This is a genomic window from Bifidobacterium catenulatum subsp. kashiwanohense JCM 15439 = DSM 21854 (genome assembly GCF_001042615.1).
In the GTDB taxonomy this organism is placed as follows: Bacteria; Actinomycetota; Actinomycetes; order Actinomycetales; family Bifidobacteriaceae; genus Bifidobacterium; species Bifidobacterium catenulatum.
Genome location: NZ_AP012327.1, coordinates 288,357 through 346,027, shown reverse-complemented (window position 1 = coordinate 346,027; position 57,671 = coordinate 288,357). Strand labels below are relative to the sequence as shown.

The following is a 57,671-nucleotide window of genomic DNA, read 5'->3' as shown; positions in this document are numbered from 1 at the left end:
CGGACACGACCACGCCGTCGATCGGAGTGCCGCTGGCACGCTTCTTCGGCACGATACGCTGGGATCCGAACTGCAGGTTCCACAGGTAGCGGTCCATGAACATCGCGTTGAATTCAACGGTACGGCCTTCTTCAAGCTCTTCTTCCAGCTTGGCGACATGACGGTCGAACACGCTGGCGGTCACCTGGCCACCGCCTGCAAGTTCCGCCCAGTAGCCGGCGTTGGCGGCCGCTGCCACGATTTCCGGTTCCACGGTGGTCGGGGTCATGCCGGCGAGCAGTACCGGAGCCTTGCCGGTCAGTTCAGTGAATGCGGTGCGCACCTTGTCTCCAGCGGAGGTGTGTATGATGCTTGGTGCGAAGCGGGTCCAGTTCTGGGTGCGCTCCGGCAAGGTTTCCAGCGTGGAAAGCTCGCCGCGATCAGCCACGGTGGAGGCTTCCACCACACCGACACCAGTGCCTTGGGCAACAGTGGAAAACAGTTTGCCAACGGTGGTTCCCGGACCAAAGTCCAACACCCACAGGGCACTCGGATCGGTGGATTTCATGAGCGCACGCACGCGGGCGGCCCAATCCACATGGTTGAGCAGCACTTCGGCTGCAAGCTCGCGAGCGTGGTCGGCGTCGATTCCGCAGGATTCCGCCCATGAAACAGCCTGTGAAACAGCATCGGCCATGAGCGGGCTGTGGAACGGCAGGGTCACGTCAAGGTATTCGAGCACCGGTTCGAACACACGGCCGCCACGCACCTTCTCTTCGCGCAGCTTGGCCTGGTGCTTGTGCTCCTTGGCCACTTCCACGCCGAACGCGGTCAGATCCTCTGGGTAGCCGGAGAGCACATAATGCGTGGCGGAATTGGTGACGGCCACGGCAATCGGGCCGCGGGCACCGGAAACACGCTTGATCAGCGCATCCACCTGGGCACGGGTGATGTCTTTGACCGACAGCATCGGCGTGGCTTCGCCGTGACGTGCGGCAAGACCAAGCTGACGCGCCTGACGGGTGCCGGCAACACCGATCAGCGTGGCAATCGCAAGAATTTCATCAATTTGCGCGGAAGCCGCCTCAATGGAACCCGCTTCGACAATCGACTGCACCATGTGCACGGCGAGCACGCCTTGGGAGTGACCGAGCACGGCAACCGGCTTGGCAACGGCGGGATTGTAGCCGAGAGAAGCAGCGTCGAGCAGCGCACCCAACTGGGCGAGAGCAATGCCCGGAACGCTTGCGGAAGCCGCTGCGGCAGCGCCGAGTCGTGCCGGATTCGGCTCGAATCCAAACAGATCGACCGGGCGGCCGGTGGTGGCGAGCAGGTCGGCTGACACCGGGTACAGCAGTGTCTGGGCTGCGTCGGCATGGGCGTGCAGCGCTTCGTTGAGCACCGGATTGGCGCTTTGGTCGGTGAGTGCCACCGGCCATGGGGTGGATTGTCCGGCGAAGGCGAGCGCGTGCGGCTCACCGTTCAGTCGATCAAGAAAAAAGGTGTTCATGATGTTCCTTACTTATTTCAAAAATCTTGCGATGTGTTCTTGCGATTGATTCTTGCGTTTACGTTTGCTTACGATTCATCCGCGCACTTTGCACCCGTCACAACGGCTGGTTGCCATGGTGTTTGGTGGTTTTGCGCACACGCTTCTTGCTGGAGAGCAGTTTGAGCGATTCGATGATGGTTTCGCGCGTTTGCTCGGGGTCGATCATGGCGTCGATTTCACCCATTTCCAGCGAAAGATTCGCGTTGACGGTGGTGCGTTCGTAGTCGGCCACGTATTTGGCCCGGAGCGCTTCGACGTCTTTGCCTGCGTCTTTGGCTTTCTGCAGGTCTTTGCGATGGATGATGTTCACCGCTCCGGATGCGCCGAGCACTGCGATTTGGCTGGATGGCCAAGCGTAGTTGAGGTCGGCTCCAATGGCTTTGGATCCCATCACGATGTAGGCACCGCCGAAGGCTTTTCGCAGGATTACGGTGACCAGCGGCACTTGCGCGTTGGCGTAGGCGTAGATCACTTTCGCACCGCGGCGGATGATGCCTGCATGTTCCTGTTCGGCGCCAGGCTTGTACCCGGGGGTATCCACCAAGGTGACGACCGGCAGGTTGAACGCGTCGCACAGACGCACGAAGCGTGCCACTTTTTCGGAGGAATCCACGTCGAGGATGCCCGCGTTGACGTTCGGCTGGTTTGCCACAATGCCGACCGGATGCCCGTTCACGCAGGCGAATCCCACCACTGCGGAGCTTGCAAACAGCTCGTGCACTTGTACGAATTCGCCGTAGTCCACGATGCAGCGGATCACGTCGAGCACGTCGTATGGCTGGCGGTCGTTGTCGGGCACGATGGTGGCGAGTCGTTTGGCTACATCACGATCGGAGCGGGTTGCGGCGTACGCGTAGGTGGGCGGCTGCAGGTCGGAGTTGGACGGCAGGTAGGCGAGCACGGTTCGCGCGTAGTCGATCGCATCGGCTTCGTCTTCGCCCAAATAGTGCGCTACGCCGGAGGTGGCGTTGTGCACATAGCCGCCACCGAGATCGTCCATGCTGATCACTTCGCCGGTGGCCGCTTTGACCACATCAGGGCCGGTGACGAACATGTTGGAGTTCTCGCGGGTCATGATGATCAGGTCGGTCAGTGCCGGGCAGTACACGGCTCCGCCCGCGCAGGGGCCGAGAATCAGCGAAAGCTGCGGCACGAAACCGCTGGCATCGCAGGTTTTGCGGAATAGATGCCCGTATTGCGTCAGTGCGGCCACGCCTTCCTGAATGCGGGCGCCACCCGAATCGATGAGCGCGATGATCGGCACTTTCAGATCGAGCGCCTTGTCCATCAACCGGCAGATCTTGCGGCCTTCCGCGACTCCCAAAGTGCCGCCACGCACGGAGAAATCCTGCGCATAGACGGCGACTTTGCGCCCGAACACTTCGCCGAAACCGGTGATGACCGCCGCTCCCGCACGGCCACCGTTGATGTCGCCGCCGCAGAATCGTCCGATTTCCTCAAAAGAACCGGTATCGAGCAGAAGGTCGAGACGTTCGCGTGCCGTCAGCTTACCTTTAACGTGCTGGCGATTGCGTGCATGGTCTTCCGCTTCGTGCGCGAGTTGTGCCGCTCGCAGTACGGATGCGCGGATTGGCTGGGATGCGCCCGGCACGTCGGTTGCGGAGGCGGTTGCGGCCGCAGAGACGGCTTCGGCTGCGTTTTTGCCGAGTCGTTCCTGCTGTTCCATCACTATTTTCACGGCTTCTTTAACGGCCGGGCTTGCGATGATATCGGTCATCACTTACCCCCTTCCGTAGTGTCGCCAACAGCGGTTCCGTCAGCTTGCTTTCCGTTACCGCTCGCTCCGGTCACATCGATGGTCATCAATGTCTCGCCGGCTTCCACGCCCGCCGCGGGCCCCACGAAAATCTTGGTGACGGCGCCTTTGACCGGCGCGTACACATAGTTTTCCATCTTCATGGATTCGAGTACGACGAGCAGGTCGCCCTTGGCCACCTGCTGGCCTTCGGCCACGTTGATGCGTGTCACGACGGCCTGCATCGGACTTGCGATCACGCCGGATTGGCCGTCGTTGCTTTGCTGTTTTTTCTGCGCATGATGCAGTCCCTGCCCGCGCAGAGGCTGGATGGCGCGTTTCGCGTCACGTGCCTTGGCACCGCCCGTCAGGTTGGCGACGATGTCGTTCGGCACGGTCAGCGACACTCTGCGATTGTTGACTTCGATAACGAAGGTTTCGCTGGATTCCTTCTTGTCGACGTCAAGAGAGCCCGTCACGCCAGATACGGATGCCGGCTGCCCTCCTTGGGACGATGCAGCTTCTTTGTTGAGGTACTTGCGTTCCAGCCATTTAGTGCTGACATCGTATGCGGCACCGTGTTCGGCGGTGAATTCATCGTCATTGAAGATCTGTTCGAACAGGCTTGCCGGAGTTGGCACGCCTTCCACTTTCAGTTCGCTCAATGCTCGGCGCACACGTGCCACGGCCGCGGCGCGGTCGGATGCGGTGACCACGAGTTTGCCCATCATCGAATCGAATTTCGGCGAGATGGTGTCGCCTTCGACGACGCCGGAATCCACGCGGATGCCCGGTCCGGACGGCCAACGCAGCGAAGTCAGCGTGCCGGAGCTTGGCGCAAGGTTCTTTGCCGGATCTTCGCAGGTCAGACGCAGTTCGAAACTGTGCCCACGAAGCGGATGGTTCACGGTCAATTCCCCACCGTTGGCGATGGTCAGCTGCTCGCGCACCAGGTCGAGTCCGCAAACCTCCTCGCTGACGGTATGCTCCACCTGCAGGCGCGGATTGACTTCCAGGAAGTACACTTTGCCTTGCTCGGTCACCATGAATTCGCAGGTGCCAAGGCCTTCGTAATCGACCGCTTCGAACAGTCGGCGGGAGTAGGTTTCCAGCTGGTCGGTCACATCGGAGGGAAGGAACGGTGCGGGAGCCTCTTCAACAAGCTTCTGATTGCGGCGCTGCACGGAGCAGTCGCGCGTGGAATACACGGTGAAGTTACCGTGCGAATCGCGGCCGCACTGCGTTTCGACGTGACGCCCTTTGTCGATGAATCGTTCCACGAAATATTCGTTCAGATCGCCGCCCTGCAGCGCGTCATGATTCATGTAGAAGCCGCGCAGCTCATCGTCATTATGCACCAGCGTGATGCCGCGGCCGCCGCCGCCATCGGTGCGCTTGAGCATCAACGGATAACCGTGCGTGTGTGCGAAATCAAGCAGCAATCGCATGTCGGAAATCGACTGGGAAATACCGGGAACCGGCGGAACTTTCGCAAACGTCGCCACACGACGTGCGGTGATCTTATCTCCCAAATCCACGAGGGCTTCCGGATTGGGACCAACCCAAGCCGCGCCCGCGTCGATCACTTTCTGTGCGAATGAAGCGACTTCGGAAAGGAACCCATAGCCCGGATGCACTGCGTCGGCACCGCTGCGCTGCAGAATGTCGATCAGCAAATCCTCGTTGAGATATGTGTCTTTGTATGTGTCTCCGGAAAGCAGATATGCGTCGTCAGCCATCTGCACATATTGCGCATGGCGATCCTGTTCCGCATACACCGCAACCGTGGGAATCCCCATCTCACGTGCGGTGCGCACTACGCGAAGAGCGATTTCACCGCGATTCGCCACCAGAAGTTTGTTGACATTTTTAGGCATAACGTCAAGTTTGGCCGAACGAACGAAAACTCGGGAACTCGTTTCCCACAAAAGACACGCGATCTTTTTGTAAGGCTCCACAAACGTTACCGAAACTTAGCCAGCCTACGATTGGGGGCATAAGTTGACAAACCATGCATTTTCGTCACTTTTGCGATTGCCGTCATTTCGGCCGTCAACAATCGTCGATTCATCAACAGTAATGCAATCAAATTCAAGGAGAATTATCGTGCGTAACGCAATGCTGACGCTCAAAACCACACTGAAAACCGCTACCAGCGGCACTCTTGGATCCGTACTCAAGCCCGCGCTGTTCGCCGTGCTCATGTGGGCAGCTTCCGCGGCTGGCGCCGTCCCGATTCCAGGCACGCCCGTGCCGATCACCCTGCAGACGTTTGTGGTGATGCTGGCCGCGCTGATGCTGCCGTGGAAGCAGGCCGGCGCCGCGATGCTCATGTATCTGGCAGCAGGCGCGGTCGGTCTGCCGGTGTTCGCAGGCGGCGCTTCCACCATGGCATTGGTCGGCCCGAGCGCCGGCTTCCTGATCGGCTTCCTGCCGGCGGCCGTCGTCACCTCGCTGCTCAAGGGCGAAGCCCGCACCGATTCGCTGAAGCACGGTGCGTTGACCGCCGCACGTTATCTGTTCGCCTGCGTCGCCGGCTGCATTGTGCTTGACTATCTGCTTGGTTTCATCGTGCAGTCCGCCATTACCGGCGTTGCACTGCCAATCGTTGCGGTGGCTTCCATGGGATTCATTGCCGGCGACGCGGTCAAGGCCGTTGTCGCTTCCGCCGTGGTCGCAGGTCTTGCCAAGCTGAAGTGAGTGGAACTCGTTACGAACGTTTCCTCACTTGCTGAGCACGCCCACATCGGCCGTGCTCACCCGACGCAGCACGCCTTCCTGATCCTCAATGGTCAGGGAGGCGTCGTCGTTTAAAGCGATAGCTTTGCCCCGCAGGGTGGTTCCGTCCACGAAATGCGCTTCGCAAGATTTGCCAAGCGTCCAACAGATCGGAATCATGGCCTCTCTGGCGCGCATGGCCTCACGATGGGGATCTTCCTCGAAATCAGCCAACCGCGAGCGCAATCCTTGTACCCAACGTGCGGCGATCGCATCGCGCATAACGGCAGCATCCGGCAGATCATGCGCAATCAACTGCAATGACGTGGCCATGTCTATCGGCAATCGCGCCTGTGCGATGGCAAGATTCAAACCGACGCCGATCACAATGGCGACGCGATCCCCGCAACCCGTAATCGGCACCATCTCAGCGAGAACGCCACCGAGTTTCCGTCCGTCCACGAAAATATCGTTCGGCCATTTCAGCGCAATGTTTCCGATGTTCCCGTCAAAACCGCCGCCGCAATCGCGTACCGCGCCGACAATCGCCTCACGCATCTCGCAACCGGCGATCATTTGCAGCCAACCGCTGACGGATAAATCGCGCATAATCGAAACAGGAACGCTTACCACCAGCGACACGATGAACGACTCCCCCGGAACGCTCGTCCACGTATGGTCGAGACGCCCGCGACCGGCCGTCTGATCGTTCGCCGCAATGGCCACGATCTCATGCCCGCTCCACACGGACTTCCCTGCATTCACGCCATCCGCACCATTCGCACCGAACAGCACTCCCTCGCGCACCAAATCCGCGGCATACGTATTCGTGGATCCCACGGTGTCGAACAGCAGCACCTGATCCGCCGCAGCACAAGTACGCGGCATAATCATTGCCGAATCCAAAATCGCCATCATTACTCCCCATCTACTATGGTATTCGACGCAACGTAACATCCAACACAACAACCACGCAGCCGCTATTCGTTCTGCCGCACTTGGCTGGCCTCATACTCACTGACCATGTTCGCGTTGGCCGCCAGCCGCGCATTACGCGACTCGCGCCAGAATTGCAGGCATACGAAACCGAACACGAACGCGACCGGCAGCATATGCCGTTCGAAATTGTTGGCTGGAGCGGTGATCATCACGCCCATGAGCAGCAGCAAGGGCAGATGCCACGACAGCGAACGCCACCGTCGCAGCACCACTTCGGCAGCGCCGACCAGCAGCATTAGCGTTACGTACAGATTGCCGTGCGTCACCCAGCCGATCACGGGAATATTGCCCCATCCTTTGGCGAAACCGGCCACCGCATCGCGCCAATCGTGGTTGTACAGGTGTATCCACACATTGCCGCTCTGCACGTAATCGTTGTCCACGTAGTAGTCCATCGACACGTACGGTAAGTCGGCCACGTCGAAATAGCCGAAACACTCCGCGAAAAACGCGTCGAGTGCGATCACGGGATTCGCGACGACGATTTCAAGCCATGCCTCGTTGAAGTTCTTCATGTCGTCTTCGGTGACGGTACGCCACTTGTAGCTGACTTTTTTCGATTGGATACCGGAGGATTTCACCGGGTCGGCATCCTGCCAGGAGTATGCTTCGGCCATTTGGTCGAGGTTGAAGACGGGTTCGAGCTTTTCCGCCGCATCCGCCGGAATGCCGTTTGGATTGTATTTGGCAACGCGCGCAATCTGCTGCAGTTGGATGCCCCGGCTTTCGATCGGGTCGCCACCGATGATGGCACCCGTGTTGGTGAGGAATACGATGCCGCCATGAATGAGGATGGTCGGCAGCAGCAGTGCCACAAGATAGGTTTTCCAACGTTTTCGATCGTTGATGAGCGCCAGGATCAGGGTAAAGAGAATGATGTACCATGCGTATTTCGCGCTGATGAGCATCACGCAGCTTGAGATGGTGAGCGCCATGATCGAGCGTTTGCGCAGACGAGTCGGCTTGCCGTTGATGGTGGACAGCACTTTGACGTGCGTCATATGCAGTTCGTACCACACGCCGAACCACCATACGAATGCGAAAGCGAACAGTGGCGATTTCGTCAGGGAAATCGTGGCGAACACTGCAAGGGGGCACACCATGAAGAACAGAAGTATCACGAATCGGGTTTTCGCACCGGCCCGCAGTCTGGAAGGGCGTGCCACGACGCCCGCTTCGGGATGCGTGTAATCGCGCATATTCCAGCAATCGTGGCGTTCCGGACGCGAGAAGTCGAATGTGCCGACGCCGAGCCTGCGCCACGGCAGGTTGAAGAATCGGTTGGCGGTCGCCGAACAGCAGAATGCGGCGAACAGCCATTGCAATGCGGCAAGCACTACAATGCCCGCATCGTTGGAGTCGGTGAAATAGCGGGAAACCGCCGCCACCGCGCCGTAGAACACGGTGAGCACAACGTTATGCTGGTCGGTCAGGTACGTGGGATTATCCGGCCACATGTAATGCGCGGTCGGGTAGATATCCATGGGCACGAACGAGAAGAAACCGATATATGGCTGCTTCAGGCCCATCCACTGGTTCAACGCCCAGCTGAATTCGCGGATTTGCGAACGTATGTCGGCGCCGAATGCAGCCAATAGCGTGGTCGGCACCCACAGCCAGCCGATCACGAACACCAGCATGAGTTTCCACCAGCAATCGGTGCAACGAGTCAGTTTGCGCCCAAGCCATACGATCATCGCATGAAGGGCACGCCCCGGACGACTGTGCGCAGCATCATGCAGGTGTCGCAACATAATGCCGAGCACAGTGGTTGGCGTTCCCGCGATCTCGTCGCATAGTCTTTCATACCGACGTACGAAATATCGCGGAAGCACGCGACGACCGTGTCCGAATCTGACCAGCGCGACGACAATCGAAAAACATATTGCGAAAGCGACCGCCAAATACAGCACGTTCAGCCAGCCGAAGTCGGAAAGTCCGCCACCGAACCAATACAACGGCCCGATGGCGCAACACCATGCCACCCACAGGCATGCCAGCACGGCCAGTGTCCAGCTGAGGAACGTACCGACCTTTTCGCCACGCTTTCCGGTTTTTTTGACTTCGCTCATAAGCGGCATAATAGCGGCACTCCCCGAATGAGCCTCACCTTGTTGTTGCCGCCCGTTCAGCGATTCGTTAGATAGACGGCTACACTTGACGCTTATGAACTCCGATCAGGCAGACATTCTCGACCTTCTGGCAGGGCACACCGACGATTCGACCATCGAACGGCTCGCTTTCGAATGCCTGATGACAAATCTTACGGATGATCGCGTCGCCTCGTTGATGAACGTGCTCGGATGGCGCGGAAATTTCGATTGTTTCGCGATTGGCGGCACACCGAAGGTGAGTCCTGCCTCGGCTTCGCTGGTCGCGCGCAATGCGGTGCGTGATTTGGGTGGGGAGCATGCGATCGTCGGCACGTACGGCAGTTTTCTGCTGGTGTTGGTCTGTCAGATGGGGGCCGCCACCGCCGAGGTGACGTGCACATCTGTCATGTCCGCGTTCAGCGAGGACGAGCCGGTGTATTTGAGTCCGGTACGTTCTGGTGTCGTCGGTGCCTCGCATGTGTTGCGTGAAACCTTGTTCTCGCTGCAGGCCGCTCCCGCTTTGGCCTCACCGTCCCGCCCGTTGCGCGCCGACGAATTGCTGCCTGAGAGGGCGCTTTTGGGCGATGACTACGCGCGTGAGGAGCTGTATCAGAACGTGTATCGGGTGCTTCATGGCGATAATCCCGACGATCCGACGTTTGTGACGGTTTCCACGTTTTTGAGGAACGGCAGTTCGTTGGAGAACACCGCGAAGGATTTGAACGTGCATCCGAATACGGTGCGTTATCGTTTGAAGCGTGCCGCGGAAACGACCGGTTGGGATGCGACCGATCCACGCGACGCATACGTGTTGACGACCGCGCTTGCAATTGGCCGTATGCGCGATCGTTGAAATCACTTTTCTGTTTTAATATCTATCTGATATCTGGTTTCATTGAGATTCTTTGATATTCAGACAATTGCAGGATCATTATGTATTAAATGAGACCGATAATCGCAAGATACATACGAAAAGACCCGCATCTCGCGTTAGGGCAGGATGCGGGTCTTTTGCAAGCTATATAGAAGCTATCTGCAAGCTATATTGCTCAGGCGATAACCGTCGGATCAACCGGGACGCCCGGGTTCATCGTGGAGGTGATGGTCGCCTTGGTGACGTAGCGGCCCTTCACGGTGGACGGCTTCAGACGCTTGATTTCGTCGGCAACAGCCTTGAAGTTCTCGTCGAGAGCCTGCTCGGTGAAGGAGAGCTTGCCGATGAGGAAGCTCAGGTTACCGTTCTTGTCGACGCGGAAGTCGACCTTGCCACCCTTGATGTCCTTGATGGCCTTGGTGACGTCCATGGTCACGGTGCCGGTCTTCGGGTTCGGCATGAGGCCACGCGGACCAAGCACGCGGCCGAGGCGGCCGACCTTGCCCATCATGTCCGGGGTAGCCACCACGGAATCGAAGTCAAGGAAGCCGTCGGCGACCTTCTGCACGAGATCGTCGTCACCGACGATGTCGGCGCCAGCCTCGAGAGCCTCGGTGGCCTTCGGGCCACGGGCGAACACGAGGACCTTGGCGGTCTTACCGGTGCCGTTCGGCAGGTTGACGGAACCGCGGACCAGCTGGTCGGCCTTGCGCGGATCCACGTTCAGGCGCAGCACGGCCTCAACGGTCTGATCGAACTTGTACTCCGGCATGCTCTTGACGAGAGCGATGGCTTCGTTGGCGGTGTAAAGATTGTTACGATCGATCTTCTCAGAAGCTTCGCGGTACTTCTTGGAACGCTTTACCATTTGTCCCTCTCCTCTCAGTCGGTAACCGTGATACCCATCGAGCGGGCGGTGCCCTCGATGATCTTCATGCCGGCTTCGACGTCGCGTGCGGACAGATCAGCCATCTTGATCTCGGCGATCTCGCGGACCTGAGCCTTGGTGACGGAGCCGACCTTGTGGGTCAGCGGGTTTTCGGTACCCTTCTGGATGCCCGCGGCCTTCTTCAGCAGAGCTGCCGCCGGCGGGGTCTTCAGAATGAAGGTGAAGGAACGATCTTCGAAAACGGTGATCTCAACAGGGATGACCTGGCCCATCTTGTCCTGCGTGGCAGCGTTGTACTGCTTGCAGAAGTCCATGATGTTCACGCCATGGGAACCCAGTGCCGGACCCAGCGGCGGGGCCGGGTTGGCCTTGCCAGCCTGAATCTGGAGCTTGAGAAGCGCCGAGACTTTCTTCTTAGGAGCCATTGTATGGTTCTTCTTTCTGTAGAAGCGGTGGTAGCGGCACCGGAGTAGGTCTCCCGCGTCCGATTCCTTCCGCAACGTATATTGCTGTGCTGTGCTAGCGGATTCCGCACCCTCGTCCAGGCACGCCAAACCCTCCAGACACAGGCTTTCCCATTGTGCCCACTCCCCCAGACAAAAAAGACCCCGCAATGCGCGGGGTCTTTCAAAATCCTTACTATTTTAAATTTCAGGCTAGCTTTTCTACCTGATTGAAGCCCAACTCCACTGGTGTGTCGCGACCGAAGATGGACACGAGCACGGTGAGTTTCTGTGTGGTGGGCTCAACGTCGGAGACGACAGCTGCCATGGTGGTGAACGGACCATCGGTGACGGTGACCTGATCGCCAACGGCGTAGGAGACTTCGAGGACGCGCTTCTTATTGGCGGCTGGCTTGTCGCCAGCCTTCTTGAGCGCTTCGGAGGCAATCATCGGAGCCATCATGGAAACGACTTCCTTGCGGCTCAGCGGCGCCGGTTCCTTGGTCGGGCCAACGAAGCCGGTGACACCTTCGGTTTCACGAACGATACGGCGGGCGTTCTCATCCGGAAGCATGCGAATCAGCACGTAGCCGGGAACACGCACGCGGGTGATGACCTTCTTGCCCTTTTCAGTGTGCTTTTCGACCTCTTCCATTGGCACTTCAACCTGGAAGATCTTGTCTTCCATACCGAAGCTCGCCACACGGGATTCAACGTTGGTCTTCACACGCTTCTCATAGCCGGAGTAGGTGTGCAGCACATACCATTTACCTTCGAGGGTGCGCAGGCTGTTGGAGAAGTCTTCGACGGCCTTAGCGCCGGCATCCTGCTCGTCGTCTTCCTTGCCCTCTTCGGACTCGTCGGAAGCGACTTCGGCAGTCGGCTCTGCCTCAACGGTCTCATCGGCGGTTTCCTGAACGCTTTCGCCTTCGGCCGGCAGCGCCTCAACGGCGGCCACGGCCTCGAGATCAGCTTCAGGAGCCTCGTCGAGGTTGTCAGAAAACACTTCGTCAGTCATGCAGTTTCACCTTCAAGTTGTTGATCAGCCGAAGATCCACAGGGTCAGCTTGCCCAGACCGTAGTCCATACCAGTGACCAGTGCCATCAGGAACAGCACGAAAATGAACACGGCGAGCGCCCAGAAGAACAGCTCTTTGCTGGTCGGGGTCACAACCTTGCGGAGTTCGTCGATAATCTGTTTGATGAACAAGCCAATTCGCATGAAGATATTCGGCTTAACGGCCTTTTCGCTATTTTTTGCCTTCGCCATAATAATCCTCCGCTGAGCTTGTTGCAAGAAGCTTGGCAGGGAAGGCGGGACTCGAACCCACAACCTACGGTTTTGGAGACCGTTGCGCTACCAATTGCGCCACTTCCCTAGGTGTACTCTGCCGTTTCTACTTGCTGGCGAGGATTTTATGCGAAAAACCACGCAAGAAGTAAGCGGCAAAACCGCCAAGTCGAAATAATAGCGGGTATTTGCGACTTAGTCCAACCAGTTTTTAAAAAAATCTCTCAAAACCGCTATTTTCCAACGAAAAAAAGATTCGCACCCGGCATGTCACCGTGGTGCGAATCGTACGAAAAGTTTCAGTCAGGTCAGTATCAGGCTTCGACCCACTGCTTCATGCGTTTCATGCCCTCGACCAGATCGTCGTCGGCAAGCGCATACGAGAATCGCAGGTAGCCAGGAGCGCCGGACGCTTCACCTGGCACGGCCGCCACATGGCCTTCGTCAAGCAATGCCGCAGCCAGCTCGGACGTGCTCGCATAGGAGGTCTTGCTTGTGCCGAGCGGCTTGTTCAGCAGGTCGCTCACATCGGCGAACGCATAGAATGCACCGGTCGGCGTCGGGCAGTTCACACCCTCAATATCGTTCAACGCGGCAACGATGGTCTTACGGCGCTTGTCGAAAGCCTCGCGCATCTCGTACACGGCATCAAGCGAGCCGGACACGGCCGCGATTGCGGCGCGCTGGGAGATATTGTTCACGTTGGACGTCATATGCCCCTGCAGCTTGGACGCGGCCTTGGCCACGTCGATGGGAGCGATCATCCAACCGACACGCCAGCCGGGCATGGCATACGTTTTGGCCACGCCGTTGAGTACCAGCAGCTGACCACGCACTTCGGACACTGCAGCGCCGACGTACGTGGTTTTTGCGCCATCGTAGTTGAGATGCTCGTAGATTTCGTCGGAAATCACCCACACATGATGTTCCACAGCCCATTCACCAATCGCCTTGACGGTTTCCGGCTTCCACACGGCACCCGTCGGATTGTTCGGCGTGTTCACGATGATGGCTTTCGTGCGTTCGGTACGCGCTTTTTCGAGATCTTCAAGACTTGGTTCGAAATTGCGGTCGGCACCGGCGAACACTTCGACAGGCACGCCTCCGGCCAGTTTCACCGCTTCCGGATAGCTCGTCCAATACGGCGTCGGAATGATGACTTCGTCGCCTTCATCAAGCAGGATTTGGAATGCCGAGTACACGGCCTGCTTGCCGCCGTTGGTTACGATAACCTGGTTCGGATCGACTTCGTAACCGGAATCGCGCAACGTTTTTTCTGCGATTGCCTTGCGCAGTTCCGGCAAACCTGCCGTTGGAGTGTAACGATAGTTCTTCGGATCCTGCACCGCTTCGGCCGCAGCTGCGACGATCGGAGCCGGAGTCGGAAAGTTCGGCTCGCCCGCGCCAAATCCAATGACGTCAATTCCTTCAGCCTTCATCGCTTTCGCTTTGGAATCAACGGCCAGAGTAGCGCTCGGAGCCACGCGGTTAATACGTTCGGAAAGAGTCTGCCAATCAGCCATAGTCATGCTTGCCATGCTAACCCTCCCGCCCGAAAAACAACAACCTTCTAGCATATCTTGGTCGCTTTTGCCGTTTCCTTTTCTTTCCTTTGGCTGGTGTCCGGTAGGGACTGGAAGATAGATATTTCTACACCAAAACGAGATTGTCGCGGTGGACTAGGGGGTGCGCGTATTCTTCGCCGAGGAAACGCTTGAGCTGGGCGGTATTACGGCCGAGCATCTGCGGAATCTCTTCAGAGTCGAATCCTACGAGGCCTTTTGCGAGATGCTCTCCCGCTTCATTGTCGATCCACACCGCGTCTCCGGCGGCGAAATCGCCCCTCACTTCGAGCACGCCGGCTGCGAGCAGACTGGCCGCTCCCCCACGTACCGCGTTGGACGCGCCCGCGTCGGCCACCAGAGTACCTTGCGGGTGGGCCGCGAAGCCAATCCATAGGCGGCGCGAAGAGCCACGGTCGTTGATTGGTGCGAATGCGGTGCCGACCGGGTCTCCCATCATGGCCGGGCCTGCGCTCGACGCGCAGGTGAGCACTGCAGGAATGCCGGAAACTGCCGCCACGCGGGCTGCTTCCATTTTGGTGACCATACCACCGGTGCCCACATTCGATCCTGTGCCGCCGACCTGCACATTGGCGAGCGCATCTTCCACGTTCGGCACGTAGCTGATGCGTTTCGACCCGGGTTCGCTTGGGGGTGCCGTGTAGAGCGCATCCACGTCGGTGAGGAGTACGAGGGCGTCGGCGACAACGATGTTGGCAATCAATGCGGAGAGGCGGTCGTTGTCTCCGAATCGGATTTCGTTGGACGCGAGCGAGTCGTTTTCGTTGATGATTGGCACCGCGCCCAGGTCGAGCAGTCTTTCGAGAGTGCGTCGCACGTTGCGGTATTGCTGTGGCGCGATGGTGTCGGATACGGTGATGAGGATCTGCCCGACACGCAGTCCGTAGTATGCGAAAGCGTTTTCGTATTGTGCCATGAGCAGGCCTTGGCCTACGGCCGCGCATGCCTGCTGGTCAGCCACGTCGGTTGGTCGCGCATCGAAGCCAAGGGAACCAAATCCGGCTGCAATGGCGCCGGAGGAGACAAGCACTACACGCCCGCCCATGAGTCGTACACGTGCGATTGCCGCCACGAGCGCGTTGAGCCGTTCCGGATCGAGGTGGCCGCTTGGCTTGGTCAGCGAGCTGGATCCCACTTTCACCACGATGGTTTGCGCTTCGGCGATGGCTCGGCGCACTTGGGCTTGCGATGGCGTGTTCATGGTCCCTCCAGGCGTTCGAATGGCCGAAAAGAAAACCCGCCGACATGCCAATCGGCACATCAGCGGGCGTATTGCTGTTTCTATTGTTCCACGTTTTCGGATTCGGTGGTTTCACCGCGTCCGAAGAGGCTGGTTGCGTCATGCCGGTCGTCGTCCACGGAAGGATCGGCCCAGTGTCCGGCCTTACGCTCGGCCATCATGGCTTCGCGCACGGCTTGGCGTGCGTCCATCATTTCGTGGTATTGGCGACGGCGTTCCGCGTTGGTGCGGCGCTGCGAACGGCCGTCCTGTTCCTGCAGTCGCAGGTCGACGCCTCGTGCGCCAAGCTGGGCGCCGTCAAGCATTTCCGCACCTGCCGCAATGGTCGGATCCCAATCGAATTCCACGGCTCGCGCACCCTTGCCGATGCGCACTTCATCACCCGGCTTGGCGCCCTTGTTGCGCAGTTCGTCTTCAACGCCAAGCTTGGCGAGGCGGTCTGCCAGGTAGCCGACCGCTTCGTCGTTGTCGAAGTTAGTTTGCATGACCCAACGTTCCGGCTTGGTGCCAAGCACTTCATACCAGACATCGCCGTTGCCGGCCTCCTTGCGTTCCACGGTGAAGTCAAGCGCGGTGCCGCCTTCGTCGTTGCGACGGCGGCGATTGCGAGGCTCTTCAAGCGGCTTGATGACCACACGCGCTTCTTCTTCGGCCTGTTCGCGTTTGGCGACTTCCTTGCGCATGTCGGCGACCATGGATGCCAACGCCCAGTTGAGTTCTTTCAAACCTTCATGGGATGCGGTGGAGATGACATACACGTTGAGACCGAGTTTTTCAAATTCCGGTTTGACGAATTCGGCCAATTCCTTGGCTTCCGGCATATCGACCTTGTTGAGGATGATGATGCGGGGGCGTTCGGGGATCGGAATCGCACCCAATGGCAGTTCCAGCTTATCTGCATATTCGGCCAGCTCGTGTTCAAGCGCCTTGTAGTCGCTCATCGGATCACGGTCAGGTTCCAGCGTGGCACAGTCGATTACGTGGGCGATGATTTCGGTGCGTTCGATGTGGCGCAGGAATTCAAGGCCGAGGCCTTTGCCTTGCGAGGCTCCCGGAATCAAGCCTGGCACGTCGGCGATGGTGTAACGCATGTCTCCTGCCATGACCACGCCAAGATTCGGCACGAGCGTGGTGAACGGGTAGTCGGCGATTTTCGGCTTGGCGGAACTCATGGCTGCAATCAGGCTGGATTTGCCTGCGGACGGGAAGCCCACCAATGCCACGTCGGCGATGGATTTGAGTTCGAGGATGACGTCGCGCTCCTCACCCGGTTCGCCCAAGAGCGCGAAGCCCGGGGCTCGACGGGTGCGGTTGGCCAGTGCGGCGTTGCCAAGACCACCATTGCCGCCTGCGGCCACAACGAACTTGTCCCCGGCGTGGCGAAGATCGGCGAGCTGTTCACCTGGATGCTTGGGCTTGCCTTGCGGTCCTTTGGCTTCGAAAATCACGGTGCCTACGGGAACGGGCAGAATCAGATCGGCGCCTTTGGAACCGTCTTTGGTGTCACCCAAGCCCATGGTGCCGCTTCCAGCCTCACGGTGGGGCATGAAACGGTAGTCGAGCAGGCTGTTGGCGTTCTGGTCGGCCAAGAAGATCACGGAACCACCGTCACCGCCGTTGCCGCCATTCGGGCCTGCCAACGGCTTGTATTTTTCCCTACGGATGCCGGCGGAACCGTTGCCGCCGTCTCCGCCCTTCACATGGACGGTCACGCGATCGACGAAATCACTCATGTATCTACCTTAATCGTTTGTTCGAAACGGTCCGATTTATTGTCCGTTCGCAAGTCTGCATGCATGTTCTGCATGCAACGTTACGTGACGTTTGGGACGGACTGGAGGAAAGCAATCCTCAGCGATTATCAAAATAAAGAAAAGCCGCGTCCACAACGGGCGCGGCTTTATCTTATAAGCGTTGATTGCGCGTATTTCAGGCGGCGATCACGTCGACGACCTTGCGGTCACGACGAACGCCGAACTTCACGCTGCCGTCCTTGAGGGCGAACAGGGTGTGGTCCTTGCCCATGCCGACGTTCTCACCCGGGTGGAACTTGGTGCCACGCTGACGAACGATGATGTTGCCGGCCACGACGGCTTCGCCGCCAAACTTCTTCACACCGAGGTATTGCGCGTTTGAATCGCGACCGTTGCGCGAGCTGGACGCGCCCTTCTTATGTGCCATGTCTGTTCCTTTCGGTCCTTGACTCTAACCCTGCGTCAATCAGGCGATAGCCGTGATCTTGACAGCGGTCAGCTGCTGGCGATGGCCCTTGCGACGAGCAACGCCGGTCTTGTTCTTATACTTCATGATGCTGATCTTCGGACCCTTGGCCTCATCGTTGACAACCTCAGCCTTGACGCTGACGTTGGCGAGATCCTTGGCACCGAGGACAACCTTGGAGCCGTCCACAACGAGAGCAACCGGGAATTCCACGGTTTCGCCCTTCTTAGCCTCGAGACGGTTGACGTAGATGACGTCACCGACCTCAACCTTTTCCTGATGGCCGCCGGCCTTCACAATCGCGTACATATCCGTTCCTTTATTAACTTGGAAAGCTTACTGCCCGGCACGTTCGAGCCTCGCGGCCAGACACCAGCAATCTAATCTACACATACCCGCGTACAACCGCAAGTCTGTTCCCGGCGTGTCAGGTTGACAGACCGGAATAATCATTTATTCTTCTATGCTTCCTCGCCCAGTTCCGCATTATTGGCAGCCACGGCAGCCGCCGCGATCTGCGCGAGTTTGGCCTTCACGTCCGGCGAGGAGCCTTTCGGCACCTGCACGTCCGTGCCGTGACCATGCTTGTTGGTTTTGACGAACGGGTCGCCGCCCTTCAAGGCGTACGGATCGTCATAATCCGCGGACACGGTCGGCTCGTCGTGAAGAATGAATCCACGGCCCTTGCAGGTCGGGCATTCCTCGGAGAAGGCCTCCACCAAGCCCTGTCCGATGCGCTTTCGCGTCATCTGCACCAGGCCAAGCGAGGTGACTTCAGCCACCTGATGCTTGGTACGGTCACGAGCCAGGCATTCCACCAGTCTGCGCAGCACCAGATCACGGTTGGCTGGCATGACCATGTCGACGAAGTCAATCATCACCATGCCGCCGATGTCACGCAGGCGCAGCTGACGTGCGATCTCTTCGGAAGCTTCGAGGTTGCAGCGGGTCACCGTCTCCTCAAGGCTCTTGCCGCGGCCGATGAAACGGCCGGTGTTCACGTCGATGGTGGTCATGGCTTCGGTGCGGTCGATCACGATCGAGCCGCCCGACGGCAGGTAGACCTGACGTTCCATGCCCTTGCGCAGCTGGGAGTCGATCTGCCACTTGTCGAACACGTCTTTGCCTTCATGTTCGGCCGGATCCCACTTTTCAAGCTTGTCTTTTAAGTCGGGAGCCATAGTGTCGAGGTATTCCTCGATACGGCCGTACACGCGGTCACCTTCAACGATCATCTTGGAGAAGTCGTCGTTGAAGATGTCTCGCACCACGCGGATCGCCACGTCCGGCTCGCCTTGCAGCAGCTTCGGACGCTTGCCGTGCAGGAATTCGTCACGCTTGTCGGTGATGCGTTCCCACTGGCGCACCAAGCTTTCGAGATCCTTGGTGATCGCCTCTTCGGAAGCGCCTTCCGCAGCGGTACGAATGATCACGCCCATGTCTTTCGGAGCAACCTTCGACACGATGTTCTTGAGGCGGGAACGTTCGCGCTCGCTGAGCTTGCGACTCACGCCCGTCATGCCACCGGATGGCACGAGCACCAGGAAACGGCCCGCAAGGGTGACCTGCGAGGTCAGTCGTGCGCCCTTGTGCCCGATCGGATCCTTAGTGACCTGCACGAGCACTGGGTCTCCCGATTTGAACGCGAGTTCGATGCGGCGAGGCTGGCCTTCCAAACGTGCGGAATCCCAGTTCACCTCACCCGCATACAGCACGCCGTTGCGCGCCTGGCCGATGTCTACGAACGCGGCCTCCATGCTCGGCAGCACGTTCTGCACGCGACCAAGATAGATGTTGCCCACGGTGGCGACTTCCTGAATGTCGGACACGTAATGCTCGACAAGCACATTGTCTTCGATCACGGAAATCTGCGTGTGGCGTTCGCGCTCGCGCACCACCATCAGGCGATCCACATGCTCGCGGCGAGCCAGGAAATCCTGTTCCATGAGCTGGCTTTGACGGCTGCGTTCGCGGCGATTGTCACGGCGGCGCTGCTTCTTGGCCTCAAGTCGAGTCGAACCCTCGACATCGGTGATCTCGTCAATGTACTGCTGCTTGCGGGAACGGCGTACGAGCATCTCTTCCTGCTCCTCGGCCTTCGCGCCGCCACGGCGGCGGCGACGACGACGGGTCACCGTGCCCTCTTCCTCGTCATCCTCCTCACGGCGGCGGCGAGACTCACCTTCGACGTTCTCCTGCTGTCGTTCGTCAGCTTCCTCACGACTGCCATGGCCACGACGGCGACGACGGGTGCGCGTCGGCTGCTCGTCATCATCATCGTCACCACGATTGCCACGTGTTTCCTCGTCGATAGGCGCGTACGTGATATCGTCGAGGATCAAATCCTCTTCAATCTGCTCGACCTCGGCCGCAGCTCGACGCTCCTGCGCGTTCAAACGACGGGAACGACGGGACTTGCGAGATCCGCCTTCCTCATCGTTTTCCGCATCATCATTACGATTGTCACGCTCGTTACGTTCACTGCGATTGTCTTCGGAACGCTCTTCGTCAGCAACGTCACGATTACGACGGCGACGGCGACGGGTCGGACGATCCTCACCCTGCGCATCGTCATGATCCTGCATATTGCGATCATTGCGAGATTCACGGGAATCGTCACGATCGTCATCGGACCTGTCACGGGAATCCGCAGCAGACGGCAAAACCGGCTCCTGGAACAGCAGCGACATCATCGGACGCGGATTATGACGGACCTCATGGCCTTCCGGCAACATATCAACCGCATCAAGCGCGCGTTCTTCGAACGATTCCTCATCGCGGGAATCATCGACGGCACTGCGACGGCGACGACGCGGCATCTCGTCATACTCATCCGCATCTTCAACGGAACGACGACGGCGACGCAGGCGATCCTCATCCCGCTCATCCTCGACCTGCACCGCGCGGCGGCGACGAGTACGCGTCGACTGCTCATCGGCAATCTCACGAACATCATCGTCGGGCCGGGCCGAACGACGACGGCGACGAGTCGGGCGAGACACGCCATCGGAATCACCATCATCACTGGAAGCAGCGACGTCACCGGCATCATGTGCAGGCTGCGCAACCGGTAACTTCGGCTCTTCAAATAGCGGGGTCGCGGCATGCTCCTCGACCTTCAACTCCAAAGACGCACCAGCGGCTCCAACCCCACGCACCACACGACGACCGCCACGACGGCGACGCGGCGCAGAATCGGACTGGGCCGATTCGAATTTCACAACATTCACGGCATGCTCAGGTGATGCCACGGCTTCGACCTGATCGAAGCCCTCATTGGTATTAGGCACAATGGCTCCTCGACGGCACGCTGCAATCGCGCCGCCCACGCTTAGGCCCCATACGGTTCTCACACCACGCTCTCACCGTGGCCGCGCATCATGGCGCCCGTAGGAAGCAACTTCCGTCAAAAGTCCTCATCATGCGACGGCGGACACCAGCGCTCGCGGGCACACATGAACTTCACGCGAGGGGATCAACGCCATCGGATGCATTGGTGATTTGCAGAACCACCGTCTATAAGTATGACACAAAAAACAACGGAACGTGACATGACGGGAAATTTTCCGGATCCTGCAACCCGCCGCTCGCGTTCCCCGCCCGCAAATCCCAGACCCCGTCCGCACAAGTCGTTTTTCCGTCTACACAAGTCGCAGATCGGGGTGCTTTCTTAGGTTGTGCAGACAGAAGACGGAAAACAACAAACAGCCGATAGCAGGCAGAAAAAGGCAGCAGACAGCTACTTCAGCCAGTCTTCAAGCAAGTTGGCCATCAGCAGTAGATCCGATTCCGGCAGCTGCTCGTCATGCTTGTGCGCCAGCAACGGGCTGCCCGCGCCCAGATTCACCGCAGGAATGCCCAGCATCGAGAATCGCGCCACATCCGTCCAGCCAAGTTTGGCCAGAGGCTCACGCCCCGTGCGCTCGCGCACCAATTCCACCAGCGACTGCGCGAGCGGCGACGTCAACCCCGGACGCGCGGAAGGCGACTCGTCCTGCATTTCAATGCCGAAGCCTTCGAACACGCCGCCTGTGGCAACATGCTCGCCATTGCCCAATTCCGCACCGGCGTCCGCGCCAATCATCAGCGCTTTCGCCTCAGCCAACGACTTGTCGGGGGCAAAACGATAGTTGACGTGCACGCGGCATTCGTCGGGAATCACATTCGTGCCTTTGCCGCCTGAAATCAGGGTGGCATTCAACCCCTCCTGATACGTCAGGCCATCCACTTCAATCGCACGATTTTCATAAGCGCTCAGCCGGTTCAGAATCTCAGCGGCCGCATGAATGGCGTTCTTGCCCATCCAAGCTCGCGCCGAGTGTGCCGCAATGCCATGCGTGATCACGTCGAAACGCATCGTGCCATTGCAGCCGCCCTCAATACCACAATCGGTCGGCTCGCCAATAATCGCAAAATCGCCGGAAATCCAATCAGGATGCGCCTCGACCACCTTGCGTAGGCCGTTCTTTTCGGCAGCAACCTCTTCGTGGTCGTAGAACACGTATGTCAGATCGTATTTCGCATCCGTCAACGTGGCCGTCAAATACAGCATCACCGCGTCGGAGCCCTTCATATCGGTGGCACCGCGTCCCCATAGCACGCGCTCCTGCTCATGGCCGGCGGCAACATCCTCGCGAATCAGCGGATCGCCTGGTTCCAGCCATCGCGGCGGGAAGTTGTCGATCACCGGCACTGTGTCAAGATGCCCTGCGAGAATCACGCGGCGTTCACGTCCGAAATTCGTGGACGCAACCAGCGTATCGCCATGCCTGCGCACTGTCAGATGCTGCTGTTTGTTTAGAAACGCTTCGACGGCGTCGGTCAACGGGCCTTCGTCGTCGCTCACGGAATAGGAGCCCATGATCTGTTCCATCAGCCCGTTCAGCTGCTCCTGCCTGGTGGCGGAAGCGGAAAATCCAATCTCAAGTTCGTTCATACCGCCCATTATCCAGCACCACCGGAACCGACATCGCCGTTCGACAACGCTTTTGAGACGGATCGGATGTTATCCATATGCATGGTGCAACACTGGATAACGGCCAAACCAACGGCCGAGAGCGAAAGGAAGAGTGTCATGCCGGGTCTGTTAAGCGCATTGGAAGGCTTCTGCGTCATTGGCATCGTCATCGGCACCGGTTACGTGGCCGCGCGCATGCGCATAGGCGGACCTACCGCGCAGATGGTGCTCAACAGGTTCAGCTTTTTCGTATCAAGCCCGTGCCTGATGTTCGCCATCCTGTCCAAGGAGAGAATCTTCGAGATATTCCACTCCTCCATTGTTGTGGCGTTCTTCTCGGCTGTGCTGGTCGGATTGGTGTTTCTGATCCTCAATAGGCTGTTCTTCCATCTGAAGGCGGCGGATGCCACCATCGGCGCGTTGAATTCGCTGTATCTGAACTCCAACAACATCGGTCTGCCGATCGCCACGTACATTCTGGGCAATCCCGCTTTGGTCGCGCCTATTCTGGTCATGCAACAGGCGGTGTTCACACCGATCGGCCTGACCGTGCTCGATGTGACCACCAAAGGCAAGGTCTCCACGAGGGAGATTCTGAAGCAGCCGCTGCATCAGCCGCTGCTTATCGGTTCGCTGCTGGGCATCGCCGTATCCGCGATTTCCGCAAAAGCAGGTCATTTCGTGGTGCCGGACTGTATTTACGACCCGATCGATATGATCGGCGATTCCGCAGTACCGATGATTCTGATGGCGTTCGGCATGTCGTTGCACGGCACAAAGCCGTTGCAGGACAAGTCGAATATTCCGGCGGTATTCACGGTGGCCGCTTTGAAGAACATCGTGATGCCGATCATCGCGTTCCTGCTGTCGTATTTCGTGATGGGCTTCCGCGGTGCCACGCTGTACGCGTGCGTGGTGCTCGCCGCCCTGCCGACCGGGCAGAACGTCTACAACTACGCGGCGCGGTACAACGTGGGTCTCTCGTTCGCACGCGACGGCATTCTTTTCTCGACGCTGTCATCACCGATTTTCATCGCAATCATCGCGGTGCTCCTCGGCTGACCTCGCCAGTCCTCGCCGCGGTATCCACGACCGCCGCGGCGAGGCCATCAATCGTCCATACGGTAGCCGACATGACCGAGCCCGTGCGCCGCATGATTCGCGGCACACCCTCCGAGCACCATCAGCGCATAACACAAGCCGATTCCCGCGGCCAACGTAAGCAACGAAGCCGGATTGAGCAACGACGTTGCCAGAATCGGAAACAGCAACAACACCGAGCACCCCAACGAAACGGCCATCACCGTGTTGAGTGGGGTGATCACTTCCATCATGCGTGCCTTGTCGAGCGTCGCCTCATCCGTACCTTCCAACGCAAGCATGCGGTACTCGTCGGCCTGGTCGTAGACGTTGCCCGTCTGCATCACGCCGGAACTGACGGCGGCGAGCACCGCGGCAAAGGCGAGCGTCAGGAAACCACCCATCGCTATATCGCGCATGTACAGCATAGATGGGTCGAACGGGTCGTGGTTGCCTCCGATTCCGGTGGCGAGCAATCCGCACACCGACGTCATCCCCGCGATGAACACAGCGAGCGCCACACCGGACACGTTGCGCCAAGCACGCTTGGGATTGTCGAGGATACGGCGCATGGCAATCATAGTGGCCGCGTCCTTCGGGTGTTTCGCACGCAATCTGGCGCGCATCGCCACCACCCAGGTACCGACGACGTTCACCATGGCGAAACCGAGGAAGAAGACGCCGAAGATGATGGCGTAGACCACCATCTGACCCAAGTGCGCGAATGCGGAGACGCTGTTGAGCAGCAGATAGCCTACGGCCAACACGGCAAGGAAAATCAATGCGCGCCATGCGGACGGCATGGGTTGTCCGGTACGTTGCGTCACGCCAAGCGGGGTGATGGCCACGCGGCGCAGGGCGACCAGCGCGGAGACCAAGGCAAGCAGCGTGACTCCGACAGTCACGGCCGCCAGGGCAGGCAGTCCCACCCACAACTGTTCGAAGGTGAAATGCTGGTTTTGGAAGTCGAGCAGCATGATCGCCGGTATCAGCGCGAAGTAGCCGGCTATGCCGACCAGCGCGCCAAGCAGAGCCTGGCCACCCGCATCGAGCGCGGTAAGTTTCGTGACCTGCGCGGTGGTGGCGCCCGCAAGTCGCAGTGCGGCGAGACGTGCGTCCCTGCGGGAGGCCGCGAGACGGGCCGCCGAGCCGGCGAGCGCCGCGAATGGCACGATGAGTAGCAGACTGGCGAATGCGGCGAGCATCACATAGCCGTCGGAATAGGTGTTCATGACGGCTGTGGCCTGATCGGCCGTCCAATGGCCGTCGCCGACCGTGGCGACGAGCTTGTCGGCGTGCGCCAGGGTTTTGGACCATGTTTCGTATGTACCGGGCGCGCACCTGTTGGAATTGATCATGCAACCGAACGTGTGGTCGGCGGAGGCCCGCCAGATGAAGCCATGCAGACCTCCGAGCACGGTTAGGAAGACGGCGGTGGCGGATGCGAAGGCAACAATGGCCAGCGCAGAGGTGCGGCCGGATGTGCCGTGGGTGCCGGAGCGGTGGAACAATCGCCATAATCGGAACATGTTCATCGTGCGCCTCCGGCGGTAGGTTGGGATTGCTGCGGCGAGCTCAGCCTGCCGTCACGCATGGTAACGGTGGCATCGCAGAATGCGGCCACGTTCGAATCGTGCGTCACCACGACCACGGCCGCGCCGGTCTGTCGTGCGGTCCGCATGAGAATGCTCATGATTTCGTGGCCGGTGGTCTGGTCGAGCGCGCCGGTCGGTTCATCGGCGAAGATGACTGCCGGCTGCACGGCGAGCGCACGTGCGATGGCGATGCGCTGCATCTGGCCGCCGCTCATTTCGCCGGGACGTTGTTGCGCGAGCTGGCGCAATCCCAATCGTTCCAGCCATAGCATGGCCGTGTCGGTGGCCTGCTGGTAGCTTGCGCCGCCCAGCATCATCGGCAACGCGATGTTTTCGATGGCCGGCAGTTCCGGCAGCAGCTGTCCGGATTGGAAGACGAAGCCGAAGGCGCTGCGGCGCAGTTTGGTGCGGTCAGCGTCGCTCAACCGCGCTAGGTTGGCACCGCGAAACATCACATTGCCGGCTGTCGGAGTGATGATGCCGGCGAGTGCGTGCAGTAACGTCGATTTGCCGGAACCGGACGGGCCCATGACCGCGATGCTTTCGCCTGCCTGGATGCCGAAATCCACGTGATTGAGCGCCAGCATGTGTGGGGCATTCGGTGTCGCCTGTTGGGTCGAATAATCCATGACCAGATCGGTCGCCTGAAGTATGTGTTCCATGTTTCCTACGGTACGGAAACGGATTGGTCCCGGCCATCAGACGGCGGGATGAACTTACAGGTTTCCTTCCGGCATGCATCATCCGCAAGGATTAGCGTAATCGCGGACTGCGGATGAGATGCCGTATGTCAGACGAGGTGCCAGGAGAGGCGGTGCAGGTCACTGGGGCCGTGTTCGACGATGGCTTCGCGGTGTGCCGCCGATCCGTAGCCTTTGTTGTTGGCCCATTCGTAGGGCGCATATTGCGGCTGCGCGGCGAATTTGACCATGAGTCGGTCTCGTGTGACTTTGGCGATGACGGCCGCCGTCGCCACGGTCGCGCAATGCCGGTCGCCTTTGACTTTGCAGGTCACGTCCGCCGGAATTGGCACGTCGGGTGCGTCGAAGGTGTTGAGTGCTTTGGTGATGTAGTCGTTCGGCCCGTCAAGAATCGCGCCGATTTTCAGATTATTCAATGCTTCCGATGATTCAGAAGACCCCGCGATTCCAGCAGATTCACCCTCGCCAATACCAAGCTTGCGTTCCGCTTCGGCGAGCGCCCGCAGTGCCGCCACGCCGAGCGCGTACGAAATACCCCATTCGTCGATTTCCGTATTGGAGGCTGCTCCGACCGCCCATGCGGCGCACCATTGTTCGAGTTCGTCGAAGATGGCTTCGCGCTTGTGTTCGGTCAGCATTTTGGAGTCGGCCACGCCTTTCGGCACTTCCAGAGGCGAAGATTTTTGCGAGCCTTCTTGCGAAGTTCTAGCCGACCCATCCAAGTCACGCGCCCAAATCGCAGCCGCACCAACCATTACCGGCCCTGCGAGAGATCCACGCCCCACTTCGTCGAAGCCGACGATCACATCGTAGCCTTGTTCGGCAATAGCGCGTTCCAAATCTAATGTGGGAATTACGGAAACCGCCATCAGACCGCCGAGCCTCCTTCTGGAATGTCGGCGAACACTTCATGGTGCGCATCGAGCCCGCCGATGCGGTTCAATGGCCAATATTTTGCGAGTCCGACACCCACTACGTCGGAAATGGGCACGAGTCCATGTGAGGAATCGTTCTGATGGTAGCGCGAATCGGCGGAATTGGCGCGATTGTCGCCCATAACGAACACGTGTCCTTCGGTCACGGTCACGTTGAACGCGAATGAGCTGGGGTCCACGCCTGGGCGAATGTACGCGCTTTCGTCAATCGCCACACCATTGATGGTGATCGGCTTGCCCGGCCCTTCGCACGTCACGGTGTCTCCTGGCAGCCCGATGAGTCGTTTGATGAGATAGTCGCCGACGAATTTGCTACTGTCTTCCTGCTGCAACCAGTGGTCGGGGTCTTTGAACACCACCACGTCGCCGCGTTTCAGGTCGAAGACTTTCGGAGTGAGTTTCGAGGTGATCACGCGGTCGCCTGGTTCGATGGTGTTCATCATGGATCCGGAAGGAATCACGTAGAATCCGAGTAGGAAAATGCGTATCAGCAGCACGATAATAATAGGAATTCCACACCAAACCAAGGTGTCGCGCAAGCCAAAGCTGTCGCCGCTATTGTTTTTTTCTTTGGCATGCCTCATACATGATTCCTTTATCGTCCGGTTTGCACACTGACCCTTATCATAGCGGCCAAGAATAGAAAAAGGCCCTCCAGCCGTAAGGCTGAGGGCCAATTTCACGCTTTATTTGCGTTTGAAACTCACTTCTCGGAGTTGTCGCGGCGCTCAACGATACGAGCGGCCTTACCGCGCAGGTTGCGCAGGTAGTACAGCTTGGCGCGACGCACACGGCCCTTGCGGACCACCTTGATGGAGTCGATGACCGGGGAGTGCAGCGGGAAGCGGCGCTCAACACCGGTGCCGAAGCTGATCTTACGAACAACGAAGGTCTCACGAACGCCGCCGCCCTGACGAGCGATCACAACGCCGGTGAAGGCCTGGATACGGGAGTTGTTGCCTTCCTGGATCTTCACGTTGACCTCAACGGTGTCACCCGGACGGAATGCCGGGATTTCCTCGGCCGGCTTCATGTGCTTGGCGTCAAATGCCTCAATAGCGTTAACCATTGTGTTTTCCTCGAGTCGCCGCCGCATATCAGCGCACAGGTAAGGGCTTCACGATTTTCGCAAATTCGTTCTGCCTGGTATGTTCTTCGCAGGTCTGCCTGCGAAGGATTGCCAATCCGCCGAAAATCGCGGCAACTTGCGTTCGTACAACTTGCGTTCACAAGGCTTGCGTTCGTGCAATGTTCCGCTCAATCTTGCGATTGTTTCCGGCTGGACCCGAAGGGACCCAGAATTATGCGGCGTCCTGAATCCCGGCACAGCAATATTCAAAAATACCCCACCCACCAGACCTCACACCACCCAAAACTCGCCGCAAAAGTTCTTGATGATTGACTATTTAAAGAATGGCTATTCTCCGCGGAAAACACTGCTCCTATGAACGATATGCAGAACTTCATTGTGCTGATTTCGCACGAAACGTGGAGCTTGGATATTTGGGAATAATGGTTCAGGGGCAGCAAAAAGGGCTCTGCACCGAAATGCTGAGCCCTTTGGAAGTTATTGCGCTACGACGCTATGCGCGCCACTGAACGCAGCATTCTGATTTCTCTGAAATCAGAACTTGCGATTTGCGCGGTAGAACTGGATCAGGGACTGGGTGGAAGCGTCCTGAGCGGCCAGAGCCTCGTCATCCTGGGAGATGGCCGGGGTGATCTGCTTGGCGAGCTGCTTGCCCAGCTCGACGCCCCACTGATCGTAGGAGTCCAGACCCCACACGGTGCCTTCAACGAAGGTGATGTGCTCGTACAGGGCGATGAGCTCGCCGATTGCGAACGGGGTCAGCGCCACGCCGAAGATGGAGGTGGTCGGGCGGTTGCCGGTGAACACGCGGGCCGGAACGATCTCTTCCGGAGTGCCTTCTGCGCGCACTTCGTCAGCGGTCTTGCCGAAGGCCAGGGCCTTGGTCTGTGCGAAGTAGTTGCCGAGGAACAGCTCGTGCACGTCCTGGTCGCCATCCTTGGTCGGGTTCGGGGTGTTCACGAACGCGATGAAGTCGGCCGGGATCAGCTGGGTGCCCTGGTGGATCAGCTGGTAGAAGGCGTGCTGGCCGTTGGTGCCCGGCTCGCCCCAGAAGATTTCGCCGGTTTCGGAGGTGACCGGGGTGCCGTCCCAACGCACGGACTTGCCGTTGGATTCCATGGTCAGCTGCTGCAGGTAGGCCGGGAAGCGGTGCAGGTACTGGTCGTACGGCAGCACAGCGTGGGAGGCGACCTTGAAGAAGTTACGGTACCACACGTTCAGCATGCCGAGCAGCACGACCACGTTCTTCTCGAACGGGGTGTTGGCGAAGTATTCGTCAATCTCGTGGAAGCCGTGCAGGAACTCTTCGAAGCGTTCCGGTCCAAACACCACGGCGAGGGAAGTGCCGACGGCTGCGTCCACGGAGTAGCGGCCGCCAACCCAGTTCCAGAAGCCGAAGGCGTTGGCCGGGTCGATGCCGAACTCGGCAACTTTCTCCAGGTTGGTGGAGACGGCGACGAAGTGCTTCTTGATGGCTTCGGCGTTCTTCTCGTCGGAGCCGTCGACTGCGCCAGCGGCCTTGAGGGCGTCAAGCAGCCAGGTGCGGGCTTCACGAGCGTTGGTCAGGGTTTCCAAGGTGGTGAAGGTCTTGGAAACGACGATGAACAGGGTGGTCTCCGGATCGAGGCCCTTGGTCTTTTCGACCAGATCGTTCGGGTCGATGTTGGAAATGTAGCGTGCGGAGATGCCTGCGTCAGCGTACGGCTTCAGCGCTTCGTACACCATGACGGGGCCCAGGTCGGAACCGCCGATGCCGATGTTGACCACGGTTTCGATCTTCTTGCCGGAAACGCCGGTCCATTCGCCGGAGCGAACCTTGTCGGCGAAGGCGTAGATGCGGCCGAGCACTTCGCGCACGTCCTTGACGGTGTCCTGTCCGTCAACGATGTACTTGCCTTCGTCTTCGGCCGGGCGGCGCAGTGCGGTGTGCAGCACGGCGCGGTCTTCGGTGTTGTTGATGTGTACGCCGGTGTACATGGCCTTGGTGCGCTCGTCGAGCTTGACGGCCTTGGCGAGGTCTGCGAACAGCTGCAGGGTTTCCGGCTTGATCAGGTTCTTGGACAGGTCGAAGTGCAGATCGCCCGCATCGAAGCTCAGCTTCTCGACGCGCTCGGCGTCATCGGCGAACCACTGCTTGAGGCTGATGCCTTCGGACTGCAGCTCATCGTAGTGCTTCTGCAGTGCGGCCCACTCCGGGGTCTTGGTGGCGTCAACAGGAGGATTGATGGCCATGGTGTATAGGTCCTTTCATCATCACTATGAAGCGGAACGAGCTGAGGATCTCTGCAGATTCCCGCATGCCGCATTCCGTATCTCTTCACCTCACAAGATACCCACAAAATAAGACAGAACAACACAAAAATGTTTCTTGAGTTAACATATTCACTAAGATTCGCAATATAGCGCGGTTCCGACCACCTTCATCTTCGACATGCATACTTTTGACGATTACTGAAATCGTATGCATAGTTCCGCCGCAAGTCTTCGTCATACTTCCAAACATGTAATAAACGAAACGATCGCATTATGCAGTGAACGACAAGAAAACGGCACTGCAACTACCAGCAAGCAAGCATTCAACAACTTCGTTTTCTGCAGGGGTCACAAATAATCTCTCGCACCCGGTAACGATCTCCTTGCCGTTCTTATGCGAGCGCGACGAACACGAAGTGAGCACCGGTCATCAGCAGCAAACTGATAATCGCAGTAATCGACAGCGTAAAACCAGCAAGCTTCGCATTGCCAAGCACCTTGTCGGTAAACAGCGTGGAAAACACGGCAATCGGCGCTAGACAGCACATGGCGGCCGCCTCACGAATCTCAGCATCGAACGGCAATAGCAGCCAGGCAGCAGCGGCAAACGCAATGCCGAATGGCAATCGCCAACCAATCACCTCAAGGAGCTTCAGAACATCCTGTCTGCCAGACGGCAAATCCATAAGCATACCCACCATCAGCATTGCGCAGAACGAATTCGCGTTCGAAAGCGGCTGCACGAGCGTGGCGATGAGGTCAGGAATCTTCACGTTAGCGAGCGTGAGAATGATCATCATCAGGTACGTGTCGAACGGAACCGAACCGAAGAAACCCTTGAACACATTGCGGGCCAAAGCCTTGTGGGCAAGACGCTTGGCATCCTTGTCTTTCAGCTTCACATACGGGAGAGTGGGCGCATGGCCCTGATACTGCTCAGTAAGCGGCGTGCCAGGCTTGATATGCAGCAGCGTCTGCGTCATCACATTCGTGCCGGCGGCAACCATCACACAATTGCCAATGTCGAACATGGCGGCGGGCACAATCGCGCCCGTGCCAAGAAAAGCCTGCACTACGGGGAAACAGAAGCAGCCAACGTTGAAGCCGGAGCCGTTCAACATCATGAACGCGCGATCCTGCACCGGGCGATGGCGGGACGTCAAGAAAACCACGACCGGCGGAATGAACGCAATGATCAAGCCGAACAGCGAAATCAATAGCATGCTGGAATCATGCGGATTCGTAGCAAACGAATAGACAATCGCGCCCGGCAGCACCAGATTGAAAATAATGGTCTGAATAATGCGATAATCGCGATCCTTGAACAGGCCGGCCCGCTTAAACAGATATCCGGCGAGGATAATCAGTAGCAACGCAATAGGCTGAATCAGCGCAGACACAACATACCCCTAATCCTTAGGATTCTCTTCCTACCCAAAGTTCATCTTAGGAGCATCCCACGCCACCAAGCCGACTCCCCGCCGCGCCCTAATTTCCCACCCACTGGAACAATCCACCCGCCCACAGCCACCCCAGCGGGAAAAACATCCACTCACTGGAGGAATCATCCCGCCAACAAGCCCCTCAGCGCACCGAATCCCCCAGTGCGTGGAACAATCCTCCCGCTTACGCGCCTCTCAACGTCCTGATTCCCCCACCCACTGGAAGAATTCACCCGCCCACAGGTTCTCCAACGTACCGATTCCTCCACCCACTGGAGAAATCGGGACGCCAACGTGCGAAATATTCTCAAAATGTTCTCAGAAAGGCTTATTGAATGGTCTGCGATGGCCAAGAACAGGCAGGCTGCCGCCATTTTTTGAAAGTGCGCGAGATGGGACTTGAACCCACACGTCAAAGACACAGGAACCTAAATCCTGCGCGTCTACCAATTCCGCCACTCGCGCAAGTAGCCATACCGGAGCGAAACGCTCCTGATATGCAAAACCCTAGATGCTTTCACACCTAGGGCACTGGAGCCACTTGACAGAATCGAACTGTCGACCTGCTCATTACGAGTGAGCCGCTCTACCGACTGAGCTAAAGTGGCAATGCCCGGTAAGCATACGCCATCCGCGCACAAGACACAGAGCGTATCAGAAAAACTCGCCCCGCGCAAATCCGCGTCGCGTCCGCCTTTCCACTTTCAGCGTGGTGCAGGCCCGACCCCTAGGACTAGCGGCGCAGGAGTTTGCGTACGGAAGTCTTGAGCTTGAATGCCAACGGGCGCACGGGAAGCACGAACGAACCCATGAGTTCCTCAACATACCCGTTGAAACCTTGCTTGAATTCGAGCACGCCACGGCCTTCGCTGTTCGGATCGTCGAACACACCGTCGATGCCGTAGAAGTTGTAACGGGTCACGCCACGCTCCACACACAGATGCAGCATGGCATCATGCTGAATAAGCGCGGAAGCGTAGAACGGCTTGTACTTCTCCACGCTACCTGAGAACAGATACACCGTTTCACGCGCATGTTCCACGAACAGGGAGGCCGCCGCCGGAAGCACGTCACCATCTCTGGCATACTCGGCCGCTTCAGCCAAACGCTTTTCCGCCGCTGCAAGGTTGCGGGACTCTTCCCCTAACTGGCGTCCCGTTTTGGTGGTCGGATGCTCATCGTATTTGGCCTGCAGCGTATCGACCTTCTTCTGCAAGACATCGCGTTTGGATTCCATGTCGGCAATGTATTCGCCGATGTGAATCTGCGCCACCATGAAGTGGGCTTTGCTGCCATAGGCTTGCTTGAACTTGCGGAAATAGGCTTCACCGCGATATTCGAAATTACGGCGCTCGGCGGTGGCCTGCTCGATGTCGGCAAACACCTGCAGCTCGTCTTCGTCTAGCTCGCGCACATGCACGCCCATAGATGCGGCACGTTTCACGCTCCACTGCGTGCGCTTGTCATACGACTTGAGCAGTGACTTTTCGTCGGTAATGCCAGTCAGGTCTTTCAAGTAACGCCAGCGCGGCACCGCAGTGTAGCCGATTGTGAAGCCGTCATGCATGAAGCCGAGGTTTTTCAACGTTTCCACGGCATCGTCAGCAGGAGCACCACCTTGGTCGGCTGGCAGTTCGCCACCACGCGAATCATGCAGGCAGTATGGCATTTCCGGCACGATTTCCATCTGTGCGGAACCTTTCGCCTTCGCGTGCTGCTTGAGTTGGGCCATGAAATATTCGGTCAATTCGTGATCGTGATAATCGCACAGGGGGCCGTCGTGCACCACACTGAAAGTGGAAAGACGGCTGCGATGCGTTTCGAACAGCGCTCCCGCAACGATTTTGCCGTTTTCTTGAACGCCAAGGTATTCCACTTCGATTCCTTGGCCGGCACGCAGACGGCCTGCAGCGGAGGTTTGCTGGAAGTTGCCGTCCGGGTGGTGTGCGGAAAAATCGTCAAACGCCTCCGGACTCAACGTAACCAGAGAAAATGCTCGCATATGATCCTACCCCTTCATGCTGGTTGATTACGAGATTGATTGCCGTACGCAACCAGCATGATGGTAGCACGAGTCAAAGGACGGTGATTTCGGTGGGGATCACCGGATCGCCCTTCATAAGGCTTTGCGCGCCGATCGGCAGTTCGGCCAGTGCCTGGGCGCGGTAGTTATGCGCGTTGACGATGGCTTCGTGCCCCTGATAATCGGAGTTGATTTCGCCGTTGGACACGTAGTCGACCAGCAGATCCCTCCAGCCTTCTTCCGGCCGGTATGCGGCAAGCTGCTTTTCGGAACCGGAAATCACATGTTCGCAGTCGGCCAGCGAATACTCGTACGAGCGGAACGCGAGCTTGCGGCCCGGAACCGTGGCCTTGTCTTTCGACTTCTTGGCCACCGGCTGCATGTCGCCGGCAGAATTCTCGCGTTCGGTCAGCTTGTACACCATCGCGCAGGTCGGAGCGCCCGATCCGGTGACGAGCATGGTGCCCACACCATACGAATCAACCGGCGCGGTCTGCAGCGATGCGAGCGCATACTCGTCCAAATCGTTGGTAACGGTGATCTTCGTGTTGGTGGCGCCCAACGCGTCCAGCTGGTTGCGTACACGCTGCGCCAGCGACGCCAAGTCGCCGGAATCGATGCGTACGCCGCCCAATTCAGGGCCAGCCACCTCAACAGCCGTCTTCACAGCCTCTTCAATGTTGTACGTGTCGACCAGCAGCGTGGTGTTCTTGCCGAGCGCAGCGATCTGCGATTCGAACGCGCTACGCTCGTCGTCATGTACCAGCGTGAAGCAGTGCGCAGCCGTGCCAATGGCCTTCAAACCATACATTTGCGCGGCCAGCAGATTGGCCGTGCCTTTGAAACCACCTACTACGGCGGCGCGGGCTGCAGCAACGGCGGCCCACTCGTTCGTTCGGCGGCCTCCCATGTCCATGCATGGGCGATCCTTTGCGGCACTGACCATGCGGGACGCCGCCGACGCAACCGCGGAATCGTAATTCAGAATGCTCAGCAGCAGCGTTTCCAGCAGCGTGCACTCGCCGAACGTGCCTTCGACTTGCAGGATCGGCGAATTCGGGAAGAACATCTCTCCTTCGCGGTAGCCCTTGATTGAACCGGAGAAATGGAAATCCTCAAGCCATTTGATGGTTTCAGGGCCTACCACCTTGCGATCTGCAAGAAATTTCAGATCATTATCGTCAAGATGGAAGTTTTCAAGCGCGTCAAGAATGCGTCCTTGCCCGGCAGCCACTCCATAGTGGCGGCCAAGCGGCAGGTGGCGGGTGAAAATTTCGAATACGCACTTGCGATTGGCGGTGCCGTCCCTCAGGCACGCGTCAAGCATGGTGTATTCGTACATGTCGGTCATGAGTGCAGGTGAATAATCCAGCATTTCCAAAGCCTTTCTGACTTTTGGTGAAACTGACCATAAGCGTAGGCCTCGCCACGGCCACACACAGGTTTTCGTTCCATCATACGTGCTTGCATGCCTGTATTACGTGAGATAAACGCGGAAAAGGCGCAAAATGGTCGCAAACGATTGCAAACAATTCACGCACCTCAAGACGGGTTTTCGGCTGGTGATACTGTTTTTTCGGAAAATACAAGCGATTGTTGATCGTGTAATCAATCGAAAGCAGAGAAATCAGCGATGGTAGCGATTAAAGACATGTTGGACGGGCAGACAGTAATTCGCGCGGACGGACGTAAGGTGGATGAGCTACGTCCGGTGCGTATCACCCGTCATTTCACGGATGTTCCGGAAGGGTCCGTGCTTGTGGAATGCGGCAATACGCGCGTGATGTGCACGGCCACGTTCACCGCAGGTGTACCTCGTTGGCGCAAAGACTCCGGTCTGGGCTGGGTCACCGCAGAATATGCGATGCTGCCGCGAGCCACCGCAGACCGCACTGATCGCGAATCCGTGCGCGGCAAGATCGGCGGACGCACGCACGAGATCAGCCGGCTGATCGGACGCTGCCTGCGTGGCGTGGTCGACATGAAGGCGCTCGGCGAAAACCAGGTGCAGATTGACTGCGACGTGCTGCAGGCTGACGGCGGCACCCGAACCGCATCGATTACCGGCGCGTACGTGGCGCTCGTGGACGCCATGCGTTGGGCCGAGAAGCACAAGCACATCAGGTCTGCCGACCGCGTGATCAAAGACAGTGTTTCCGCCGTGTCCGTGGGCGTGATTGACGGCAAGCCGATGCTTGATCTGCCGTATATCGAAGACAGCAAGGCCATGACCGACATGAACGTGGCCATGACCGGATCCGGCGAATTCATTGAGATTCAGGGCACCGCGGAGCATCGCCCGTTCAACCGCGCCGAGCTGAACACGCTGCTCGATCTGGCGGAAAAGGGTAACAAGGAACTGCAGGCCGCACAACAGGCTGCGCTCGCACAGGACTGAAACGGACGCAATCCGGACGCAAGCCGACCGTAGGCTGGCCTCGCAAAACGAGCGTAGGCCAGGCAAGCCAGGGCATGTCAGGCAAGCCGACATCAACGAAGCAACGAACAGCAACGAAAGGAATCGGAACGTGAGAATCATCGTCGCAACCCATAACGAAGGCAAACTCGTTGAAATCAATCGCATTCTGGAAGATTGCCTGGGTGCGGACGCGGATCAGGTGGAGTTGGTTTCCGCCGGCTCGCTGAATCTGCCGGATCCGGTGGAAGACGGCGTGACCTTCCAAGAGAATGCGCTGCTCAAGGCCCGCGACGTGGCAGCGCGCACGGGCTGCCCGGCGATCGCCGACGATTCCGGCCTGATCGTTGACGTGATGGGCAATGCCCCCGGCATTCTTTCCGCACGTTGGTCGGGCAAGCATGGCGACGACAAAGCCAATAATGCGCTGCTGCTCGCGCAGATCGCCGACATTCCGGACGCCAAGCGTACCGCACGTTTCCGTTGCGCGGCCGCACTGGTGGTGCCGGAAACCGAAGCTGGCACCGGTGCCGACAGCCGTTATGCGATTGCCAGCGAGACTGTGGAAATCGGCGAAATGCCGGGCGTGCTGTTGCACGAGCCTCATGGCGAGCATGGCTTCGGATATGATCCGCTGTTCGTGCCCGACGATCAGCCCGCCCGTGCCACGGAAGCGGGCGGAAAAATCACTTCCGCGCAGATGGAACCGGCCGAAAAGAACGCTATTTCCCACCGCGGCAAGGCCTTGCGCGCTCTGCTGCCATCCGTGGCCGCCCTGCTGAAGTAAGAGAAGCAAGATCGACGCGGGGTCGAACAAGCCGTTGCAAGACAAGACGCAACATTGCTATCAGGTGTGGAACTGTAGTTTACGGTTTCACACCTTTTGTTTGCTGATCTTCACCGGACGTCACCAAACCTCACCATTTCCGATCTTCGCCAACCGGACGCCAATCGGGCGTCGCCGATCTCCACCAACCGTCACTAATCTTCACCGATCGTCGGCGCGAAAATCCTTGCCATCGTAGTTCGCCCAATCCGGGTATGGCTCGCCGGTTTCGATACTGCGCTGAATATCGCGGTACAAGTGCAGTTTGCGCAACAGATGCATGTACGCTTCTTCCAGCGCGGCCCGCTGCTCCAAAATCGCATGATGCCGCGATTCCAACAATTCCAACATGTCCGCGATATGTGCGCGCTCGTCCTTTTCGTAGGCGAAGAAGCGCTTGAGCTCGTCGATGCTCATGCCCGCATGTTTGAAGCAGGCGATCGCCTTGAGCCGCCCAATATGCGCGTCGGTGTACACGCGCCGCCCCGCATCATCGCGTTCCACATTGCACAGCAGCCCCTGATCCTCGTAATAGCGCAAGGTTGACGTCTGCACATGGAATCGTTGCGCAACCTCACGAATCGTATATGTCGCCATCTTCCCGTCTCATTTCTACTTTTCGGCGATTTTGCGATTTCTTGCGATTGGCAATCATGCAGAAACACACTATCGACGATATTTGCGTTCAAGTTTACTTGAAGTGCGACGATAGTATCGTCGAAAAACTCACGACATGCGCCAACTCAAGCAACACAGCGCACAGCGGAATATGCAAAAGTTTTCAAGGAGGAACAATGCTCGAACCGACCACCGTCTACACGCCGTCACCTACCCGATACGACTCCATGACCTACAACCATGTGGGTGCGAGCGGTCTGAAACTTCCAGCGGTTTCGCTCGGTTTTTGGCATAATTTCGGCGATATTACACCATATGCCACCATGCGCGGCATTGTGTTCACCGCATTCGACAATGGCATCACGCATTTCGACCTCGCCAACAATTACGGTCCCGAACCGGGCAGCGCGGAAAAGAATTGCGGCCGTCTGTTGCACGAATATTTCCATCATCATCGCGACGAACTGATCATCAGCACCAAAGCCGGCTACGAAATGTGGCTCGGCCCCTACGGCGATCTCGGCAGCCGCAAATATCTGCTCGCCTCTCTCGATCAGAGCCTCGAACGTCTCGGCCTTGACTACGTCGACATTTTCTACCATCACCACATGGATTCCTCCACGCCGCTCGAAGAAACCATGGGAGCGCTGGCAACCGCCGTGCAAAGCGGCAAAGCGCTGTACGTAGGCTTGAGCAACTACGACGGCCCGACGCTCGAAAAGGCCACCGCAATCCTCGATGAGCTGCGCGTGCCGTTCATCATCAACCAGAACCGCTACAACATTTTCGACCGCACTGTGGAACGTAACGGACTGAAGGAAACCGCCAAAAAGCTCGGCAAGGGACTCATCACGTTCTCGCCGCTCGAACAGGGTCTGCTCACGAACCGCTATCTCAACGGCGTGCCCGCAGACAGCCGCATCGCACATGACGGCCGCTTCCTCAAGGAAAGCGCGTTGACGCCAGAACGCCTGCAGCAGATCCGCGACCTGAACGACATTGCCGCCGAACGTGGTCAGACGCTTGCCGAAATGGCGCTCGCCTGGCTGCTGCACGACGGTTACGTGACCTCCGTACTTGTCGGCGCATCCCGTCCGCAGCAGCTGCTCGACAACATCGGCGCATTGAAGAACACCACGTTCAGCGATGAGGAACTGCGTCGCATCGACGAGATTTCGTTGCGATAAACGCGGATATTTCAAAAAAGGCAAGCCGACAATACAACGCGACAGCAATAAAAATCTGCCGAGACAATCTGAATTATCGAAAAGCAATTTCGATACAGAGACCATCTCGGCAGATTTTTTATATATAATCGCTTTCGGCAATCTTCAGAAATTTCAATGAAATTCCACAATCACCATACGGCGAGAAAAAACGACGAGAAAACGATTAGAAATTGGAATTCATCATTTCATCGTAGATACGCTTGCAATCCGGGCATACCGGGAACTGCGAAGGATCACGCTTCGGCACCCACACCTTGCCGCACAACGCCACCACCGGCCGGCCGGTGCGACGGGACTCGGCAATGCGATCGCGCGAAACATAGTGCGCGAAACGATCCGCATCGCCATTGCCGCCATCATCCAACTTCGTCTCCTCTTCGGGGCGTTCCAGCACCGCAGTGCCGGCACCCGCGTCGGGATTGGAAAGCGGCGAGACCGGATCAGCCTCGTCAATGAAGCCGTCGCGATCATCGAACATCGAACATGCCATAATCAACTCCTCAAATACGCCGCAACCGCGGCACCACTGCCTCCATCATAGCCATGAAAACCCACATATTCGCCGACACTTCGCGTAATTTCACGCAATCGCGGTACGCTTGAAGCTATGACAATTGCAGTTTGCCCCGGGTCGTACGACCCAGTGACCGCCGGACATTTGGACGTCATCGAACGTTGCGCACGTTTTTTCGATGAAGTGCATGTTGTGGTGGCAGTGAACGCGGCGAAAACACCGATGTTTTCCGAAGAGACCCGCGTTGAAATTATCCGTAAGGCGCTTGAAGAGCGGAATTACCGCAATATCAAGGTTGCTTCAACAACCGGATTGATTACTGACTATTGCAAGAAGGTCGGCGCGACGGTCATCGTGAAGGGGCTTCGCCAGAATGGCGATTATGAGGCTGAGTTGGGTATGGCGTTGGTCAATCGCAAACTCGCCGATGTGGAAACGCTGTTTTTGCCGGCGGCGCCCGATTTGGAACATATTTCCAGTTCGATTGTGAAAGATGTGGCACGTCACGGCGGCGATGTGACCGGCATGGTGCCCGATTGCGTGATTCCGCTGCTCGGAGAAGCGCTTAACAATGAAAAGAGGGCATGATGGGTGAAGAAACAAATGCGTACGATCCGGCCGGCAGCCAGTTTGACGACGACGTGACCGCTGAACGCCCAACCGATCGAACGGCCCAGTCCGGTCAGAAGGCGCAAGCCACGAAACGCGCCACCGAGCCAGTCGAACCGTTGATTTCCATGTCTGATCTGCCGGATTTGCGCAACACGTTCAACCCCAACGCGCCGTTGACCGATTCCGACAATCTGAGCCGCGACGAATTCACCACCGTGTACGACATTATCGACAAACTCGAATCGGCATTGGACGAAGCGAAACCGATACTGTTCTTCCCTGGCAATGTGCGCGTCGACCGCGACGAATTCACCGAACAGCTCGACCAGTTGAAGAAAATGATGCCGGTGCAGCTGGAACGCGCCTCGGCGTTGATGCGCGAGTCGGAACGACGTTTGGAAAGCGCGCAGACGCAAGCCAACGCCATCGTCGCTTCGGCGCAATCGCGTGCGGCAGACACGATACGCGAGGCCAACGAGCAGGCGCAATTCCTCGCCGGTCAGGAAAACGTGACCGAACTGGCGCGGCAGAAGGCGCGTGCTATTCTCGACCAAGCGCAAGCCAAGGCCGACCATCTCACGCAGGGAGCCGACAAATACTGCACCACGGTGATGGAAACGCTGCAACAGCAGCTCGGCAAGCTTGGCAACGACGTGCAGGCGGGATTAAACGTACTGTATGATCGCCAGCGCGAAGCGGGCACGCATGTGCCGCATCTTGACGCAAACGACTATCCGGAAAGCTGAATGGAAGGCTGAACATGGCACGTATCGAAGATTCCCCGTGGGCGATTTCCGTGGCGCAGGTCGCCTCGCGAGCCGGGCAAAGCAAGGAGATCGACGCGACTTTCCCCGCGCCGAGCGGCATCGGCGATGAGATCGTCGGCGTTGAAGAAGGTGCTGACGTTGCTGTTGTCGGATCGTTTGATTCGATTGTTGACGGCTTGATTTTCAACGCCCGCATCAGCGCCCCCGTGCATGCGGAATGCACCCGTTGCTTGAAACCGATCAAGCGCGATTGGACGGTGAACGTCACCTCGTTCTTCCCGTATGAAGACAAGTCCGCAAACGTTGCGTCCGGTAAGGGCGGCAAAAATGGCAAGGGCAGCGCCAAGGAAGAGGAAGTCGACATTATTGCCGGCGAAGACGAGTCGGAAGATTCGTATCCGCTGCTTGAAGGCGGCTCCTGGGCCGATATCGAGGCTTTGCTGCGCGACACGCTGGTTGAGGAACTGCCGCTGCAGCCGTTGTGCAAGCCGGATTGTTTGGGATTGTGCTCGCAGTGCGGTGCCGATTTGAACGAGGAACCGAACCATCATCATGATGTGACCGATATTCGTTTTGCCGCTTTGGAGGGGTTGAAGGCCCAGCTGGAAGGCAACGAATAGACTGCAAGCAGAATTGATTTCGCTTGGGTTTCGTTCGGATTTTGCTTGGGTTTTGCAGTTTGTACGGAGCACAAGTTAAGATACTGAACGCTTAAGCTCAATCGTTCGAACGAAACAGAGGAAACACAATGGCACTGCCTAAGTACAAGACCTCGCGCGCGAATACTCATTCTCGCCGCGCAAACTGGAAGGCCAAGGCCGCCCAGACCGTTACCTGCCCGAACTGTGGCGCTCCGGCGCTGCCGCACATGGCCTGCCCGAGCTGCGGCGCCTACCGTGGCCGCGTGTACCGCGAGGCTGTCCGCTCCATCCACACCAAGTGAGTGGCTGTCGAGTAACGGCATAAAGCATTAAAACCCTGCCATCGACGGGTGGCAGGGTTTTTGTATATTTCAGGCTCGCACTTGGCCATATGCCATTTGCACTCACCTGACCATCCCACCTCGCATCCGCCGAGTATCGCATCCACCGAATATCCACGCATTTCCCTGCATTTCCGCCTCGACATGGGCGGAGAGTAGACTGAATGAGATCGTTGTTTGCATAGCAATCGGCCAGATTTGCTGGCTTGTTGCCACGTACGCAACGTCCCGAACAGCGCGGCGAGCTTCGCCGCCGCATACCCACTACGAAACCGAGGACGATTATGACCCAGAACAACACCGCCGCATCCGCCGTTTCCGAAGGCGAAATGACCGCCAACGCATTGCTTGAAGCACTTGGCACCACGCTCGAGCCCGACCTGCTGGTCGAAGCGCTCACCCATCGATCCTTCTCGCACGAGAATCCGGGCGCAAAAAACTACGAACGTTTGGAATTCCTTGGAGACGCCGTGCTTGAGCTCGTCTCCACGGAAACCCTGTACAAGGCGCACCCCGACATGAACGAGGGGCAGCTTGCGAAGATGCGCGCGAAAGCAGTTTCCGAGGAATCCTTGAGCAAAATCGCTCGCGAAAAGCTCAATGCAGGCCCATACATTCTGCTCGGTCATGGCGAAAGCGATCAGGGCGGCGCTGGTAAAAGCTCGATTCTGTGCGATATCGTCGAATCGTTGATCGGTGCAACGTTCATTCAGCATGGCATTGACGAGGCACGTCGCGTTGTGCATCATCTTGTTGACGAAACGCTTGCGGAAGTCGCGACGGAAGGCCCAGCCCTCGATTGGAAAACCTCGCTTACCGTCAAAGCGCATGGAATGGGCTTCGGCGAACCTCGTTACCAGATGTCGGTTTCCGGTCCGGAATATGCGCAAGTGTTCACTGCGAACGTCATGCTGGGCGAAAGCGACGAAATAATCAGCACCGGCACAGGCACCAGCAAGCGCAAGGCGCAACTCGCCGCAGCCGAAGAAGGTTGGAAGGCGCTGGACAATCGCAAGCCTGAAACACAAAACGTCCGTAAGCATCGCAAACATCATCACAAGCACAGCGGCGGCGAAAGTAACGGCAGCAACGGCGGAAGCAGCGAAAGCGCCAACAAGTAGCCAAAACAGCCAACAAGCGGCCGCAAATCCGCCCTCTCATACCGCCGCGGAACGCAATACGCCAGAATATGGCACGAATCCGGCATATTCTCCTGTCAGCCGATAGCATAGACTGATTATTAGCGAAGGATTGCGATTCGCAAGTCGCCACAAGCGATTGCGCCGCTTTCCGATGATAGGGTTCGGCTGATTGCGTGCACCGAAACGCGGCAGCACACCCCGTAAGAAAGTTCCACGAGCGAATATGAGAGGGAACATGGTGTTACCTACGCCCCTGCAGGCATTCAGCGGCATGCCCAAGGCAGCCGCAACCATTGAAAAGCAGACCATTGTTGACGGCGAGAAGATGACCGGCGCCGAAGCGCTGGTACGTTCGCTGGAAGATTTGGGCGTCAAGGATGTTTTCGGCGTTCCAGGCGGCGCGATTCTGCCGGTATACGATGCGATCAACGATGAAACCAGTTTCCGTTTTGTGCTGATGCGCCACGAACAGGCCGCAGGTCATGCGGCTGAAGGCTATGCCGTATCGACTGGTCAGGTCGGCGTATGCATCGTCACGTCCGGCCCGGGCGCCACGAACATGATCACCCCGATCGCCGACGCGAACATGGATTCCGTGCCGATGGTAGTCATCACCGGCCAGGTTGGCGTGAACGCCATTGGCACCGACGCCTTCCAGGAAGCCGATATCGTCGGCGCAACCTACCCAGTGGTCAAGCACTCCTATCTGGTCACGCGTGCGCAAGATATTCCGCGCGTGCTGGCCGAAGCGCACTATGTGGCACGTTCCGGCCGCCCCGGCCCGGTGGTGGTTGACATCACCAAAACCGCACAGATCGGCGATATGTACTATTCGTGGCCGCAGCGCATGATTCTGCCCGGCTACAACCCCACCACGAAGGCTCACGGCCGTGTGCTTTCCGACGCTGCGAAGCTGTTCGAGCAGTCGTACCGTCCGGTGCTGTATGTGGGCGGCGGCGCGGCCCGTTCCGATGCCGGCAAGCTCGTGCAGGAGCTGGCGGAAGTCACGAACGCTCCGATCGTCACCACGCTGCCCGCACGCGGTGTTGTGCCTGATTCCGATCCGAAGGTGCTCGGCATGCTTGGCATGCATGGCACGATCGCCGCTACCGGCGCCGTACAGCGTTGCGATCTGCTTGTTGCGATCGGTGCCCGTTTCGACGATCGTGTAACCGGCAAGCTTGACGCTTTCGCTCCGGGTGCACGTGTGATTCACATTGATATCGATCCGGCGGAAATCGGCAAGAACCGTCAGCCGGATGTGCCGATCGTTGGCGATGTGGCAACCGTGCTGAAGGATCTCATTCCGGAAATCAAGCGCGAGCAGGCTGTGCATGGCAAGCCTGACACTTCGCATTGGTGGGAGATTATCAACGATTGGCGTGAAAAGTACCCGATCAAGTGGGATGAGCCGACCGATGGCTCGCTCGCTCCGCAGTGGGTCATCAAGCAGCTTTCCGACCTGGCTGATCCTGACACGATTTGGGTTACCGGTGTGGGCCAACATCAGATGTGGGCTACGCAGCTCATCGATTTCGAGAAGCCGCATTCTTGGCTGAGCTCCGGCGGCCTTGGCACCATGGGTTACGGACTGCCGGCCGCCATCGGCGCTCGTGTTGGTTCCGAACGTTTCCATGAGGGCGAGAAGCCGGTGTGGCTGATTGACGGTGACGGTTCCTTCCAGATGACTTCTGAAGAACTGGCAACCGCGTTCCACGATCACACGCCAGTCAAAATCGCACTGCTGAACAATTCCGTGTATGGCATGGTTCGTCAGTGGCAGACCTTGTTCTACGGTGAGCATTATTCCGCCACCAATCTGATGGATGGCGAGAATACGCCGGAAATCGTGGATGTTCCTGATTTCGTGAAGCTTGCCGAAGCGTACGGTTGCGTCGGCATGCGCGCGTTCACGGAAGAAGAAGCCATTGAAGCGATCAAGAAGGCCAACGAAATCAACGATCGCCCGGTGCTTATCGACTTCCGCGTGTGGAAGGACGCTATGGTGTGGCCGATGGTCGCAGCTGGCGATTCCAACGACAATGTCATCTATATGCCCGGAAGCAAGCCGCTGCAGCGTCCGAAGGCCGCTGCTGACAACGAGTAAACGAGCAAACGAGCAAACGAGTAAGTAGTAAGGAAGGGTCTACCAATGTATCCTGCATCTCAGCCGGGCTCCAAGCGCCATACGCTTTCTGTGCTCGTCGAGAACCGTCCGGGCGTGCTGGCGCGTATTGCCGGCCTGTTTGCCCGTCGTGCGTTCAACATCAACTCACTGTCCGTCTCCCCCACCGAGCGCCCTGACATTTCCCGCGTCACCGTCACTGCCGAAGTGGATGAAGTGCCGCTTGAGCAGATCATCAAGCAGCTCAACAAGCTGCTGCATGTGTTGAAGATCGTGGATTTGGATCCGAACACCACTGTGGAGCGCGAACTGGTGCTCATCAAGGTGGCTGCCGACGAATCCAACCGTTCCGACGTGCTTGAGATCGTGCGTCTGTTCCGCGTGCGCGTGGTCGATGTGAATCCGGAATCGCTGACCATCGAGGCCACCGGCGCCGAAGGCAAGATCGACGCGCTGCTGGGGCTTTTGGAGCATTACGGCATCATCGAGCTGGTCCGCTCCGGCGCGGTGGCCGTGACCCGCGGTCCGAAGGCGCTGAGCGAGAAGGTGCTCGGCTCCGAGATCACCGGTCGCTGATCAATTCGGCATTCGACCTCACCGCAAACCTTATAGGGCTTTCTCGTTTTCCCGCGAGAAAGCCTTTTTTGTTGGAGAACGAAAGAATCTATACCCTCTACTGGTTGTAAAACGCAAGAATTCATACCCCCAATCGGTTGTAAAAGTGTAATCGGGGGTATCGTTTTCGGTTGGAAAAGTGTATAATGGAAATCCGAAGCCACTCGCAAATCATTGAAATATAAACGATTGAAGGAGCCAATCATGCTACAGAGAAAAGCACTGAAGCAATTCCAAGCCTGGCATGACGCCCCATCTCACACCGCGCTTCTCGTAACCGGCGCAAGGCAGGTTGGTAAAACCTATCTCATTCGAGAATTCGCCGACCAACATTATGAGAGTTTCGCGGAATTTAATTTCATTCAAAATCCGGATGCGGCACGTATCTTCAACCCTCCCAGCGATGCAGCAACCATGCTCATGCGCATGGAACTGGCATCCGGCCAACGTTTTATTCCAGGGAAAACGCTGATTTTTCTTGATGAAATCCAAGCATGCAAGGAAGCCGCAACAGCCGTCAAATTCCTTGTGGATGACGGCAGATATGATTTCGCCATGTCAGGATCTTTACTCGGAGTCGAACTTGAAGATGTTCGCTCCGTCCCAGTTGGATATCAAAGCGAAGTAATGATGTTCCCTCTGGATTTTGAGGAATTCTGCTGGTCACAGAATGTCGATGGAAAAATTTTCGACATGTTGAAGGAATGCTATGAGAAAAAACAGCCAGTGGATGATTTTATTCATGAACATCTCATGTCTTTATTCAGAAAATATCTGATTATTGGAGGCATGCCGGCTGCAGTAGCATCGTTTGCACAAAACAACAGTCTCATAGACGTTCGTCAGGCACAAGAAGATATCAAACAAGGTTATCGTCGCGATATCAGTCAGTACGCACGCAAAGAGGACCGTCTGCATATTCGCTCTATTTACGACCTTGTTCCAAGTGAGCTCAACAATCCCAACAAGCGTTTCACGTTCGCAAAAATCGAAAAAAACACGCGATTCCAAGCCGTGGCCAACGATTTTGACTGGCTTGCCGCTGCGAACGTCGCCATTCCCGCATACAACGTGGACGAGCCTCGCAAACCGTTGGAAATGTCTAAAGAACGTAATTTGTTCAAACTGTTTTATTCCGATGTTGGTCTGCTCACGGGCGCATATCTCAACTCGACCGCACTTGATATTCTTGCCGGCGATGACGAAGTTAATTATGGAGCAATCTACGAAAATGTGGTAGCCCAGGAACTTACCGCCCACGGTTTTTCTCATCTGTATTATTACAACAGCAAGCGCTTAGGAGAACTTGATTTTCTCGTCCAAGATCGCAATGACAATATCATTCCCATTGAGGTGAAATCAGGAAAGAATTACAAGGTTCATCGGGCTCTTAATAATGTGCTCGCAGAGGAAAGTTATCACCTTCGCCAAGGATTAGTTTTCGGCCCCGGCAACATCGAAACCAACCACAACATCACCTACTACCCCATCTACCTACTGAGCCAGTTTTGCAACAACTAGCCCAGTAGCATTCATCGTGATGTCACAAACTATGATGATGGCAGCACGACAGGGAGCGTTATGACTGAAATTATTCATGATGGTGTTCCTTTACTTCATATACGGAAACAACAAGATCTGTATTGCCGATGTTGATAATGGACAATGAGGTGGCATCTGGGAAATTCTTCGCCGGAAGAGAGACCGTTTCCACTCCATTAGACGTACAGGATTCCCTAGTGGTTAGGGTGTGTGGCTGTCCATCTTTGTAGAGGACAAACGAATAAGGAGCCTGTTCCTTCTGTTTGCACATGGAAACGACATAATACATATTGTTTTCGTCGACTTTTTGGGCAAATGGAATAGCACCATCGCCGTGCACGGATTTCGCCCCCAGCTTGTTTACTAGAACCAGTTTGTCCGAGTTATTGAGATCATCGACGGCGACACGGTCCAGAGCGTCCACAGTAAATGCTTTATATGCCTGTTTTGCGGCATCATCATTCTCGCTACTTCTCTGCACGGAGCTATCATCGGAACTTCCATGTACGGCTTTCGTGCAGCCAACGCATGACCACAACAACAAGGTGGACAACAAGCAACAGACGCTTCTTCGCATCACTTGATTCATAAGGCACCTCCATTGGTCTCTCCGACAAGAACAGCTAAGGTTTCCTGCAATAACAAGAATATGACATTGGCACATGGAATGCCACGCATCGCTGTCGCACGAATGGTCAACATTCACCAGAAACACTGGACTGGATGCGGGTTGTAATGGAAGAGTAGTTTTATGCGTAATTCGGAAACACTGGAGGAACTGCGCCGCCGCCACAATATGCACACCCGATCCGGTAATTGGCGCAGGCGATACGAATGCTACTCGAGCTGTTCGGAAAGCTCCATCCATTCGAGTTCGAGTTCTTCGGACTCGTCCGTAACGGCCTGCAGCTGCTCGTTGAGCTTGCCTAGACCTTCGTAGTCGCTGGGGTCGTGCGCGGCCATCTGCTGTTCAAGGTCGGCTTTCTGATCCTCAAGTTTGGCGAGTTTGCGCTCGATTGCCGATACGCGCTTGGAGACTTCATGGAAGGCCTTGCCGGAAAGCTTCGGTGCGGAAGGCGCAGAAGATGCGGCTTCAGCAGTTACAGACCCGCTTGCGGAGTTGCCTGCGGTGCCTTCGGTTGCGGAACCGGCAGTCCCAGCGGAACCGCTCTTCTTACCTTTGCCGGCACCTGCCTTCTCATCCGCGAACGGATCCTTGCCGTTCTTGATGGCCTCAGTCATGTCCAGATAATCCTGCACGCCACCGGGCAGGTGGCGCACTTTGCCGCCGATCAGCGCGAACTGCTGGTCGGTGACGCGTTCGAGCAGGTAACGATCGTGCGAAACCACGATCAGCGTGCCCGGCCAAGTGTCGAGCAGATCCTCCATCACAGCGAGCATGTCGGTGTCCAGATCGTTGCCGGGCTCATCCATGATGAGCACGTTCGGCTCGTCCAGTAGAATCAGCAGCAACTGCATACGGCGCTTCTGACCGCCCGACAGGTCTTTGATCGGCGTCATCAGCTGCGCCGACTCGAAACCGAGACGCTCCATCATCTGCCCCGGCGTCGTTTCCTTGCCGTCCACGATATAGCTCGGCTTGTAACGACTCAGCACTTCCTTGATCTTGTATTTACCGAGCTTCTCCAATTCGTCGAGACGCTGCGAAAGCACCGCGAATTTCACGGTTTTGCCGATATTCACATGACCTACAGTAGGGGTGATTGTTCCGTCAAGAATCTTCAATAACGTCGATTTTCCGGCACCGTTCGCACCGACGATGCCGAAACGATCTCCAGGCCCAATCAGCCATGTCACGTCATCAAGAATCTTACGACCGGTAACAGTAATTTTTTGCGCTGCAGAAGTAATTTCTTCTGCGGAATCATCAGTGTTATTTTCTTGTGATTCCTGAATTTCTTGCGATTCTTTCGCAGCTGCAGCAACTTGCGCCGCTGCAACACCGGCATCCACCAATCGCGGATCAGTCAGATCATCGACGGCAACTTCCACGGAACCATGCACTTGCGGCTCGGCATACATGGCCGGCACCACATCGACGCGTGATGTCGACGCTTCCATTTCGGCAACGTCAGGATCGATATCAGCCTCGCCTTGCACATGTTCGAAAATCTGCGTCACGTCGATCAGGTCAACCACCTGCTTGCCCAGGCGGGATGTGGCCATTTGCTTCAATTCCAGCGTATTGCGTACCGGAGGTACGTCGGCGATGAGCTCACGCGCGGCCTTCACATGGAATTTCTGTTTGGTGGAACGGGCGCGGGCGCCGCGGGTAAGCCAGGCAAGTTCCTTACGAGCCAGATTGCGACGCTTCGTTTCACGCACGTCGGCTTGGCGATCGCGTTCCACGCGCTGCAGCATGTATGCGGAATAGCCGCCTTCAAACGGCTCGATTTCGCCGTCATGCACCTCCCACATGGATTCGCACACTTCGTCGAGGAACCAACGGTCGTGGGTGACGAGCAGCAGCGCGCCAGATCCAGCCGGCCAACGGTTCTTTAAATGTTCCGCCAGCCAGTGAATGGTCACCACATCCAAATGGTTCGTGGGCTCGTCGAGAGCGAGAATATCCCAATCCTTGAGCAACAGGCGTGCCAAATCGGCGCGGCGACGCTGACCGCCGGAAAGCGAACCGATTTTCGCTTCCAAGCTAATGCCGCCAAGCAATGCTTCGACGATTTCGCGCGACTTGGTTTCCGCAGCCCATTCGTAGTCTTCACGGCCTTCGAGCGCAGCTTCGCGCACGGTGGCGTTGTCGTCGAGCGGGTCACGCTGGTCGAGCATGCCGAACGTAAGCCCGCCGCGAATGGTCACGCGGCCGGCATCCGGCTCCTGCGTGCCTCTGAACAAATGCAACAACGTGGACTTGCCGTCGCCGTTCTTACCGACGATGCCGATGCGGTCGCCTTCAAAAACACCCTGCGTCACATCGTTGAAAATATTCTTGGTCGCAAAAGCAAGCGAAACGTGTTCAAGTCCCAAATCATAAGTCGGCATAAGTCACCAATGTAGCGGGAACATCTCCCAAACCTGCAGGCAATGCCGCAACTTGCGAATCGCCACCAGCGCTACGCAGCAATCGGAACCGCACGCAACTCGGCAATCAGCCTTGCTGCGCCTGAAGCAAACTCTGCTCATACGAATTACAACGAGCGGCAAAGCTTGAAAACACCTGATCCGCGAGCGGCTGCAACTGTGGATTATATTCGGCGAACGCCTCGCGCAACTGCGCTTTCGACCCGCCGGCAGCCTTTAGATCCTTGACCATGCTTGACTCGTCAAGCCACTCCTCCAACAGCGTAGGAGTAACCTCCAAGTGGAACTGCATGCCCAGAGCGGAACCAAAACGGAACGCCTGCACCTTGGTCTTCTCGGATCGCGCCAATGGCTGCGCGCCCTCCGGCAACGACACCACGTCGTTATGCCAGTGCAGCACATCCACGGTTTTGTTCCACATCGAGAAATAATCATGCTTGTCGATGCGTTTAATCGGCGCAAAACCGATTTCCGGCGCCTCTCCCGACTTCAGCTTCGCCCCCAGCGCGGTGGCGATGATCTGATGCCCTAGGCACACGCCCAACACCGGCTTGCCAACGCTGACCGCAGCCCGCGCAAGCTTGGCCTCGGCCTTTAATCCCGGATACTTGTCGTAGTCGAGCGCGCCCATCGGGCCACCCATAATCACCACGCCGGAAACCTCGCCAAAATCAGGCAAATCCGGTTTCTTCTGCTTGGCAACATTGATGATTTGATACTGCAGTCCCAAATCATCCAAACTGTCTAAAATGCGTCCCGGTCTCTCCCACGGAACGTGTTGCAAAATCAGCACCTGCGATTGCGTCATACATTCTATTGTTGCATCACCTACGTAAACGATGTTCACAAATCCAACAAAATCCGTTTTGCCGTTCATTTTCATCTCGCATGCATGTCCGATTCTGGCAATACTCTCGTGGTTATGACGAACACGCAAGAACCGCAGAATATCAACATTTCTAGCGTCGCAACCGCAGTTGACGCAGTGGCGAGCGCTGCTGCCGATCTGAAGCTGTACGACACCGCATCACACGCCGTGTCGAATTTCACGCCGATCAAGCCCGGTCAGGTCGGCATGTACGTGTGTGGCGCCACCGTGCAAAGCTCGCCGCATATCGGCCATATTCGTGCGGCTGTCGCGTTTGACGTGGTGCGTCGCTGGTTCGAGCGTTTGGGCTACAAGGTCACGTTCGTGCGCAACGTCACCGATATCGACGACAAGATTCTCGATAAGGCTGCGGCCGCCGGTCAGCAGTGGTGGGAACGTGCGTACATTTACGAGCGCGAGTTCACCGAGGCTTACAACACATTGGGTGTTGAGCCGCCTACGTATGAGCCGCGTGCGACCGGCCACATGATCGACATGATCGATCTGATCAAGCAGATCATCGACAATGGCCACGGCTACGTGGTGACTGACGAGAACGGCAATCCGACCGGCAACGTGTATTTCGACGTTGCCAGCTGGCCGCACTATGGCGAGTTGACGCATCAGAAGCAGACCGCTGTGGCTGATGCTGCTTCCGAAGTGGCCGATGCCATGGGTCCGTCTGTCGACAATGCGGGCAACGACAAGTACAATCCGGTTGATCCTGCGGACATGTCGGAAGACAAGCATGATCCGCGTGATTTCGCATTGTGGAAGGCTCCGAAGGATTCCGATCCGCTTGACGCGCGTTGGAATACTCCGTTCGGCACGGGTCGCCCGGGTTGGCATATTGAATGCTCGGCGATGAGCCACCGCTATTTGAAGGATATGTTCGACATTCATGGCGGCGGGCTGGACTTGCGTTTCCCGCACCATGAGAACGAAATGGCGCAGACTCGTGCTGCCGGTTACGATTCGGCGGCTCGTTGGATGCATTCCGCATGGGTTACCGCCAAGGGTGAGAAGATGTCGAAGTCGCTGGGCAACGGCTTATCCGTGCCGGCGGTTTTGGCGGAAAATTCCGCTTGGGTGGTGCGTTACGCGCTTGGTTCCGTGCAGTATCGCTCCATGCTGGAATGGTCGGATCAGACGTTGACCGAGGCTCAGTCCGCGTACGATCGTGTGTCGAATTTCATTGAACGTGCCGGTGCCGCCGTCGGCGGGCAGCCGCCTCGTGAAGAGATCGTTTCGATTTCTGCCGATGCTCTGCCGGCTGATTTCGTTGCCGCAATGAACGACGATATTAATGTTTCCGGTGCTTCCGCTGCGATTTTCACGGCGATTCGTTCCGGCAACACGTTGCTTTCGAAGCTTGCCGATCGTGTTGATTCGGATGTTGCGAAGGATGAAGTTCGCGCTGTTTTGGTGAATGTGCGTGCGATGCTCGATACGCTTGGCTTGGATCCGCTGGCGGAGCCGTGGGTAAGCGAAGGCGCGGCCGGCGGCGCCGGAGCCGGTGCCGATTCCGCTGAGCACACTGCGCTTGACCGTTTGGTTTCCGAACAGTTGGAGGAACGTGCCGAAGCCCGCAAGGCCAAGGATTTCGCCCGCGCCGACGCCATCCGTGACGCCTTGGGCGCAGCCGGAATCACTATCGAAGACACCCCTCAGGGTCCCACCTGGACCCTCAAATAATCCCCCATCTCTTCTGAAAAAACGTTGGCCGGTCTACCCCAGACCGGCCAATTTCATATCAGAAACATAAAAGTCATTCCTAAATCTATCTTTACTTCCGAATCTCATCGGCACGATCTTCGATATCTTCAAAAAAGAGTTCCTGAGCACCCGCAGATTCCACGCCGTAGTATTGATGAACAATCTCATCAATACCCATCCAATTTTTCAGCCGCAAAGCATTAAACAGCACTGCCGCATCATCAAGGTCTTTCTGCGATCTACGATCAGACATCGCTTTCATCGCCAGAAGATATTTCTTCGAATCAAACGTAACTTTCAAACCATTAGCATCGCTATACACTTCCGGATTGTCATCCCCTATGGGCGGCATAACATCATGGATTTGCATATTAAGCCAGTTATTTGGCACATTATTACGATTCCCGACAACTTCCGCCGCGCTTTGAATTTCAGAAAAAGGACGGAACATGGAATCGACATCTTGTGTAGTTCGCAATTCCGGAACGTAGTAGACCATCGCGGTCCCGCCATAAATGGCGATAGTTCCTTCGATTCCGCGAGTATGACACTCTTCAATCAGCTCATCAAGAAGCTGCATCAGTTTTTGTCTGGTCATTTCCATAGCAGCTCACCTCGCGGAATGATTACGTTGTACCACGCAAAGAACTCATCCGGAGGCGTGGCGGACCGATAAATCTTTCGCAACGGGGTCCACTCAGCATCAAGTTTCAGCGATTGAGGGGATACGTCCCCTTTACTCCAGTGCTGATAGTCATAGAGCCCAGCCATAAAGGCCTGCCAACGCACGTCCATCCCCTTAGTGACTTTCTTAAAATCAGCAGGCTCATCATCAGGAAATTCCATCAGATTGCGCATTCCGGCTGAAACACGGGTCCATTGCTCTTCCGTTCCCGAATACTGCTGAATCGACTGCACGAGATCACTCATTGCAGTGCCGATTACGCGAACAGTCACACGCTCCAAAGGGAAAAGCGTCAGCTCATATCCCAAAGTACGCGCCGCAGCATCAACCTTATTGAAAGTGGGAACGGTTTTGCCACTCAACGTTCTCGAGACAACGGATTCAGCCATGTTCGAAGCACGCGAAAAATCCGCCGCGTTCAGACCGGCGTTCTTCATAAGCTCTCGTAACAGTTCATCGGCTTGCATATATGCAAGTCTACACTATTGGCAACCCGAACGCCGATGCGAAATTTCCCGCGGGACGGCTAGACTGAGGAACATTATGGCAGCATTTAGTTCTTTGACAGATAGGCTCTCGAATGCGTTCAAGCATCTGAAGAGCAAAGGCAAGCTTTCCGAGGCTGATATCGATGGTACAATCCGCGAAATCCGCCGCGCGCTGCTCGACGCCGATGTGGCGCTCGACGTGGTGCGTTCCTTCACCGGTCGAATCCGCGAGCGTGCGCTCGGCACCGAGGTTTCCCAGGCACTGAATCCGGCCCAGCAGGTCGTGAAGATCGTCAACGAAGAGTTGACGGCCGTGCTTGGCGCTGGTGTTGACCGCCCGCTGAATTTTGCGAAGAATCCGCCGACCATCATCATGCTTGCCGGTCTTCAGGGTGCTGGTAAAACCACCCTCGCAGGCAAACTCGGCTACTGGCTGAAGGATTCCGGCCACACTCCGCTGTTGGTCGCGGCCGATTTGCAGCGTCCGAACGCAGTGACGCAGCTGCAGGTGGTTGGCGAACGTGCAGGCGTGCCCGTGTACGCTCCGGAAAAGGGTGTGCAGTCCGATGGTGGCGAAGCCGTTGCTTCCCCGGGTCTGACCACCGGCGATCCGGTGAAGGTGGCGCGTGACGCTGTTGCGCTGGCCAAACAGAAGCTGTACGACACGGTCATCATTGATACCGCAGGCCGTCTCGGCGTTGACGAAGAGCTGATGAAGCAGGCTCGCGATATTCGCGACGCCGTGCAGCCGAACGAAATCCTGTTCGTGATCGACGCGATGATCGGTCAGGATGCCGTGCAGACGGCGAAGGCGTTCGATGAGGGCGTGGACTTCACCGGCGTGGTGCTTTCGAAGCTTGATGGCGACGCCCGTGGTGGTGCCGCGCTTTCGGTCGCCTCCGTTACCGGCAAGCCGATTCTGTTCGCTTCCACTGGCGAAGGCCTGAAGGATTTCGAGGTTTTCCACCCGGATCGTATGGCTTCTCGCATTCTCGATATGGGCGATATTCTTACCCTGATCGAGCAGGCGCAGAAGCAGTTCGACGAGGAAGAAGCTCGTAAGGCCGCCATCAAGATTTCCGATGGTTCCTTTGGTTTGGATGATTTCCTCGATCAGCTGCAGCAGGTGCGCAAGCTTGGTCCGATGAAGAATCTGCTTGGCATGATTCCGGGTATGGCCGCGCATCGTAAAGAACTTGAGCAGTTCGATGAGAGGGAAATCGATCGTACTGAGGCCATCATTCGTTCGATGACTCCTGCGGAACGTCGTGACCCTTCGATTATTGACGGTTCTCGTCGAGCTCGTATCGCTTACGGTTCCGGCGTGACCGTTTCGCAGGTAAACGCGCTGCTGCAGCGTTTCGAGCAGGCTGCGAAGATGATGAAGCGTATGAGCAACAAGGCTGGCGCTGGCATGCCTGGCTTTGGCGGCCCTGCCATGGGCGGCGGCAAAGGCAAGGGTAAAGGCAAGAAGGGCAAGAAGAAAGGCGGTAAGTCCGGCAATCCGATGAAGCGCGAGGCTGAAGAGAAAGCATTGCGCGACAAGCTTGCCGGCAAGAACTCCAACGGTAAGTCGTCCGGCGGTTCCGCTTTTGCCAAGAAGCCGCAGAATCCTGCACTTCCTGCCGGATTGCAAGACATGATGGGCGATGCCGGTGAGCTGCCACCGAACTTTGGTGGCGGATTGTCTGGCTTGCTGCACTAAAGCAAGCGACGCGAAAACAGTAACGTAAAAAGGGGATGTGATTCAATACGAATCACATCCCCTTTTTACGTACTCCAATCAGTTGTTTTCAGATGAATCGACTACCGCATAATCGCCATCAACTACTTCAACGTCAGCGTGGCAACAAGCGCAAGATGATCGCTGCCTTCAACGCAGAACGAACTCACGTCGGAAGCGTCCAATCCCTTGGTGAAAAGCACATGGTCGAGAATGATGCGCGGCCACGGCAGCCATGCTGGGAACGTGGCATGACGGCCCTTCGCCTCGCACAAGGCAGCATCCTTGAATCCCGCATTCAGCAGCTTGCGAAAGCTTGGATGATCGGTACCGGAGTTCAAATCACCCAACACAACGGTAATGTCGCCCTGCTTCTGCGTGGTCGCCAATTCCCCCAAACCGATGATGCCGGCAGACCATTCCTTGCATCCGCGCATCGGCGACTTCGGATGTGCCGAAACAAACGTGATGCCGCGCATCGAATCGATCGGGAAGCACACGCCCGGCACGTCGGCCGCGGGAATCACCGCAGTGACCGGAGACATGTCGCTTGGTTCAATACGAATCCACACACCGTTGAATCCGCCATTATCCGTTCCCTTATTCTCCCCCAACTGACGATACGGAAGCAAATCAGACAATCCCGAAGCGTCCAATTGCGCAACCAGATCGTCTGTCAATTCCTGCAATGCAAGTACTGCAATATCATGTTTTTTGACCGCACTGACGATTGCCGCAGCGTTGGCGCGACCGAATCTGCAGTTGAGTGTCATCACACGGAAACGGCCATGTTTCGCGGATTCCGCAACAGCTTCATCACCTGTTTCACGAGATGTTTCACGCTTTTCCGCAAGTTTTTCGGCGACCCTCTGCGCAGTATTGGGAGAATTGAGATTTTCCATCCAATATGCGATTTTGCGCAGCAGCGACGCAAGACAGACCGCCGCAGCGACTCCCCCGAGAGCCGGCTCATGCAACGCGAAACCGGCGACGGCAATCACAAGCGTCGGAATCCACAGCAACGGAATCAACGCAATCAAATACGGCAGCGGCAAACGACCATCCCAACCAGCCGGCATCTCGCCAAGCGCAATCCATACAACGCAAATAATCAACGCAATCCAAAGCGCGATAATCATTCAGGCAACTCCCCCTATGCAAACCGTTCACTCCGAACGGACATACGCAAACTCGGAACCTCCAAGTGTAGCCAGCCTGCCTGATTCCGACGATTCCGCCATGTAGACCCACGCAAACATCTCACGAATGCCAGCAAATGTCCGATTCTGCCGATTCGGTCATTCAAAGCATCATATTCGCCGCATAATTGACCGTTTCCGCAGAATCAGACAAACGACTTCCCGGTTTTGCATGGATTCGGAAAGTCGCGTAGAGCGGAAAACATTCTAAGACCCATCCGTCCGTACCCCACGGTTATAATCGTTAAGTTATTCGCGCGCGCGAGGCCCTCTAACTATCGCGTGACGTGAGGAACACGTGGGTTTCGGATTCCGTGCCCCACACAGAAAACGAAACGCACACCCCTAGTTATACAAGGAGAGCCATTTTGGCAACCAAGATTCGCCTGAAGCGCATGGGTAAGAAGTTCTACGCGTTCTACCGCGTGGTGATCATGGATTCTCGTACCAAGCGTGATGGCCGCGCCATCGAAGAAATCGGTACCTACAACCCGAACACCCAGCCTTCGACCATCGTCATCGATTCCGAGCGTGCTCAGTACTGGCTCGGCGTCGGCGCCCAGCCGACCGAACAGGTGCTGAACCTGCTGAAGATCACCGGCGACTGGCAGAAGTTCAAGGGCCTTGAAGGCGCTGAAGGCACCCTGAAGACCGTTGAGGCCGGTCCGGATGCCGCCGCTCGCGTTGAGGCCGTTGAGTCCCAGGCTCAGAAGCTGAAGGCTGCAAAGTCCGAAGCTGACGCCAAGGCCAAGGCTGAAGCCGAAGCCGCCGCTACCGAGGAAGCTCCGGCTGAAGAGCCGGCTGCGGAAGCTGAGTGATCATGCTCGCCCAGGC

General features: G+C 57.3%; 49 protein-coding genes, 3 tRNA genes and 2 pseudogenes (2 of these 54 cut by a window edge). 18 read left to right on the top strand and 36 right to left on the bottom strand.

The genetic code is table 11. The annotated features are described in order from the left end of the window. The 3 genes and pseudogenes from BBKW_RS01385 to BBKW_RS01375 all read right to left on the bottom strand — a co-directional run. A pseudogene (locus BBKW_RS01385) lies at window positions 1–1,489 on the bottom strand (fatty acid synthase subunit beta domain-containing protein) (its annotated part extends 4,827 nt beyond the left edge of the window); the annotation flags it as partial. A 97-nt stretch (window positions 1,490–1,586) separates the two neighbouring features. Next, window positions 1,587–3,269, bottom strand: a complete 1,683-nt coding sequence (locus BBKW_RS01380) for an acyl-CoA carboxylase subunit beta (protein ID WP_033500761.1) — start codon at window positions 3,267–3,269, stop codon at window positions 1,587–1,589. Beyond that, window positions 3,269–5,164 (bottom strand): ATP-binding protein, encoded by a 1,896-nt coding sequence (locus BBKW_RS01375; RefSeq protein WP_033500816.1) that lies wholly within the window; start codon window positions 5,162–5,164, stop codon window positions 3,269–3,271. Before BBKW_RS01375 ends, BBKW_RS01380 begins: the two co-directional genes overlap by 1 nt. 241 nt (window positions 5,165–5,405) lie before the next feature. Here BBKW_RS01375 and BBKW_RS01370 point away from each other — a divergent pair, with 241 nt between their 5' ends. Continuing rightward, on the top strand, window positions 5,406–5,987 hold the full coding sequence (locus tag BBKW_RS01370; RefSeq protein WP_033500760.1) for a biotin transporter BioY: 582 nt from the start codon (window positions 5,406–5,408) through the stop codon (window positions 5,985–5,987). 24 nt (window positions 5,988–6,011) lie between these two features. Here BBKW_RS01370 and BBKW_RS01365 read toward each other — a convergent pair whose 3' ends face one another. After that, the gene (locus tag BBKW_RS01365) at window positions 6,012–6,923 is read right to left on the bottom strand and encodes a biotin--[acetyl-CoA-carboxylase] ligase (RefSeq protein WP_081962251.1); all 912 of its coding nucleotides are present in this window, start codon (window positions 6,921–6,923) and stop codon (window positions 6,012–6,014) included. A 62-nt stretch (window positions 6,924–6,985) separates the two neighbouring features. Then, a complete protein-coding gene (locus tag BBKW_RS01360) occupies window positions 6,986–9,085 on the bottom strand; it encodes a DUF6020 family protein (protein ID WP_033500759.1) in 2,100 nt (699 codons plus the stop codon). A gap of 85 nt (window positions 9,086–9,170) precedes the next feature. Here BBKW_RS01360 and BBKW_RS01355 point away from each other — a divergent pair, with 85 nt between their 5' ends. Continuing rightward, window positions 9,171–9,950 carry a PucR family transcriptional regulator gene (locus BBKW_RS01355; protein WP_022245019.1) on the top strand — a complete coding sequence of 260 codons (780 nt, stop codon included), beginning with the start codon at window positions 9,171–9,173 and terminating at the stop codon, window positions 9,948–9,950. Window positions 9,951–10,146: 196 nt separating this feature from the next. Here the strand turns inward: BBKW_RS01355 and rplA are convergent, their stop codons facing one another. The 12 genes from rplA to dapE all read right to left on the bottom strand — a co-directional run bounded on the left by rplA (window position 10,147) and on the right by dapE (window position 22,573). Beyond that, a complete protein-coding gene (gene rplA / locus BBKW_RS01350; RefSeq protein ID WP_004220116.1) occupies window positions 10,147–10,839 on the bottom strand; it encodes a 50S ribosomal protein L1 in 693 nt (230 codons plus the stop codon). A 14-nt stretch (window positions 10,840–10,853) separates the two neighbouring features. Continuing rightward, window positions 10,854–11,285, bottom strand: a complete 432-nt coding sequence (gene rplK / locus BBKW_RS01345) for a 50S ribosomal protein L11 (RefSeq protein WP_022245020.1) — start codon at window positions 11,283–11,285, stop codon at window positions 10,854–10,856. 226 nt (window positions 11,286–11,511) lie between these two features. Further along, window positions 11,512–12,321: a transcription termination/antitermination protein NusG gene (gene nusG, locus BBKW_RS01340; RefSeq protein WP_033500758.1), complete on the bottom strand. Its 810-nt coding sequence runs from the start codon at window positions 12,319–12,321 to the stop codon at window positions 11,512–11,514. 24 nt (window positions 12,322–12,345) lie between these two features. Beyond that, the gene (secE, locus tag BBKW_RS01335; RefSeq protein ID WP_003836126.1) at window positions 12,346–12,573 is read right to left on the bottom strand and encodes a preprotein translocase subunit SecE; all 228 of its coding nucleotides are present in this window, start codon (window positions 12,571–12,573) and stop codon (window positions 12,346–12,348) included. Between the two features lie 33 nt (window positions 12,574–12,606). Next, window positions 12,607–12,682 (bottom strand) — tRNA-Trp (locus BBKW_RS01330). A 226-nt stretch (window positions 12,683–12,908) separates the two neighbouring features. Further along, on the bottom strand, window positions 12,909–14,132 hold the full coding sequence (locus BBKW_RS01325; RefSeq protein ID WP_033500757.1) for a pyridoxal phosphate-dependent aminotransferase: 1,224 nt from the start codon (window positions 14,130–14,132) through the stop codon (window positions 12,909–12,911). A 112-nt stretch (window positions 14,133–14,244) separates the two neighbouring features. Then, window positions 14,245–15,378 carry a glutamate 5-kinase gene (gene proB / locus BBKW_RS01320; protein WP_033500756.1) on the bottom strand — a complete coding sequence of 378 codons (1,134 nt, stop codon included), beginning with the start codon at window positions 15,376–15,378 and terminating at the stop codon, window positions 14,245–14,247. 80 nt (window positions 15,379–15,458) lie between these two features. After that, entirely contained in the window at window positions 15,459–17,150 is a 1,692-nt protein-coding gene (gene obgE, locus BBKW_RS01315) for a GTPase ObgE (RefSeq protein ID WP_033500755.1), read from the bottom strand. 196 nt (window positions 17,151–17,346) lie between these two features. Then, window positions 17,347–17,598, bottom strand: coding sequence for a 50S ribosomal protein L27 (rpmA, locus tag BBKW_RS01310; protein WP_003807757.1), 252 nt, complete (start codon window positions 17,596–17,598; stop codon window positions 17,347–17,349). A gap of 39 nt (window positions 17,599–17,637) precedes the next feature. Continuing rightward, window positions 17,638–17,946 carry a 50S ribosomal protein L21 gene (rplU, locus tag BBKW_RS01305; protein ID WP_003836136.1) on the bottom strand — a complete coding sequence of 103 codons (309 nt, stop codon included), beginning with the start codon at window positions 17,944–17,946 and terminating at the stop codon, window positions 17,638–17,640. Between the two features lie 152 nt (window positions 17,947–18,098). Continuing rightward, window positions 18,099–20,927 (bottom strand): Rne/Rng family ribonuclease, encoded by a 2,829-nt coding sequence (locus BBKW_RS01300; protein ID WP_033500754.1) that lies wholly within the window; start codon window positions 20,925–20,927, stop codon window positions 18,099–18,101. A 449-nt stretch (window positions 20,928–21,376) separates the two neighbouring features. Further along, window positions 21,377–22,573 (bottom strand): succinyl-diaminopimelate desuccinylase, encoded by a 1,197-nt coding sequence (gene dapE / locus BBKW_RS01295; RefSeq protein ID WP_033500814.1) that lies wholly within the window; start codon window positions 22,571–22,573, stop codon window positions 21,377–21,379. A 138-nt stretch (window positions 22,574–22,711) separates the two neighbouring features. On the opposite strand from dapE, the gene BBKW_RS01290 reads away from it, so the two are divergent. After that, window positions 22,712–23,656 carry an AEC family transporter gene (locus BBKW_RS01290; protein ID WP_033500753.1) on the top strand — a complete coding sequence of 315 codons (945 nt, stop codon included), beginning with the start codon at window positions 22,712–22,714 and terminating at the stop codon, window positions 23,654–23,656. 47 nt (window positions 23,657–23,703) lie between these two features. On the opposite strand, the gene BBKW_RS01285 is transcribed toward BBKW_RS01290, so the two are convergent. The 11 genes and pseudogenes from BBKW_RS01285 to BBKW_RS01235 form a co-directional block, all read right to left on the bottom strand. Continuing rightward, complete coding sequence (locus tag BBKW_RS01285; protein ID WP_033500752.1) at window positions 23,704–25,209, bottom strand: FtsX-like permease family protein; 1,506 nt, start codon at window positions 25,207–25,209, stop codon at window positions 23,704–23,706. After that, window positions 25,209–25,898 (bottom strand): annotated as a pseudogene (locus BBKW_RS01280) (ABC transporter ATP-binding protein); the annotation flags it as partial. The pseudogene BBKW_RS01280 and the gene BBKW_RS01285, both read right to left, overlap by 1 nt. 161 nt (window positions 25,899–26,059) lie before the next feature. Next, the gene (locus BBKW_RS01275; RefSeq protein WP_033500750.1) at window positions 26,060–26,839 is read right to left on the bottom strand and encodes a ribonuclease HII; all 780 of its coding nucleotides are present in this window, start codon (window positions 26,837–26,839) and stop codon (window positions 26,060–26,062) included. After that, the gene (gene lepB, locus BBKW_RS01270) at window positions 26,839–27,489 is read right to left on the bottom strand and encodes a signal peptidase I (RefSeq protein WP_033500749.1); all 651 of its coding nucleotides are present in this window, start codon (window positions 27,487–27,489) and stop codon (window positions 26,839–26,841) included. The genes BBKW_RS01275 and lepB overlap by 1 nt, the downstream gene beginning before the upstream one ends. Before the next feature lie 119 nt (window positions 27,490–27,608). Then, complete coding sequence (rplS, locus tag BBKW_RS01265) at window positions 27,609–27,974, bottom strand: 50S ribosomal protein L19 (RefSeq protein ID WP_004220134.1); 366 nt, start codon at window positions 27,972–27,974, stop codon at window positions 27,609–27,611. A 555-nt stretch (window positions 27,975–28,529) separates the two neighbouring features. Next, window positions 28,530–30,227: a glucose-6-phosphate isomerase gene (gene pgi / locus BBKW_RS01260; RefSeq protein WP_033500748.1), complete on the bottom strand. Its 1,698-nt coding sequence runs from the start codon at window positions 30,225–30,227 to the stop codon at window positions 28,530–28,532. 413 nt (window positions 30,228–30,640) lie between these two features. Then, a complete protein-coding gene (locus tag BBKW_RS01255; RefSeq protein ID WP_033500747.1) occupies window positions 30,641–31,648 on the bottom strand; it encodes an AEC family transporter in 1,008 nt (335 codons plus the stop codon). Window positions 31,649–32,074: 426 nt separating this feature from the next. Beyond that, window positions 32,075–32,155 (bottom strand) — tRNA-Leu (locus BBKW_RS01250). A gap of 67 nt (window positions 32,156–32,222) precedes the next feature. Then, window positions 32,223–32,298 (bottom strand) — tRNA-Thr (locus BBKW_RS01245). A 125-nt stretch (window positions 32,299–32,423) separates the two neighbouring features. After that, window positions 32,424–33,692: an aminoacyltransferase gene (locus BBKW_RS01240; RefSeq protein WP_033500746.1), complete on the bottom strand. Its 1,269-nt coding sequence runs from the start codon at window positions 33,690–33,692 to the stop codon at window positions 32,424–32,426. 73 nt (window positions 33,693–33,765) lie between these two features. Next, window positions 33,766–35,088 carry a nicotinate phosphoribosyltransferase gene (locus BBKW_RS01235; protein ID WP_033500745.1) on the bottom strand — a complete coding sequence of 441 codons (1,323 nt, stop codon included), beginning with the start codon at window positions 35,086–35,088 and terminating at the stop codon, window positions 33,766–33,768. Window positions 35,089–35,346: 258 nt separating this feature from the next. On the opposite strand from BBKW_RS01235, the gene rph reads away from it, so the two are divergent. Beyond that, window positions 35,347–36,111, top strand: a complete 765-nt coding sequence (gene rph, locus BBKW_RS01230) for a ribonuclease PH (RefSeq protein ID WP_003836164.1) — start codon at window positions 35,347–35,349, stop codon at window positions 36,109–36,111. A 130-nt stretch (window positions 36,112–36,241) separates the two neighbouring features. Then, a complete protein-coding gene (locus BBKW_RS01225) occupies window positions 36,242–36,916 on the top strand; it encodes a non-canonical purine NTP pyrophosphatase (protein ID WP_033500744.1) in 675 nt (224 codons plus the stop codon). A 201-nt stretch (window positions 36,917–37,117) separates the two neighbouring features. Here the strand turns inward: BBKW_RS01225 and BBKW_RS01220 are convergent, their stop codons facing one another. Continuing rightward, window positions 37,118–37,552 carry a MerR family transcriptional regulator gene (locus BBKW_RS01220; RefSeq protein ID WP_033500743.1) on the bottom strand — a complete coding sequence of 145 codons (435 nt, stop codon included), beginning with the start codon at window positions 37,550–37,552 and terminating at the stop codon, window positions 37,118–37,120. Between the two features lie 197 nt (window positions 37,553–37,749). On the opposite strand from BBKW_RS01220, the gene BBKW_RS01215 reads away from it, so the two are divergent. Continuing rightward, window positions 37,750–38,760 carry an aldo/keto reductase gene (locus BBKW_RS01215; RefSeq protein ID WP_033500742.1) on the top strand — a complete coding sequence of 337 codons (1,011 nt, stop codon included), beginning with the start codon at window positions 37,750–37,752 and terminating at the stop codon, window positions 38,758–38,760. 205 nt (window positions 38,761–38,965) lie between these two features. Here BBKW_RS01215 and BBKW_RS01210 read toward each other — a convergent pair whose 3' ends face one another. Then, entirely contained in the window at window positions 38,966–39,292 is a 327-nt protein-coding gene (locus BBKW_RS01210) for a DUF3039 domain-containing protein (protein ID WP_033500741.1), read from the bottom strand. Between the two features lie 117 nt (window positions 39,293–39,409). Between BBKW_RS01210 and coaD the strand changes: the two genes are divergently transcribed. The 8 genes from coaD to BBKW_RS01170 all read left to right on the top strand — a co-directional run bounded on the left by coaD (window position 39,410) and on the right by BBKW_RS01170 (window position 47,080). Then, complete coding sequence (gene coaD, locus BBKW_RS01205) at window positions 39,410–39,904, top strand: pantetheine-phosphate adenylyltransferase (RefSeq protein WP_033500740.1); 495 nt, start codon at window positions 39,410–39,412, stop codon at window positions 39,902–39,904. After that, on the top strand, window positions 39,901–40,674 hold the full coding sequence (locus BBKW_RS01200; protein WP_033500739.1) for an ATP synthase subunit B family protein: 774 nt from the start codon (window positions 39,901–39,903) through the stop codon (window positions 40,672–40,674). Before coaD ends, BBKW_RS01200 begins: the two co-directional genes overlap by 4 nt. 14 nt (window positions 40,675–40,688) lie before the next feature. Further along, window positions 40,689–41,315, top strand: coding sequence for a YceD family protein (locus BBKW_RS01195; RefSeq protein ID WP_033500738.1), 627 nt, complete (start codon window positions 40,689–40,691; stop codon window positions 41,313–41,315). Between the two features lie 128 nt (window positions 41,316–41,443). Further along, the gene (gene rpmF / locus BBKW_RS01190; RefSeq protein ID WP_004220165.1) at window positions 41,444–41,638 is read left to right on the top strand and encodes a 50S ribosomal protein L32; all 195 of its coding nucleotides are present in this window, start codon (window positions 41,444–41,446) and stop codon (window positions 41,636–41,638) included. Window positions 41,639–41,961: 323 nt separating this feature from the next. Beyond that, complete coding sequence (rnc, locus tag BBKW_RS01185) at window positions 41,962–42,798, top strand: ribonuclease III (RefSeq protein ID WP_048349489.1); 837 nt, start codon at window positions 41,962–41,964, stop codon at window positions 42,796–42,798. Window positions 42,799–43,054: 256 nt separating this feature from the next. Next, on the top strand, window positions 43,055–44,926 hold the full coding sequence (locus BBKW_RS01180; RefSeq protein ID WP_128832443.1) for an acetolactate synthase large subunit: 1,872 nt from the start codon (window positions 43,055–43,057) through the stop codon (window positions 44,924–44,926). A gap of 45 nt (window positions 44,927–44,971) precedes the next feature. Further along, a complete protein-coding gene (gene ilvN / locus BBKW_RS01175) occupies window positions 44,972–45,520 on the top strand; it encodes an acetolactate synthase small subunit (protein WP_033500736.1) in 549 nt (182 codons plus the stop codon). 243 nt (window positions 45,521–45,763) lie between these two features. Continuing rightward, entirely contained in the window at window positions 45,764–47,080 is a 1,317-nt protein-coding gene (locus BBKW_RS01170; protein WP_033500735.1) for an ATP-binding protein, read from the top strand. 70 nt (window positions 47,081–47,150) lie between these two features. Here the strand turns inward: BBKW_RS01170 and BBKW_RS01165 are convergent, their stop codons facing one another. From BBKW_RS01165 to BBKW_RS01155, 3 genes are all read right to left on the bottom strand, one after another. Next, window positions 47,151–47,582, bottom strand: coding sequence for a hypothetical protein (locus BBKW_RS01165; RefSeq protein ID WP_231858500.1), 432 nt, complete (start codon window positions 47,580–47,582; stop codon window positions 47,151–47,153). A gap of 356 nt (window positions 47,583–47,938) precedes the next feature. Beyond that, on the bottom strand, window positions 47,939–50,119 hold the full coding sequence (locus tag BBKW_RS01160) for an ABC-F family ATP-binding cassette domain-containing protein (protein WP_033500733.1): 2,181 nt from the start codon (window positions 50,117–50,119) through the stop codon (window positions 47,939–47,941). 106 nt (window positions 50,120–50,225) lie between these two features. Next, on the bottom strand, window positions 50,226–50,966 hold the full coding sequence (locus BBKW_RS01155) for a type 1 glutamine amidotransferase (RefSeq protein WP_033500812.1): 741 nt from the start codon (window positions 50,964–50,966) through the stop codon (window positions 50,226–50,228). A 114-nt stretch (window positions 50,967–51,080) separates the two neighbouring features. On the opposite strand from BBKW_RS01155, the gene cysS reads away from it, so the two are divergent. Continuing rightward, on the top strand, window positions 51,081–52,721 hold the full coding sequence (gene cysS / locus BBKW_RS01150; RefSeq protein WP_033500811.1) for a cysteine--tRNA ligase: 1,641 nt from the start codon (window positions 51,081–51,083) through the stop codon (window positions 52,719–52,721). 91 nt (window positions 52,722–52,812) lie between these two features. Here the strand turns inward: cysS and BBKW_RS01145 are convergent, their stop codons facing one another. Next, window positions 52,813–53,346 (bottom strand): hypothetical protein, encoded by a 534-nt coding sequence (locus BBKW_RS01145; RefSeq protein ID WP_128832442.1) that lies wholly within the window; start codon window positions 53,344–53,346, stop codon window positions 52,813–52,815. Then, window positions 53,337–53,894, bottom strand: coding sequence for a helix-turn-helix domain-containing protein (locus BBKW_RS01140; protein WP_048349487.1), 558 nt, complete (start codon window positions 53,892–53,894; stop codon window positions 53,337–53,339). Before BBKW_RS01140 ends, BBKW_RS01145 begins: the two co-directional genes overlap by 10 nt. 76 nt (window positions 53,895–53,970) lie before the next feature. Here BBKW_RS01140 and ffh point away from each other — a divergent pair, with 76 nt between their 5' ends. Continuing rightward, window positions 53,971–55,620, top strand: a complete 1,650-nt coding sequence (gene ffh / locus BBKW_RS01135) for a signal recognition particle protein (protein ID WP_033500731.1) — start codon at window positions 53,971–53,973, stop codon at window positions 55,618–55,620. A gap of 122 nt (window positions 55,621–55,742) precedes the next feature. On the opposite strand, the gene BBKW_RS01130 is transcribed toward ffh, so the two are convergent. Then, entirely contained in the window at window positions 55,743–56,777 is a 1,035-nt protein-coding gene (locus tag BBKW_RS01130; RefSeq protein ID WP_033500730.1) for an endonuclease/exonuclease/phosphatase family protein, read from the bottom strand. Window positions 56,778–57,205: 428 nt separating this feature from the next. Here BBKW_RS01130 and rpsP point away from each other — a divergent pair, with 428 nt between their 5' ends. Both rpsP and BBKW_RS01120 read left to right on the top strand, forming a co-directional pair. After that, a complete protein-coding gene (gene rpsP / locus BBKW_RS01125; protein ID WP_033500729.1) occupies window positions 57,206–57,655 on the top strand; it encodes a 30S ribosomal protein S16 in 450 nt (149 codons plus the stop codon). A gap of 2 nt (window positions 57,656–57,657) precedes the next feature. Then, window positions 57,658–57,671 carry the start of an RNA-binding protein gene (locus BBKW_RS01120; RefSeq protein WP_003811858.1) on the top strand. Its footprint extends 220 nt past the window's final position, so 14 of the gene's 234 nt are visible here — the first part of the coding sequence; the start codon lies at window positions 57,658–57,660; its stop codon lies off the right edge, out of view.

Coding starts and splice junctions, on each gene's coding strand:
- BBKW_RS01380 (WP_033500761.1), bottom strand. CDS start 3,269: ATGACCGATATCATCGCAAGCCCGGCCGTTAAAGAAGCCGTGAAAATA.
- BBKW_RS01375 (WP_033500816.1), bottom strand. CDS start 5,164: ATGCCTAAAAATGTCAACAAACTTCTGGTGGCGAATCGCGGTGAAATC.
- BBKW_RS01370 (WP_033500760.1), top strand. CDS start 5,406: ATGCTGACGCTCAAAACCACACTGAAAACCGCTACCAGCGGCACTCTT.
- BBKW_RS01365 (WP_081962251.1), bottom strand. CDS start 6,923: ATGATGGCGATTTTGGATTCGGCAATGATTATGCCGCGTACTTGTGCT.
- BBKW_RS01360 (WP_033500759.1), bottom strand. CDS start 9,085: ATGCCGCTTATGAGCGAAGTCAAAAAAACCGGAAAGCGTGGCGAAAAG.
- BBKW_RS01355 (WP_022245019.1), top strand. CDS start 9,171: ATGAACTCCGATCAGGCAGACATTCTCGACCTTCTGGCAGGGCACACC.
- rplA (WP_004220116.1), bottom strand. CDS start 10,839: ATGGTAAAGCGTTCCAAGAAGTACCGCGAAGCTTCTGAGAAGATCGAT.
- rplK (WP_022245020.1), bottom strand. CDS start 11,285: ATGGCTCCTAAGAAGAAAGTCTCGGCGCTTCTCAAGCTCCAGATTCAG.
- nusG (WP_033500758.1), bottom strand. CDS start 12,321: ATGACTGACGAAGTGTTTTCTGACAACCTCGACGAGGCTCCTGAAGCT.
- secE (WP_003836126.1), bottom strand. CDS start 12,573: ATGGCGAAGGCAAAAAATAGCGAAAAGGCCGTTAAGCCGAATATCTTC.
- BBKW_RS01325 (WP_033500757.1), bottom strand. CDS start 14,132: ATGGCAAGCATGACTATGGCTGATTGGCAGACTCTTTCCGAACGTATT.
- proB (WP_033500756.1), bottom strand. CDS start 15,378: ATGAACACGCCATCGCAAGCCCAAGTGCGCCGAGCCATCGCCGAAGCG.
- obgE (WP_033500755.1), bottom strand. CDS start 17,150: ATGAGTGATTTCGTCGATCGCGTGACCGTCCATGTGAAGGGCGGAGAC.
- rpmA (WP_003807757.1), bottom strand. CDS start 17,598: ATGGCACATAAGAAGGGCGCGTCCAGCTCGCGCAACGGTCGCGATTCA.
- rplU (WP_003836136.1), bottom strand. CDS start 17,946: ATGTACGCGATTGTGAAGGCCGGCGGCCATCAGGAAAAGGTTGAGGTC.
- dapE (WP_033500814.1), bottom strand. CDS start 22,573: ATGAACGAACTTGAGATTGGATTTTCCGCTTCCGCCACCAGGCAGGAG.
- BBKW_RS01290 (WP_033500753.1), top strand. CDS start 22,712: ATGCCGGGTCTGTTAAGCGCATTGGAAGGCTTCTGCGTCATTGGCATC.
- BBKW_RS01285 (WP_033500752.1), bottom strand. CDS start 25,209: ATGAACATGTTCCGATTATGGCGATTGTTCCACCGCTCCGGCACCCAC.
- BBKW_RS01275 (WP_033500750.1), bottom strand. CDS start 26,839: ATGGCGGTTTCCGTAATTCCCACATTAGATTTGGAACGCGCTATTGCC.
- lepB (WP_033500749.1), bottom strand. CDS start 27,489: ATGAGGCATGCCAAAGAAAAAAACAATAGCGGCGACAGCTTTGGCTTG.
- rplS (WP_004220134.1), bottom strand. CDS start 27,974: ATGGTTAACGCTATTGAGGCATTTGACGCCAAGCACATGAAGCCGGCC.
- pgi (WP_033500748.1), bottom strand. CDS start 30,227: ATGGCCATCAATCCTCCTGTTGACGCCACCAAGACCCCGGAGTGGGCC.
- BBKW_RS01240 (WP_033500746.1), bottom strand. CDS start 33,692: ATGCGAGCATTTTCTCTGGTTACGTTGAGTCCGGAGGCGTTTGACGAT.
- BBKW_RS01235 (WP_033500745.1), bottom strand. CDS start 35,088: ATGCTGGATTATTCACCTGCACTCATGACCGACATGTACGAATACACC.
- rph (WP_003836164.1), top strand. CDS start 35,347: ATGGTAGCGATTAAAGACATGTTGGACGGGCAGACAGTAATTCGCGCG.
- BBKW_RS01220 (WP_033500743.1), bottom strand. CDS start 37,552: ATGGCGACATATACGATTCGTGAGGTTGCGCAACGATTCCATGTGCAG.
- BBKW_RS01215 (WP_033500742.1), top strand. CDS start 37,750: ATGCTCGAACCGACCACCGTCTACACGCCGTCACCTACCCGATACGAC.
- BBKW_RS01210 (WP_033500741.1), bottom strand. CDS start 39,292: ATGGCATGTTCGATGTTCGATGATCGCGACGGCTTCATTGACGAGGCT.
- coaD (WP_033500740.1), top strand. CDS start 39,410: ATGACAATTGCAGTTTGCCCCGGGTCGTACGACCCAGTGACCGCCGGA.
- BBKW_RS01200 (WP_033500739.1), top strand. CDS start 39,901: ATGATGGGTGAAGAAACAAATGCGTACGATCCGGCCGGCAGCCAGTTT.
- BBKW_RS01195 (WP_033500738.1), top strand. CDS start 40,689: ATGGCACGTATCGAAGATTCCCCGTGGGCGATTTCCGTGGCGCAGGTC.
- rpmF (WP_004220165.1), top strand. CDS start 41,444: ATGGCACTGCCTAAGTACAAGACCTCGCGCGCGAATACTCATTCTCGC.
- rnc (WP_048349489.1), top strand. CDS start 41,962: ATGACCCAGAACAACACCGCCGCATCCGCCGTTTCCGAAGGCGAAATG.
- BBKW_RS01180 (WP_128832443.1), top strand. CDS start 43,055: ATGGTGTTACCTACGCCCCTGCAGGCATTCAGCGGCATGCCCAAGGCA.
- ilvN (WP_033500736.1), top strand. CDS start 44,972: ATGTATCCTGCATCTCAGCCGGGCTCCAAGCGCCATACGCTTTCTGTG.
- BBKW_RS01170 (WP_033500735.1), top strand. CDS start 45,764: ATGCTACAGAGAAAAGCACTGAAGCAATTCCAAGCCTGGCATGACGCC.
- BBKW_RS01160 (WP_033500733.1), bottom strand. CDS start 50,119: ATGCCGACTTATGATTTGGGACTTGAACACGTTTCGCTTGCTTTTGCG.
- BBKW_RS01155 (WP_033500812.1), bottom strand. CDS start 50,966: ATGACGCAATCGCAGGTGCTGATTTTGCAACACGTTCCGTGGGAGAGA.
- cysS (WP_033500811.1), top strand. CDS start 51,081: ATGACGAACACGCAAGAACCGCAGAATATCAACATTTCTAGCGTCGCA.
- BBKW_RS01145 (WP_128832442.1), bottom strand. CDS start 53,346: ATGGAAATGACCAGACAAAAACTGATGCAGCTTCTTGATGAGCTGATT.
- BBKW_RS01140 (WP_048349487.1), bottom strand. CDS start 53,894: ATGCAAGCCGATGAACTGTTACGAGAGCTTATGAAGAACGCCGGTCTG.
- ffh (WP_033500731.1), top strand. CDS start 53,971: ATGGCAGCATTTAGTTCTTTGACAGATAGGCTCTCGAATGCGTTCAAG.
- BBKW_RS01130 (WP_033500730.1), bottom strand. CDS start 56,777: ATGATTATCGCGCTTTGGATTGCGTTGATTATTTGCGTTGTATGGATT.